54 protein-coding genes and 3 tRNA genes (2 of these 57 running past the window's edge) are annotated in these 54,564 nt (G+C 70.7%); 35 read left to right on the top strand and 22 right to left on the bottom strand.

Going from position 1 to position 54,564, the window contains the following annotated elements; genetic code table 11:
* On the bottom strand, positions 1-75 hold the start of the coding sequence (locus tag ACTFTM_RS00435) for a PH domain-containing protein (RefSeq protein WP_449563921.1). Its footprint begins 354 nt before the window's first position; 75 of the gene's 429 nt are visible here — the first part of the coding sequence; its start codon is at positions 73-75; the stop codon falls past the left edge of the window.
* Between the two features lie 214 nt (positions 76-289).
* Between ACTFTM_RS00435 and ACTFTM_RS00430 the strand changes: the two genes are divergently transcribed.
* From ACTFTM_RS00430 to ACTFTM_RS00405, 6 genes are all read left to right on the top strand, one after another.
* Positions 290-1,462: a thiolase family protein gene (locus ACTFTM_RS00430; protein ID WP_449563920.1), complete on the top strand. Its 1,173-nt coding sequence runs from the start codon at positions 290-292 to the stop codon at positions 1,460-1,462.
* A gap of 54 nt (positions 1,463-1,516) precedes the next feature.
* Positions 1,517-2,527: an aminoglycoside phosphotransferase family protein gene (locus tag ACTFTM_RS00425; protein WP_449563919.1), complete on the top strand. Its 1,011-nt coding sequence runs from the start codon at positions 1,517-1,519 to the stop codon at positions 2,525-2,527.
* Positions 2,528-2,639: 112 nt separating this feature from the next.
* Entirely contained in the window at positions 2,640-3,152 is a 513-nt protein-coding gene (locus ACTFTM_RS00420) for a hypothetical protein (RefSeq protein WP_449563918.1), read from the top strand.
* Positions 3,153-3,230: 78 nt separating this feature from the next.
* Positions 3,231-3,923, top strand: coding sequence for a response regulator transcription factor (locus tag ACTFTM_RS00415; RefSeq protein WP_449563917.1), 693 nt, complete (start codon positions 3,231-3,233; stop codon positions 3,921-3,923).
* Positions 3,924-3,951: 28 nt separating this feature from the next.
* Positions 3,952-5,382: a histidine kinase dimerization/phospho-acceptor domain-containing protein gene (locus ACTFTM_RS00410; RefSeq protein WP_449566497.1), complete on the top strand. Its 1,431-nt coding sequence runs from the start codon at positions 3,952-3,954 to the stop codon at positions 5,380-5,382.
* A gap of 56 nt (positions 5,383-5,438) precedes the next feature.
* Positions 5,439-6,032, top strand: a complete 594-nt coding sequence (locus tag ACTFTM_RS00405; protein WP_449563916.1) for a hypothetical protein — start codon at positions 5,439-5,441, stop codon at positions 6,030-6,032.
* A gap of 50 nt (positions 6,033-6,082) precedes the next feature.
* On the opposite strand, the gene ACTFTM_RS00400 is transcribed toward ACTFTM_RS00405, so the two are convergent.
* Positions 6,083-8,311 (bottom strand): hypothetical protein, encoded by a 2,229-nt coding sequence (locus ACTFTM_RS00400; RefSeq protein WP_449563915.1) that lies wholly within the window; start codon positions 8,309-8,311, stop codon positions 6,083-6,085.
* 124 nt (positions 8,312-8,435) lie between these two features.
* On the opposite strand from ACTFTM_RS00400, the gene ACTFTM_RS00395 reads away from it, so the two are divergent.
* Together ACTFTM_RS00395 and soxR are read left to right on the top strand one after the other, a co-directional pair.
* Positions 8,436-9,143 carry a glycosyltransferase family 2 protein gene (locus ACTFTM_RS00395; RefSeq protein WP_449563914.1) on the top strand — a complete coding sequence of 236 codons (708 nt, stop codon included), beginning with the start codon at positions 8,436-8,438 and terminating at the stop codon, positions 9,141-9,143.
* 48 nt (positions 9,144-9,191) lie between these two features.
* Positions 9,192-9,647: a redox-sensitive transcriptional activator SoxR gene (gene soxR, locus ACTFTM_RS00390; RefSeq protein ID WP_449563913.1), complete on the top strand. Its 456-nt coding sequence runs from the start codon at positions 9,192-9,194 to the stop codon at positions 9,645-9,647.
* Here the strand turns inward: soxR and ACTFTM_RS00385 are convergent.
* Positions 9,630-10,607: an NAD(P)H-quinone oxidoreductase gene (locus ACTFTM_RS00385; protein WP_449563912.1), complete on the bottom strand. Its 978-nt coding sequence runs from the start codon at positions 10,605-10,607 to the stop codon at positions 9,630-9,632. The genes soxR and ACTFTM_RS00385 overlap by 18 nt on opposite strands.
* 410 nt (positions 10,608-11,017) lie before the next feature.
* Between ACTFTM_RS00385 and ACTFTM_RS00380 the strand changes: the two genes are divergently transcribed.
* Positions 11,018-11,104 (top strand) — tRNA-Ser (locus tag ACTFTM_RS00380).
* A 78-nt stretch (positions 11,105-11,182) separates the two neighbouring features.
* Here ACTFTM_RS00380 and ACTFTM_RS00375 read toward each other — a convergent pair.
* On the bottom strand, positions 11,183-11,338 hold the full coding sequence (locus ACTFTM_RS00375) for a hypothetical protein (protein WP_357131644.1): 156 nt from the start codon (positions 11,336-11,338) through the stop codon (positions 11,183-11,185).
* 143 nt (positions 11,339-11,481) lie between these two features.
* Between ACTFTM_RS00375 and ACTFTM_RS00370 the strand changes: the two genes are divergently transcribed.
* The gene (locus tag ACTFTM_RS00370; RefSeq protein ID WP_449563911.1) at positions 11,482-12,024 is read left to right on the top strand and encodes a YbhB/YbcL family Raf kinase inhibitor-like protein; all 543 of its coding nucleotides are present in this window, start codon (positions 11,482-11,484) and stop codon (positions 12,022-12,024) included.
* A 96-nt stretch (positions 12,025-12,120) separates the two neighbouring features.
* Here ACTFTM_RS00370 and ACTFTM_RS00365 read toward each other — a convergent pair whose 3' ends face one another.
* Positions 12,121-12,831: a class I SAM-dependent methyltransferase gene (locus tag ACTFTM_RS00365; RefSeq protein ID WP_449563910.1), complete on the bottom strand. Its 711-nt coding sequence runs from the start codon at positions 12,829-12,831 to the stop codon at positions 12,121-12,123.
* 213 nt (positions 12,832-13,044) lie between these two features.
* Between ACTFTM_RS00365 and ACTFTM_RS00360 the strand changes: the two genes are divergently transcribed.
* Positions 13,045-14,874 (top strand): hypothetical protein, encoded by a 1,830-nt coding sequence (locus ACTFTM_RS00360; RefSeq protein WP_449563909.1) that lies wholly within the window; start codon positions 13,045-13,047, stop codon positions 14,872-14,874.
* A gap of 18 nt (positions 14,875-14,892) precedes the next feature.
* Here ACTFTM_RS00360 and ACTFTM_RS00355 read toward each other — a convergent pair whose 3' ends face one another.
* From ACTFTM_RS00355 to ACTFTM_RS00345, 3 genes are all read right to left on the bottom strand, one after another.
* Positions 14,893-15,675, bottom strand: a complete 783-nt coding sequence (locus tag ACTFTM_RS00355; RefSeq protein WP_449563908.1) for an IucA/IucC family C-terminal-domain containing protein — start codon at positions 15,673-15,675, stop codon at positions 14,893-14,895.
* 195 nt (positions 15,676-15,870) lie between these two features.
* Complete coding sequence (locus ACTFTM_RS00350; RefSeq protein ID WP_449563907.1) at positions 15,871-16,770, bottom strand: hypothetical protein; 900 nt, start codon at positions 16,768-16,770, stop codon at positions 15,871-15,873.
* Positions 16,767-17,285 carry a SigE family RNA polymerase sigma factor gene (locus tag ACTFTM_RS00345; RefSeq protein WP_449563906.1) on the bottom strand — a complete coding sequence of 173 codons (519 nt, stop codon included), beginning with the start codon at positions 17,283-17,285 and terminating at the stop codon, positions 16,767-16,769. Before ACTFTM_RS00345 ends, ACTFTM_RS00350 begins: the two co-directional genes overlap by 4 nt.
* A 159-nt stretch (positions 17,286-17,444) precedes the next feature.
* Between ACTFTM_RS00345 and ACTFTM_RS00340 the strand changes: the two genes are divergently transcribed.
* Positions 17,445-18,974, top strand: a complete 1,530-nt coding sequence (locus ACTFTM_RS00340) for a peptide deformylase (RefSeq protein WP_449563905.1) — start codon at positions 17,445-17,447, stop codon at positions 18,972-18,974.
* A 72-nt stretch (positions 18,975-19,046) separates the two neighbouring features.
* Here ACTFTM_RS00340 and ACTFTM_RS00335 read toward each other — a convergent pair whose 3' ends face one another.
* The gene (locus tag ACTFTM_RS00335) at positions 19,047-20,162 is read right to left on the bottom strand and encodes a globin domain-containing protein (protein ID WP_449563904.1); all 1,116 of its coding nucleotides are present in this window, start codon (positions 20,160-20,162) and stop codon (positions 19,047-19,049) included.
* A 144-nt stretch (positions 20,163-20,306) separates the two neighbouring features.
* Here ACTFTM_RS00335 and ACTFTM_RS00330 point away from each other — a divergent pair, with 144 nt between their 5' ends.
* Positions 20,307-21,077 carry a CPBP family intramembrane glutamic endopeptidase gene (locus ACTFTM_RS00330; protein ID WP_449563903.1) on the top strand — a complete coding sequence of 257 codons (771 nt, stop codon included), beginning with the start codon at positions 20,307-20,309 and terminating at the stop codon, positions 21,075-21,077.
* On the opposite strand, the gene ACTFTM_RS00325 is transcribed toward ACTFTM_RS00330, so the two are convergent.
* Positions 21,038-22,609: a hypothetical protein gene (locus ACTFTM_RS00325; protein WP_449563902.1), complete on the bottom strand. Its 1,572-nt coding sequence runs from the start codon at positions 22,607-22,609 to the stop codon at positions 21,038-21,040. The genes ACTFTM_RS00330 and ACTFTM_RS00325 overlap by 40 nt on opposite strands.
* Positions 22,610-22,754: 145 nt before the next feature.
* Between ACTFTM_RS00325 and ACTFTM_RS00320 the strand changes: the two genes are divergently transcribed.
* A tRNA-Ser gene (locus ACTFTM_RS00320) sits at positions 22,755-22,845 on the top strand.
* Between the two features lie 35 nt (positions 22,846-22,880).
* Positions 22,881-22,953 (top strand) — tRNA-Arg (locus tag ACTFTM_RS00315).
* Between the two features lie 153 nt (positions 22,954-23,106).
* Here the strand turns inward: ACTFTM_RS00315 and ACTFTM_RS00310 are convergent.
* The 3 genes from ACTFTM_RS00310 to ACTFTM_RS00300 all read right to left on the bottom strand — a co-directional run bounded on the left by ACTFTM_RS00310 (position 23,107) and on the right by ACTFTM_RS00300 (position 25,012).
* A complete protein-coding gene (locus ACTFTM_RS00310; protein WP_449563901.1) occupies positions 23,107-23,673 on the bottom strand; it encodes an RICIN domain-containing protein in 567 nt (188 codons plus the stop codon).
* Positions 23,674-23,881: 208 nt separating this feature from the next.
* Entirely contained in the window at positions 23,882-24,640 is a 759-nt protein-coding gene (locus tag ACTFTM_RS00305) for a type 1 glutamine amidotransferase domain-containing protein (RefSeq protein WP_449563900.1), read from the bottom strand.
* 138 nt (positions 24,641-24,778) lie between these two features.
* A complete protein-coding gene (locus tag ACTFTM_RS00300) occupies positions 24,779-25,012 on the bottom strand; it encodes a GntR family transcriptional regulator (protein ID WP_449563899.1) in 234 nt (77 codons plus the stop codon).
* Positions 25,013-25,362: 350 nt separating this feature from the next.
* Between ACTFTM_RS00300 and ACTFTM_RS00295 the strand changes: the two genes are divergently transcribed.
* Positions 25,363-25,671, top strand: a complete 309-nt coding sequence (locus tag ACTFTM_RS00295) for a hypothetical protein (RefSeq protein WP_449563898.1) — start codon at positions 25,363-25,365, stop codon at positions 25,669-25,671.
* A 211-nt stretch (positions 25,672-25,882) separates the two neighbouring features.
* Positions 25,883-26,248: a peptidase inhibitor family I36 protein gene (locus tag ACTFTM_RS00290; RefSeq protein ID WP_449563897.1), complete on the top strand. Its 366-nt coding sequence runs from the start codon at positions 25,883-25,885 to the stop codon at positions 26,246-26,248.
* On the opposite strand, the gene ACTFTM_RS00285 is transcribed toward ACTFTM_RS00290, so the two are convergent.
* A complete protein-coding gene (locus ACTFTM_RS00285; protein WP_449563896.1) occupies positions 26,239-27,543 on the bottom strand; it encodes an MFS transporter in 1,305 nt (434 codons plus the stop codon). The genes ACTFTM_RS00290 and ACTFTM_RS00285 overlap by 10 nt on opposite strands.
* Positions 27,544-27,666: 123 nt before the next feature.
* On the opposite strand from ACTFTM_RS00285, the gene ACTFTM_RS00280 reads away from it, so the two are divergent.
* From ACTFTM_RS00280 to ACTFTM_RS00270, 3 genes are read left to right on the top strand one after another with little or no spacing between them, the layout of a single operon-like run.
* Positions 27,667-28,197 carry a DUF2243 domain-containing protein gene (locus ACTFTM_RS00280; RefSeq protein WP_449563895.1) on the top strand — a complete coding sequence of 177 codons (531 nt, stop codon included), beginning with the start codon at positions 27,667-27,669 and terminating at the stop codon, positions 28,195-28,197.
* Positions 28,197-29,036: a cytochrome c oxidase assembly protein gene (locus ACTFTM_RS00275; RefSeq protein ID WP_449563894.1), complete on the top strand. Its 840-nt coding sequence runs from the start codon at positions 28,197-28,199 to the stop codon at positions 29,034-29,036. The genes ACTFTM_RS00280 and ACTFTM_RS00275 overlap by 1 nt, the downstream gene beginning before the upstream one ends.
* Before the next feature lie 27 nt (positions 29,037-29,063).
* Entirely contained in the window at positions 29,064-30,266 is a 1,203-nt protein-coding gene (locus tag ACTFTM_RS00270; protein WP_449563893.1) for a low temperature requirement protein A, read from the top strand.
* Between the two features lie 63 nt (positions 30,267-30,329).
* On the opposite strand, the gene ACTFTM_RS00265 is transcribed toward ACTFTM_RS00270, so the two are convergent.
* The 3 genes from ACTFTM_RS00265 to ACTFTM_RS00255 form a co-directional block, all read right to left on the bottom strand.
* Entirely contained in the window at positions 30,330-31,628 is a 1,299-nt protein-coding gene (locus ACTFTM_RS00265) for a poly(ethylene terephthalate) hydrolase family protein (protein ID WP_449563892.1), read from the bottom strand.
* Positions 31,625-32,743, bottom strand: coding sequence for a ricin-type beta-trefoil lectin domain protein (locus ACTFTM_RS00260; RefSeq protein ID WP_449563891.1), 1,119 nt, complete (start codon positions 32,741-32,743; stop codon positions 31,625-31,627). Before ACTFTM_RS00260 ends, ACTFTM_RS00265 begins: the two co-directional genes overlap by 4 nt.
* A gap of 246 nt (positions 32,744-32,989) precedes the next feature.
* Complete coding sequence (locus ACTFTM_RS00255) at positions 32,990-34,150, bottom strand: low temperature requirement protein A (RefSeq protein WP_449563890.1); 1,161 nt, start codon at positions 34,148-34,150, stop codon at positions 32,990-32,992.
* Between the two features lie 282 nt (positions 34,151-34,432).
* On the opposite strand from ACTFTM_RS00255, the gene ACTFTM_RS00250 reads away from it, so the two are divergent.
* The 3 genes from ACTFTM_RS00250 (at position 34,433) to ACTFTM_RS00240 (ending at position 39,870) form a co-directional block, all read left to right on the top strand.
* Positions 34,433-38,194: a toxin glutamine deamidase domain-containing protein gene (locus ACTFTM_RS00250; RefSeq protein ID WP_449563889.1), complete on the top strand. Its 3,762-nt coding sequence runs from the start codon at positions 34,433-34,435 to the stop codon at positions 38,192-38,194.
* A gap of 131 nt (positions 38,195-38,325) precedes the next feature.
* A complete protein-coding gene (locus tag ACTFTM_RS00245) occupies positions 38,326-39,165 on the top strand; it encodes an ABC transporter ATP-binding protein (protein WP_449563888.1) in 840 nt (279 codons plus the stop codon).
* 126 nt (positions 39,166-39,291) lie between these two features.
* Positions 39,292-39,870 carry a DUF3455 domain-containing protein gene (locus tag ACTFTM_RS00240; RefSeq protein ID WP_449563887.1) on the top strand — a complete coding sequence of 193 codons (579 nt, stop codon included), beginning with the start codon at positions 39,292-39,294 and terminating at the stop codon, positions 39,868-39,870.
* Positions 39,871-39,883: 13 nt separating this feature from the next.
* On the opposite strand, the gene ACTFTM_RS00235 is transcribed toward ACTFTM_RS00240, so the two are convergent.
* Positions 39,884-40,102, bottom strand: a complete 219-nt coding sequence (locus ACTFTM_RS00235) for a hypothetical protein (protein ID WP_449563886.1) — start codon at positions 40,100-40,102, stop codon at positions 39,884-39,886.
* Between the two features lie 169 nt (positions 40,103-40,271).
* Here ACTFTM_RS00235 and ACTFTM_RS00230 point away from each other — a divergent pair, with 169 nt between their 5' ends.
* Together ACTFTM_RS00230 and ACTFTM_RS00225 are read left to right on the top strand one after the other, a co-directional pair.
* Positions 40,272-41,498, top strand: coding sequence for a sensor histidine kinase (locus ACTFTM_RS00230; protein ID WP_449563885.1), 1,227 nt, complete (start codon positions 40,272-40,274; stop codon positions 41,496-41,498).
* The gene (locus ACTFTM_RS00225) at positions 41,486-42,142 is read left to right on the top strand and encodes a response regulator (RefSeq protein WP_449563884.1); all 657 of its coding nucleotides are present in this window, start codon (positions 41,486-41,488) and stop codon (positions 42,140-42,142) included. Before ACTFTM_RS00230 ends, ACTFTM_RS00225 begins: the two co-directional genes overlap by 13 nt.
* 56 nt (positions 42,143-42,198) lie before the next feature.
* Here the strand turns inward: ACTFTM_RS00225 and ACTFTM_RS00220 are convergent, their stop codons facing one another.
* A complete protein-coding gene (locus ACTFTM_RS00220; RefSeq protein ID WP_449563883.1) occupies positions 42,199-43,428 on the bottom strand; it encodes a GH25 family lysozyme in 1,230 nt (409 codons plus the stop codon).
* Between the two features lie 282 nt (positions 43,429-43,710).
* On the opposite strand from ACTFTM_RS00220, the gene ACTFTM_RS00215 reads away from it, so the two are divergent.
* Genes ACTFTM_RS00215 through ACTFTM_RS00200 form a run of 4 tightly spaced genes read left to right on the top strand, consistent with a single transcriptional unit; the run spans position 43,711 to position 46,915 of the window.
* Complete coding sequence (locus tag ACTFTM_RS00215) at positions 43,711-44,925, top strand: alcohol dehydrogenase catalytic domain-containing protein (RefSeq protein ID WP_449563882.1); 1,215 nt, start codon at positions 43,711-43,713, stop codon at positions 44,923-44,925.
* 46 nt (positions 44,926-44,971) lie between these two features.
* Positions 44,972-45,523: a type 1 glutamine amidotransferase domain-containing protein gene (locus ACTFTM_RS00210; RefSeq protein ID WP_449563881.1), complete on the top strand. Its 552-nt coding sequence runs from the start codon at positions 44,972-44,974 to the stop codon at positions 45,521-45,523.
* Between the two features lie 10 nt (positions 45,524-45,533).
* Positions 45,534-45,869, top strand: a complete 336-nt coding sequence (locus ACTFTM_RS00205; RefSeq protein WP_449563880.1) for a putative quinol monooxygenase — start codon at positions 45,534-45,536, stop codon at positions 45,867-45,869.
* Positions 45,870-45,928: 59 nt separating this feature from the next.
* A complete protein-coding gene (locus ACTFTM_RS00200) occupies positions 45,929-46,915 on the top strand; it encodes an ABC transporter permease (RefSeq protein ID WP_449563879.1) in 987 nt (328 codons plus the stop codon).
* A gap of 59 nt (positions 46,916-46,974) precedes the next feature.
* On the opposite strand, the gene ACTFTM_RS00195 is transcribed toward ACTFTM_RS00200, so the two are convergent.
* The gene (locus ACTFTM_RS00195) at positions 46,975-48,579 is read right to left on the bottom strand and encodes an RICIN domain-containing protein (RefSeq protein WP_449563878.1); all 1,605 of its coding nucleotides are present in this window, start codon (positions 48,577-48,579) and stop codon (positions 46,975-46,977) included.
* A gap of 306 nt (positions 48,580-48,885) precedes the next feature.
* Between ACTFTM_RS00195 and ACTFTM_RS00190 the strand changes: the two genes are divergently transcribed.
* The 5 genes from ACTFTM_RS00190 (at position 48,886) to ACTFTM_RS00170 (ending at position 53,160) form a co-directional block, all read left to right on the top strand.
* On the top strand, positions 48,886-50,430 hold the full coding sequence (locus tag ACTFTM_RS00190; protein ID WP_449563877.1) for a S8 family serine peptidase: 1,545 nt from the start codon (positions 48,886-48,888) through the stop codon (positions 50,428-50,430).
* Positions 50,431-50,550: 120 nt separating this feature from the next.
* Complete coding sequence (locus tag ACTFTM_RS00185) at positions 50,551-51,174, top strand: sigma-70 family RNA polymerase sigma factor (RefSeq protein WP_449563876.1); 624 nt, start codon at positions 50,551-50,553, stop codon at positions 51,172-51,174.
* Positions 51,175-51,245: 71 nt separating this feature from the next.
* Positions 51,246-51,533 (top strand): RICIN domain-containing protein, encoded by a 288-nt coding sequence (locus ACTFTM_RS00180; protein WP_449563875.1) that lies wholly within the window; start codon positions 51,246-51,248, stop codon positions 51,531-51,533.
* A gap of 35 nt (positions 51,534-51,568) precedes the next feature.
* The gene (locus tag ACTFTM_RS00175) at positions 51,569-51,790 is read left to right on the top strand and encodes a hypothetical protein (protein WP_449563874.1); all 222 of its coding nucleotides are present in this window, start codon (positions 51,569-51,571) and stop codon (positions 51,788-51,790) included.
* Entirely contained in the window at positions 51,787-53,160 is a 1,374-nt protein-coding gene (locus tag ACTFTM_RS00170; protein ID WP_449563873.1) for a hypothetical protein, read from the top strand. The genes ACTFTM_RS00175 and ACTFTM_RS00170 overlap by 4 nt, the downstream gene beginning before the upstream one ends.
* 107 nt (positions 53,161-53,267) lie before the next feature.
* Here ACTFTM_RS00170 and ACTFTM_RS00165 read toward each other — a convergent pair whose 3' ends face one another.
* Positions 53,268-53,561, bottom strand: a complete 294-nt coding sequence (locus tag ACTFTM_RS00165; protein WP_449563872.1) for a hypothetical protein — start codon at positions 53,559-53,561, stop codon at positions 53,268-53,270.
* Positions 53,562-53,844: 283 nt separating this feature from the next.
* Here ACTFTM_RS00165 and ACTFTM_RS00160 point away from each other — a divergent pair, with 283 nt between their 5' ends.
* Positions 53,845-54,036 (top strand): hypothetical protein, encoded by a 192-nt coding sequence (locus tag ACTFTM_RS00160; protein WP_449563871.1) that lies wholly within the window; start codon positions 53,845-53,847, stop codon positions 54,034-54,036.
* 290 nt (positions 54,037-54,326) lie between these two features.
* On the opposite strand, the gene ACTFTM_RS00155 is transcribed toward ACTFTM_RS00160, so the two are convergent.
* Positions 54,327-54,564, bottom strand: the 3' portion of a protein-coding gene (locus tag ACTFTM_RS00155; protein WP_449563870.1) for a CE1758 family FMN-dependent luciferase-like monooxygenase. Its footprint extends 788 nt past the window's final position; 238 of the gene's 1,026 nt are visible here — the last part of the coding sequence; the start codon falls outside the window, past its right edge; the stop codon is at positions 54,327-54,329.

The following is a 54,564-nucleotide window of genomic DNA, read 5'->3' as shown; positions in this document are numbered from 1 at the left end:
GACCGCGCCGGCCAGTTTGGCCGCCGGCAGGTTCGTCGGTACCCGCCACTGCCGAGTTCCGGGAATGTCATCCACCCGCCCAGCATGCCAGCAGCCCTTCCGCTGCCGACCTCCCGCTGCCGACCTCCCGCTGCGGTCGATCATGGACTTGTGGTGCCCCGTATATGGTGCGAAGTGGGAACTTCTCCCCACCACAACTTCATGATCGACGCCGGAGAGGGCTGGGCGACGGCACCGTGCAGGCTGGACGACGTAGGATCGGGACAGCCCAAGTTACCGGGGAGTAAACATGAGTGACGCGGTCATCGTCGGCGCGGTACGCACCCCGGTCGGGCGGCGCAAGGGCGGTCTCGCCGGCGTCCACCCGGTCGACCTGTCGGCGCACGTGCTGCGTGCGCTCGCCGAGCGCACCGGCCTGGACCCGGCGCAGGTCGACGACGTCTTCTGGGGCTGCGTGTCCCAGGTCGGCGAGCAGTCGTGGAACATCGCCCGCAACGCCGTCCTCGCCGCCGGTTGGCCGGAGGCGGTGCCCGGCACCACGCTGGACCGGCAGTGCGGTTCCAGCCAGCAGGCCCTGCACTTCGCCGCCGCGACAGTGCTCTCCGGCCAGGCCGACCTGGTGGTCGCCGGTGGGGTCGAGTCGATGACCCGGGTGCCGATGGGTTCCAGCGTCGCGGACGGTCTGCCGTTCAGTGACCAGCTCCGCGCCCGCTACCGGGGCGTGGAGGGCTTCGCCGACGACGCGCCGCTCCCCTTCAACCAGGGTGTCGGCGCCGAGCTGATCGCCCGGCGCTGGCGCTTCTCCCGTACTCAGCTCGACGAGTTCGCCCTGGCCAGCCACGAGAAGGCCGCCGCCGCGCAGGACGCCGGGGCGTTCGACCCGGAGCTGGCGGCGGTACCCCTCGACGACGGCGGCACGTTCGCTGCCGACGACGGCATCCGCCGGGACACCTCGCTGGACCGGCTCGCCGAGCTGCCCACCCCGTTCCGCGCCGACGGCGTGGTCACCGCCGGGTCCGCGTCGCAGATCTCCGACGGCGCCGCCGCGCTCGCCGTGACCACGTCCGACTGGGCCAGCCGGCACGGCCTGCGTCCGCTGGCCCGCATCCACACCGCCGTGGTCGCCGCCGACGACCCGGTCACCATGCTCACCGCGCCCATCCCGGCCACCGCGAAGGCGCTGCGCCGCGCGGGGCTGGGCATTGAGGAGATCGGGGTGTACGAGGTGAACGAGGCGTTCGCCCCCGTCCCGCTCGCCTGGCTGGCGGAGACCGAGGCGGACCCGGAGCGGCTGAACCCGCGTGGTGGGGCGATCGCCCTCGGGCACCCGCTCGGTGGTTCCGGCGCCCGCATCATGACGACGATGCTGGCGCACATGCGGGACAACGGAATCCGCTACGGCCTGCAGACCATGTGCGAGGGCGGCGGCATGGCCAACGCGACAATCGTCGAGCTGGTCTGACCCGTCCCGGAAATGGTCTCGCCCACGGCCGGCACGCCGCCTAGGGTGCCCATCGTGACGATCGCCGGTGCGCGTACCTCCGACTGGTCCAGCCAGGCGTGGCAGCAGCAGGCCCGGTCCTGGGTCGACGATCAGCTCGCGGGCGCCGGCCGGCGGGTCAGCGGGCCGGTCGAGTCCCGGCTCCGGCCGTGGTCGCTGGTCTGGCGGGTGCCGACCGACGACGGTCCCGTCTGGTTCAAGGCCAACAACTCCGGCACGGCGCACGAGGCGGTCCTGATCGCGACGCTGGCCGCGCTGACGCCCGAGCGGGTGCTGACCCCGATCGGGGTGGACCGGGAGCGGGGCTGGTCGCTGCTTCCGGACGGCGGGGAGTCGCTGCGCGACGTGCTGGACCGCGACCCCGACCTGACGCACTGGGAGCGGGCCCTGCCCGGGTACGCGGCGCTGCAACTCGCCACCGCGCCGCGCGTCGACGAACTGGTCACCCTCGGTGTGCCGGACCACCGTCCGGAGGCGCTGCCCGGACTGCTCGCCGACCTGCTCGACGATGCCGGGTCGCTGCGCGTCGGCGCGGAGGGCGGGTTGACCGTCGAGACGTACGAGCGGCTGCGGGCGGAGCTACCGGCGTACGCGCTGCGGTGTTCCCGGCTCGCGGACATCGGCATCGGGGCCACCGTGCAGCACGACGACCTGCACGACGGCAACGTCTTCGCCGGGCCGGCCGGGTACCGCTACTTCGACTGGGGCGACGCCTCGGTGGCGCATCCGTTCGGCACGCTGCTGGTGACCCTGCGCTCCATCCGGTACGCGACCGCGCTGTCGGCGGACGACGCCGGCCTGGTCCGCCTGCGCGACGCCTACCTGGAGGCGTGGACCGATCGCTTCGACAGGCGCACCCTCGTCGAGGCCGCCGACCTGGCGATGAACCTGGGCGCGGTGAGCCGGTCGCTTTCCTGGCGACGGGCCCTGGACACGACCGACCCGGCCCGCGCGGAGTACGCCGAGGCGGTGCCCGGGTGGCTCGCCGAGCTGTTCGCCGCCACCCCGCTTCAGCCCGGGAGCTGACCGGCATCCGTCCGAGTCGTAAATCGGACAGGCAGTGCGACGGGCCGGCGTGGAACTTCCAAAAAGTCGCCGTGACCCACGTCACCTCGTCGGGGAGGTCGTTGGGCAGGTCATGGACGTCTTCTCCCGAACGTTCCTCCCGGCCGCCACCGAGGCGGGCCTCGCCGTGCAGACCGTGAGCCGGCACATGCCGGTGTTCCGCCGCTGCGTCGGCTCCGGTGACGCGACCATCCTCGTCACCCGTTGCAGCCGCCCCGACCGTCCGGTCACCGGCGACTACCTGCTGCTGCTCACGCACCGCCGACTGGTGGTGACCCAGCAGACCCGACTCCTGCACCGACTCCGCCTGCACCTCAACACCGAGCTGCGGGAGCTGAGCAACGTCACGTGGAGCCCCGACCCGCGGCTGCACTCGGTCGAGCTGGCCGCCACCGCGATCGACGGAATCCGCGAGCGGTTCCTCATCCGTACCACCCACCCGAAGCAGGTGTGGCAGCTCGACGCGTTGCTCAACCACGCCTTCCGCACCCGGCTGCGGGCGCCCCGCGAACGGGTCCTGGCCACCATCGGCGACACGCCTGCCGCCGTACGGCCCAGCGCGTTCCACCCGGCCGTCGCGCGCTGACGCCATCCGACGCCCGCCTTTACCGAACTCGAACACGCACCGATCGCGCCGAGCCACCGGGTCGGCAATCATGGGCCGGTGACTCTGGAACCGCCGCACCGTGGGCTCGTCCTCGTGGTCGAGGACGAGCCGGCCATCGCCGACCTGGTACGGCTCTACCTGGGCCGCGACGGGTTCGGCGTCCACCTCGAGCGCGACGGTGAGGCCGGCCTGAGCGCCGCCCGGCGGCTACGCCCGGTGGCCTGCGTCCTGGACATCGCTCTTCCCGGGTTGCCGGGCACGGAGATCTGCCGACGGCTGCGCGAGGCCGGCGACTGGACGCCGGTCATCTTCCTCACCGCCCGCGACGACGAGGTCGACCGGATCGTCGGGCTCGAACTGGGCGCCGACGACTACGTGACGAAACCGTTCAGCCCGCGCGAGCTGGTCGCCCGGGTCCGCGCCGTGCTGCGCCGCAGCGCCGGTGGTCCGGAGGGCGCGGAACGTCCGCGCGTCGTCGGCCCGGTGACCCTCGACCCGGCCCGTCGGACGGTCACCGCCGGGGGCGTACCGGTGCAGCTCACCTCCACCGAGTTCGACCTGCTGGCCCACCTCATGGCTCGGCCGGGGCGGGTCTTCACCCGGGAGGAGTTGCTGGCCGGGGTCTGGGGGTACGCCGCGCACGCCGGCACCCGGACCGTGGACGTGCACGTCGCGCAGGTACGCGCGAAGCTCGGCCCGGCCAGTGTCATCCGCACCCACCGCGGCGTGGGGTACGCGGTCGATGCCTGAGCAGCCGGCGCGCGTCGAGTCGCCGACCATGGCGCTGCCGGTGGTCGGTGACCGCCCGTCGGCCACCCCCCGGCGTCGCCGGCTCGGCCGGACACTGACCGCCCGCGCGGTACTGGTCACCTGTGCGGTGGCGCTGGTGTCGGTCCTCGTCACGGCGATCGTCGCCGTGCCGCTGGCGATCCGGGGCGCGGAGCGACGCGACCAGGAGGCCCTCGCCGCCCAGGCGCGGCTCGCCGCCGAGGTGCTGCGGACCCGGCTGGACCGGGGACGCGCCGCCGACGAGGAGCGGCTCATCCAGCAACTCCGCGACCAGGGCATCGACGCGTACCTGATCCGGCGCGGGACCGTGGACCGGCCGGGTCTGCCGGCGCGCGTGGTGCAGCGGATCGGGCAGGGCCGCAACGTGTCAGCTCGCCGGCCGGTGAACGGCCACCGCGCGCTGGTGGAGGGCCGGGCGCTGCCCGGCGGAAACGGGGTGGTGCTCTCCCGCGCCACATCGAACGGCCTCTGGGCGCAGGTGCTGCTCAGCCTCTGGCTGCCGCTGCTGGCCGGGCTGGCGGCCGGAGTGGTGGCCGGTCTGCTCCTGGCCCGCCGGTTGGCCCGACCGATCCGCGTCGCGGCCACCGCCGCCGCCCGACTGCGTGCCGGGGACCGCGCCGTGCGGGTGCCGGTCGAGCCGCCGGACGAGGTCGCCGACCTGGCCGAGGCACTGAACGGCCTGGCCGCCGCGCTGACCACCAGCGAGGGCCGGCAGCGCGAGTTCCTGCTGTCCGTGTCGCACGAGCTGCGGACCCCGCTGACCGCGATCCGGGGGTACGCCGAGGCGCTCGCCGACGGGGTCATCGAGGCGGACGGCAGCGCCGACACCGGCCGGACGATGCTGGCCGAGGCCCAGCACCTCGACCGGCTGATCGGCGACCTGCTGGCGCTGGCCCGGCTGGAGGCCGCCGACTTCCCGCTGGAGCCGGTACCCGTCGACCTGACCCGACTGGCCGTCGACGCCGAGCCGACCTGGTCCGGCCGGTGCGCCGCGGTCGGTGTGCCGTTCCGGCTGGAGACACCCGGTGGGCCGGTGTCCGCGTACACCGATCCGGGTCGGATCCGGCAGGTGCTGGACGGGCTGCTGGAGAACGCGCTGCGGGTCGTACCCCCGGGTGCGCCGGTGGTGCTCGCGGTCCGGCCGGTCGACGCGGACCCGGCGGCCGGCGGCGTGCTGGAGGTCCGCGACGGCGGGCCCGGCTTCACCGACGACGACCTGGCGGTGGCGTTCGAGCGTGGGGCGCTGCACGAGCGGTACCGGGGGGTGCGCAAGGTGGGCAGCGGGCTGGGGTTGGCGCTGGCCGCCGGGCTGGTGCGCCGGCTCGGCGGGGAGATCGTCGCCGGCCACGCCCCCGAGGGTGGGGCCGCCTTCACGGTCCAACTGCCCGGTGATCCTTACCGGACCCGAACATCGGCCTGACGGTCCGCTCGTCGTCGCGGGGAAGGCTGGGGACTCCACGAACGAGAGGGAGAGTCATGCCACGTTGGGGATTCGTCACCGGCACCACGGCGCTGTTCGCGGCGGTGGCGCTCGGCGTCAGCGGGTGCGGCGCGGCCGAGGTGGCCAGCCAGCCCGCGCGGGACGCGGCCGTCGAGGTCGCCGCCGCGATGGGTGTAGAGGGTCAGGCACTGACCGCGATGGGCTTCGACCCCGCCGACCTGGACGTGCAGACCGTCGCCGCCCCGGCGACGCCCGGGCCCTCCCCCACGGCCGCCGAGAAGGGGAAGCAGAAGCGCGGCGAGGAGTTGCGCAAGCGCCACCAGGCCCGCGTGCTGTTGCGCAAGAACACCCTGCACGGCGAGGCGGTGGTGCAGACCAAGGACAACGGTACGCAGACCGTGGTCGTGCAGCGTGGCGAGGTGACCGCCGTCGACGGTGACTCGATGACCGTCAAGTCCACGGACGGCTTCACGCTGACGTGGACCTTCGGTGACGACCTGCGCGTCGTCGAGAAGCGGTCGACGGTGCAGCCCAGCGAGGTCAAGGTCGGCACGAAGGTCGGCGTCGCCGGCGCCAAGGACGGTGACAAGGGCGTCGCCCGGCTCGTCCTCATCCCGCGCGACAAGTAAGCGGAAGGGCCCCGCACGTCGTACGTGCGGGGCCCTTCCATGTCGTCGTCTCAGCGGCCCGGGGGTAGGGCGTAGCCGACGTAGTCGCGGAACTCCAACCGCCACCCGGCCGGCACCAGCTCGGCGCAGGTCGGCTGGCTGCCGGTGCAGACGATGGCGTCCACCGAGGCCGGGTCGGCCGGCGGCCGTTCCGGCAGGACCGACTGCAACGACACCAGCTCCGGCGAGCGGCCGTCCGGCTGGCGCAGCAGCAGCCACCACGGGTACTCCCAGTCGTCGTTCCGCTCGACCAACCCGATCCGGCGCGCGCCGCTGTCACGCACCGCCGCCGCGGCCCAGCGGAACTCGTCGGCCCACTCCGGACGGCGCAGGAACCGGGTGTCCCAGTCCGAGGTGGTGAAGACCGATCCGGTACCGACGAGCCGGCGCGGAAAGCCGTACGACAGCGCGAGCACCCCGGCCAGCGCCGAGGTGGCGAGCACGACGACGACCGCCACGGCGGCCACCGACCGTCGCCCCCGACCCGCCTCGGCCGGGTTCGTCGCCCGGTCGCTGCCCCGGCGCAGGAGCGCGTCGAGCCACAGGCCGGCGAGCGGGACGGCGAGCACCAGGGCGTAGAGGATCAGCCGGTTCCCCCACGGCTGCCACTTGATCATCGAGGTGTGCAGCAGGACGGCGGCAAGCACCACCACGGCGTACGCCCGCAGCGGCCCCGCCTGCGCGGCACCGATCCGGCGCGGTCGGACGAGAGCGACCAGCGCGCCGAGCAGCGACACCGACCCGGCGATCGGGAAGGCCACCCGGTCCTCGTCCGGGTACCAGGCCGGCACCGGGAACACCTCCCGACCGAACGTGATCGCCCGGTCCTGTGGGTCGACGCCGATCGCCTCCGCGCCGTCGATGATCGCGTCCGCGCCGGCGGTCCGCAGCGGCGCGAGCGGCGTGTCGAAGGCCGTGTGCCCGATGCGCAGCGCGTTGACCAGGATCGAGGCCGGGTCGTGCCGTTCCATCGGGATCGACTCACGCAGCCGCGGCGGGCCCAACGGGTGCCCGAACTCGGCCGTCACCCGGGCCAGGAACGGGCCGACGACAAGCGCCGCCATCGCCAGGATCAGCACCGAGCCACCGACGACCCGGACCACCGGCCGCACCCGACCGGCCGACGCCCCGACGCTCGCCGCCCGACCCGCCGGTGCAACGGCTGATGGCCGAGCCGCCAGGGCCAGCCGGAGCTGGGCCAGACCCCAGAGCACGAGCAGCGGGCCCACCGCGATCAGTCCGCTGGTCTTGGTCACCGCGGTCAACCCGGTGGCCGCCCCCAGGCCGAGGACGGTTCCCCAGCCGGTCCGCCGACGCAGCCCGTCCAGCGTCAGGGTCGCCGCGCACGCCACCCACGCCGCGCAGACCAGGTCGGTCTGCGTGCTGGTCGCCTGTAGCGCGACCATCGGGGTGCTGGCCAGCACGAACGCGGTGATCAACTGGGCTCGCCGGCCGCCGCCGAGCTGGGCGGTGATCCGGGCGGCCACCAGCAGGCAGAGCACTCCGGCGGCCCACTGCACCAGGTTGTGCAGCGCGTCGCCGCCGGTCAGCAGGCGCAGGTGCAGCAGCAGGTACTCCGCGCCGGGCGGGATGGTCACCTGCCGGTGGATGGCGGTGGGCCAGAAGTCGAGGTCGCCCTGGGCCACCCAGTGCTCGACCTTCGGCAGGTGGTACGTCTGCGAGTCGAAGTTGTTCGGCTCGGCCAGCAGCGCGATCAGCAGCTCCAGCAGCACCAGGCCGCCGATGCCGCCGAAGAGCAGCCGTTCGCCCCGACCCGCCGTGCGCCAGCTCGTGGTGGCCCGGGCGAGCAGTCTGGCGCGTACCCCATCGGTCTGGGCCGGTGCGGCCTCGCGCCCGCCCACCGGGCCGTCGTCGACGGTCGGGGTGGGTGTGTCCGGGGTGGCGCCGGCGGTCACCGCCGCGCCGACCGGCACCGGCCGCGGCGTCGCGGCGGCCGGGCGGGCGGTCGGGGTGTCCCGCCGCCGGCGCAGCGTCAGCGCCGTCGCGGCGGCGACGAGGAAGAGGAGCCAGGCGGCGACGAACGCCGGTCGGGTCAGCGCGTGCAGCGCGCCGAGCGCCTCGACGACGAGCACCGCGTACGCACCGGTGATCAGCGCGGCACGCACGGCGGCGAGCCGGGACGCGCCCACCGCACCATCCTCGCGCGGCTTCGACGCGACCGTGAGCAGGAGCACCGAGGCGGCGGGGAGCACCGCGAGCAGGGAGCCGGCAGCCGACATGGCGGGAAGTAAACACCATCGGGCTGAAACCGCCACGCCGCCTGTCCGACGGTGGCGGCCACCGTTGGGCTGACCAGCCAGGCTAGGCTATGCCCGACGTGTTGTCGCCACCGTGGAGATTCCCGTGAAGCTCTCGATCCTCATGCCGGTCTACAACGAGGAAGAACGCATCGCGGATGCCCTCAAGCAGGCATTGGCGGTGGACTACCCCTGCGAGATCGAGCTGGTCGTGGTCGACGACGGCAGCCGCGACGGCACCGGCGAGGTCCTCGGACGCGCCGACGACGCACGTCTGCGGGTCATCACCCACCAGCGCAACGCGGGCAAGGGCGCGGCCATCAAGACGGCCGTCGACAGCGCCGAGGGTGAGTACATGGTCATTCTCGACGCCGACCTGGAGTACGACCCGCAGGACATCCCCAAGCTGCTCGCCCCGGTGCTCGACGGGCGGGCCACGGTGGTCTACGGCAATCGCACCTTCGGCAGCCACAGCGCCTACAGCTTCTGGTACGTCATGGGCAACAAGGGCGTCACGATGGCGGCGAACGTCCTCTTCAACTCGTACATCGGCGACCTGGAGACCTGCTTCAAGCTGATGCCGGTGGAGCTCTACCGGTCGCTGGAGGTGCGCTCGCGGGGCTTCGGCATGGAGGCCGAGGTGACCGGCAAGCTGCTGCGCCGCCGCATCCGCCCGTACGAGGTGCCGATCAGCTACCGGGCCCGTGGCCGCGAAGAGGGCAAGAAGATCACCTGGAAGGACGGCGTCGAGGCGATCTGGATCCTCGGTCGCGAGCGCGCCCGCCGCCGTCCCGCCGTCTCGCCCGCCCGCTGATCGCCGGTAACCTTGAGTTGAAGTCCACTTCAATTCGAGGATCCGGTGATGCAGGACGCGTTGACGATCGGTGAGCTGTCCGTCCGCTCCGGCGTGGCACCGTCCGCGCTGCGCTACTACGAGCGCCTCGGCCTGATCCGCGCCGACCGCACCGGCGGTAACCAGCGCCGCTACGCCCGCGCCGAACTGCGGCGGGTCGCCTTCATCCGCATCTCCCAGCAGGTCGGCGTCTCACTCGACGAGATCCGCGAGGCGCTGGAGTCGCTGCCCGGCAGCCGCACCCCCAGCCCGCAGGACTGGGAACGCCTCTCCGCGAACTGGCGCGGCCGGCTGGACGAGCAGATCCGACTGCTCACCAAGCTCCGCGACGACCTCGACGGCTGCATCGGCTGCGGCTGCCTGTCGCTGCAACGCTGCATGCTCTACAACCCGGGCGACACCCTCGCCGCGCAGGGCCCGGGCGCCCGCCTCATGCTGCCGCCCGCCTCACCCGACGGTGAGTAGCACCTTCCCGACGTGGTCGCTCGCCTCGACCAGCCGGTGCGCCTCGGCCGCCTCGGTCATCGGCAGTCGCCGGTCCACCACCGGGCGGACCGCGCCGGCCGCGACCAACGGCCACACCTCGTCGCGTACGCCCCGGACGATCGCCGCCTTCTCGGCCAGCGGCCGGGAGCGCAGTGCGGTCGCCGACACGCTGGCCCGCTTGGCCAGCAACGCGCCGAGATCCAGCTCGGCCTTGCGGCCACCCTGCATCCCGATCACCACGAGCCGGCCGCCGGTCGCCAGCGCGGCCACGTTCCGCCCCAGGTAGGACGCGCCCATGATGTCGAGGATGACGTCCACGCCGTGACCGTCGGTGGCCTTGGCGATTTCCTCGACGAAATCCTGCTCCCCGTAGTCGATCGTGTGCGAAGCGCCCAGCTCGCGCAGCCGGGGATGCTTCGCCGGACGGGCGGTCGCCAGGACCGTGGCACCGAGCGCCGACCCGAACTGGATCGCGAACGTGCCGATCCCACTGCCCCCGCCGTGCACCAGCAGCGTGTCGCCAGCGTCGAGTCGGCCCACCCCCACCACGTTCGACCAGACCGTGCAGGCCACCTCCGGCAGCGCCGCCGCGTCGACCAGGTCGACGCCCGCCGGTACGGGCAGCAGTTGACCGGCGGGCACCGCGACGCGCTCCGCGTACCCACCGCCGGCCAGTAGCGCGCAGACCTCCTGGCCGACGGCCCACCCGGTCACCTCCGGGCCGACCGCGTCGATCACCCCGGAACACTCCAGACCGAGGTACGCGGGCGCGCCCGGCGGCGGCGGATAGTGCCCCTGCCGTTGCAGCAGGTCGGCGCGGTTGACCCCGCTGGCCCGCACCCGGACGATCACCTCGCCCGGGCCGGGCTCGGGGTCGGGGACCTCGGCCCAGACCAGCGCGTCGGGTCCACCGGGCTGCGGAACGGTGATGGCTCGCATGCTCCCAGTCTCACCCGCCGCGCCCGCCGCCGCAGACGCACCCCTCCCGGCGGCTCGGTCCGGCCGTGGTCGGCCTGGCTTCCCCTGGGGTGGACCGCGGCTTGGTCAACTCGGCTTCCGCGTTACGGGGGCTCGGTTGCCCCGGCTTGCGGGAACCCGGGCGGTCCGCGGGCTTGGTCAACTCGGCTTCCGCGAAACCGGGCGGTCCGCGACCTTGATCAACTCGGCTTCCGGGAAACCGGGGCATTCCGGCGCGCGGGACGCCCCGGTTTCAAGGACGTCGAGTCGATCAACGCCACAGTGGACGCCGGAGCTGCCGCCTGGCCGGCGCTTTCGGGGAGGGACGCCGAGCCGGCCGGCGGGACCCGTGGCAGACTGTTCACGGCCGCGCACCCACGGGTGCCGGTCCGGGAGGGTTCGCCTAGTGGCCGATGGCGCTGGTCTTGAAAACCGGTAAGGCAGCGATGTCTTCGTGGGTTCGAATCCCACACCCTCCGCTCGCTCCGCTGTCAGTCGTAGCGCCGGCTCGTTCGCCTCCGGTGCCTGGCCCTCCGGTCACCCCCGCGGGTCGGCGGCTACGTACCCTCGGGTTCGTCCCGTCGGGCTTCGCGGATTGTCGTGTCGGCGAGTCGTTCGACGGCACGTCGACGCTCCTCGGCGAGCGCCCGCTCGTCGGGTTTGCGCAGGACGCCGACGACGGCGACCAGAAAGTCCCGCCAGATGCTGAGCAAGAAATTCCCCTCCTGGACGCTTCAGGCGCATCACCCTAGCCCGCGCTCCGTGATCCGGCACACCCCGACCAATCGGTCGTTCCACGCCGTGGAAAGGGGTATGAAGAGGCAGGTATCTGCCCACTCCGGAAGGACGCGTCCCGATGACCCTGGAACGACCCATCGCCCCGGACCCGTACGAGCTGCTGCCCACCGTTCCCTCGTTCACCCTCACCAGCGACGACGTGCAGAACGGCGAGCCGATGGACATTCGGCACGCGCATGGCAGCGCCGGCGGCGAGAACGTCTCCCCGCAGCTGGCCTGGTCGGACTTTCCGGCCGAGACCAAGAGCTTCACCGTCACCTGCTACGACCCGGACGCGCCGACCGGCAGCGGCTTCTGGCACTGGGTGCTGGTGAACGTGCCGGTCGACGTCACGCAGCTGCCAACCGGTGCCGGCGGTGCGGCGGGCACCGATCTCGGCGGCGCGTTCTCGGTCCGCAACGACTACGGCGAGCAGGGCTACGGTGGCGCTGCGCCGCCGCCCGGTGATCGCCCCCACCGGTACGTCTTCGCGGTGCACGCCCTGGACGTAGACCGCCTGGAACTGACCCCCGACGCGAGCCCCGCCTACGTCGGCTTCAACCTGACCTTCCACACCCTGGCGAGAGCGGTGATCCGCCCCACCCACCAAACCAAGGAGTAACCCGCCTCCCTGCCGCGCCGATCTTGCACTTTCTGCGCCGGCATTCCCCCGCATAAGGGATGTAACGGCAACCGAAAGTGCAAGATCGGCGAAAAATCAGGCCGGGACGCGGGCTACTGCGAAGACGGACTGGCCGAACGGCGGGCGGACGACCTGTTCGGCGGCCTTGGTGGCGGGGAGAACCAGGGTGTCGTACACCTTGACCATCGGTCCCTCCTTCGGCATGAGCCGGAAGACCTTGGTGGCCATGAAGTAGCCGATCAACCCGAGCGCGTTCGCGTAGTGGATCTTCTCGACGGTCAGGCCGGCCTCGGTCATCGCCGTACCGAGCGTCTTTTTGGTGTACCGGCGGACGTGGCCGGTGGCGATGTCCGCCGGGCTCATGGCGAACTGGAACGCCGGTACGATGATGATCACCGCGCCGCCGGGTCGGACCAGGTCACGCATGCTGCGCAGCGCGCCCACGTGGTCGTCGATGTGCTCCAGGACGTTGTACGAGACCGCGGCGCTGTAGTTTCCCCGGTCGTTGTGCGGCAGCAGCATCTGCCGGACGTCGACCCCCGGCTGCTCGGCGAGCCGCTCCTTGAGCTGCACGAGCCGATCGGGGTCGGCCTCCGTGGCGGTGAACCGGGGCAGCCGCTGCGACCATTCCAGCGCGTAGTCGCCGAGGCCGCTGCCGATCTCGATGGGGTCGTCACCGAGGTACGGCACCGCCAGTTCGACGAACCAGCGACGGTGGTTGACGGCCATCGCCAGGCCCTCAAGCACCTCGGACTGGACGCGCTGGTCCCCAGTGATTTCTGCCATGCGTCGATTCCTCACGATATGAACTCGACCCGTGCCTGGACCGACAGAGTGAATCATCCGCTTGGATGGCAGAGGAATCGGGGGAGCTGTTGGCCGAATTGCGGGTCGGGGGGGTGGGCACGTGATCGGCGGTCGGCGAACCCGGCACATAGTACGGCAGTACCCCGAAACATGTCACGGCACCGTCATACGCTGACTACCCTATGAATTGTCATGACTACTCCCGAATCGGACGCTCCTGGCGACGGCCCGTCCACCGCGTCGCGGGTGGAGGAGCCGGGCGACGGCGATCGGTTGCGCCGCAACGGGAAGTGGGTCGATCTGGCCGCCGTGCTGAGCTTCGTGGTGCTCGGCTTCTGGGTCACGGGACGTCTCTGGTGGGACCCGGGCAGCGGAGTGCGGGACAACCGATCGGACCAGTCGCAGTTCGAATGGATGATGGCGCACGGTGCGCGGGTGGTGACGCAATTCGCGTACCCGTTCCACTCGGATCAGATGAACGTGCCGGACGGCGTCAACCTGATGGCAAATACGTCCGTATTATCCATTTCATTGCCAATGACGCCGATCACCCTGCTGTTCGGACCACGTACGGCGTTTCTCCTTTTCCTCACTCTCGGAATGATCGCCACCGCCACGGCCTGGTACTTCCTGCTCTCCCGCGTCCTGGTCGGAAGCCGGGGGCCGGCCTGGCTGGGCGCGGGCTTCTGCGCCTTCGCGCCGGCCATGGTGTCGCACGCCAACGGGCACCCGAACATCGTGTCGCAGTTCGTCGTCCCATTGATCATCTGGCGTACGCTGCGGCTCGCCGAGCCCGGCCGCTGGCTGCGCAACGGCGTGCTGCTCGCGTTGGTGATCGTCTGGCAGGCTTTTCTCAACCTGGAGATCCTGCTGATGAGCGCGATCGGGCTCGGCGTGGTCGTCGGCGCGCTGGCCCTCGGCCGCCCCGCTCTGCGGTCACGGACCCGGGGGTTCCTCGCCGGCCTGGCCGTCGCCGCCGTGGTCGCCGGCTTACTGCTCGCGTACCCGCTGTACGTGCAGTTCTTCGGACCGGGCGCCTACTCCGGGCTGTCCAGCCTGATCCGTGGCTATTCCAGCGACCTCGCCTCGTTCGTGGCGTACTCCCGGGAGTCCCTGGCCGGTAGCCCGCGCACCGCCGCCGGCCTGGCCAAGAACCCGACCGAGGAGAACAGCTTCTTCGGCTGGTCGCTGCTCGTGCTGGTGGTCGCCCTCGTCTGGTGGCTGCGGCGGTCGGCGGTGGTGCTCGCGCTGGCCGGCCTCGGGCTGCTCTTCGCGGTGCTCTCACTCGGGCGGGAGATCCGCTTCAACGATCGTGGCACCGGGTTGCCGGGGCCCTGGGCGGCGCTGGAGAACCTCCCGATCCTGCACTCGGTGGTGCCGACCCGGTGGGCGCTGGCGATCACCCCGATCATCGGGGTGCTGCTCGCCTACGGCGCCGAGCGCGCCCGCGAGTTGGCCCGCGCCCGCCCGGCCGCCCGGCCGCAGATCCGCTTCGCCACCGCGACCGTGCTGACGATGGCCCTGCTGCCGATCCTGCCCACCCCGCTGCCCGTGGTCCAACTCGACCCGGTCCCCACCTTCGTGACCAGCGGGGCCTGGCGGCCCTACGTGGCTGGTGGGCGCAGTGTGGTGACCCTGCCGCTGCCGGACACCACCTACGCCGAGCCACTGCGCTGGTCCGCCGTCACCCGTCTCGACATGCCGCTGGCCCGGGGCTACTTCCTCGGCCCGGACACCCGCCCGAGCGCCCAGCCGCCGAAGGTCGCGCTGTTCACCGCGCCGCCCCGGCCCACCAGCAGCTTCTTCGCCACCATCCGTCGCACCGGCGCGGTGCCGCCGATCACCCCGCAGAGCCGGGTCAAGGCGGTCGACGACCTGCGCTACTGGCGGGCCGGCGTGGTGATCCTCGGACCGCACGAGCACGAGATGGAACTGCGCCGCGGAATGACCGAGCTGACCGGTATCCAACCGACCTTCACCGGCGGCGTCTGGGTGTGGGACGTCCGACCACTGACCGACTGAAGGGCGGGACGTGTCGGGTCAGCCCTGCCGGACGCAGCAGCCCTGGCAGACCTTGGGGCTGGGCAGCGTGAAGGCCAGGCAGCAGGTGCGCCGCTGGACGGTCGGCTCGCCGGCCGGGCCGGGAACCAGCTCGACCAGATCGGCCAGGTCGAGCGCGCCGAGCAGGGTGTCGATGCTCTCCACCGTCGAGCCGGGCAGCGCGTCCGCGGCGCGCAGGACGCCGTGGGCGATGCCGGACGCGACCGAGCCGAGCAGGGTGCGGGTGCCCACCCGCACCTCCGTCTGGATCGCCGCGATCAGCGGGGCCAGGTGGGCGTCGAGCAGGGAGGTCCGCAGCTCGGCGAGCAGTTCCGCCTCGCCCGCGACGACGCGTACCTCCGGCAGGCCGGAGAGCGCCAGCGGGTCGCTCGGCAGCACCGCCACGGTGGTGCCGCGGCGCAGGCCCAGCGTGATCAGGGGCCGGTGGTCCTCGAAGTGGATCAGCACGTCGGACGGGTGGAGCAGCGGAACGCGGCGGGCGGAGGCCCAACCGAGCACGACCGGCAGCGCCGTCCAATAGCTGTACGACTTCCAGGCCAGCGCGGCGCAGGCGTGCGGGGTGCCGCCCCAACGGACGCCCGCCGCGCGCAGCAGCTCCGGCAGGCGGGTGCCGTCGATCAGGGTCGTGGCGGGCGCCCAGCCGAGTTCGTCGTCGACGAGCAGGCCCCGGGCCAGGCCGGGGAGGTCGTCGGTGCCGAACATGGTCCGCAGCGCGGCGGTGACGGGGGCGAGCGGCGTGGCGGTCACGTCCCGCCTCGGCATCACCGCAGTCACCTGAGCCGTCCCCCGTCTGAGTTGCCGAGGCGTTCCCCGGCGGACGACCAGGTGCCGTCCTGAGCTAAGGCTAGCCTAACCAAGCTCGCCGGTATATGCGAGCGTCTGTAATCCGAGCGACAGGCCGGACACCTGGAGAGGCCCTGGACCGCGTACCGCGATCCAGGGCCTCGTAAACGCGGCTCAGCCGTTCAAGCCGCAGTCCTTCGCCGGCGTGGGCGTGCACGGCAGCTTCCGGTAGTCGGCCGGCGGCGAGACGGTCACCTTGGCCAGGTTGTCCTTCGTGCGGGGCAGCCACTCGTAGTCGCTGGTGGTGGTGCCGGTGAGCAGCTTGTTGACCACCCGGACCGGCCGGTAGGACTGCGCGTCGACCCAGATCTGCATGGACTCCTCGGTGGCCTTGGCGGCGTCCATGGAGCTGTCCGGGCCGCCCAGCCATTGCAGGTGCACGGTCTGCCTGCCGTTCAGCTGCTCCTTCCCGACGAGCGTCACCTTCCCGCTGTCGACCGCGCTCCTGAGGTCCTTGGGGTTGAGCGACGGCGGTAGGTGTTGGACCTGGTTGCTGTCGGCGGGTGCCAGCGAGGCGACCTGGTAGGTCCACCACTTCTTCTTGTCATGGTTCAGCTCGACGGCGGTGGAGCCGTCCAACGCCAGGGTGTACGAGCGGACGTCGCCATAGAAGATCTTGTTGTCCTGCCGTTCGCGCTTGGTGGTGCGGTCGGCCCACAGCTCGATCAGGCTCGCCTGCTTGCCGTCCCGACCCTGGTGCGTGGCGGTCTCGTGCTGGACGTACCCGGGGAGTCCGCTCAGGGCGGTGGCCGTCTGCTCGGCGACGTATCCGACGGTGAGCATCTCCGGCGCCTCCTTCGGGGCGCCGCCGCCGGGGGCGAACGCCAGCGAGGCGCCCACGGCCAGTGCGGCGACCACCGGCGTGGCGACGGCGAAGCCCAACGCCCGGGTACGACGGCGGTTCCGACGGTGCAGGGTCTCGGTGAGACCCGATGGTGCGGTCATGGTGTGCATCTCCTCGTGGAGCCGGCCGCCCAGCAGGCGGCCCAGCTGTTCGTCGTCGAGAGCGGTCATCGCAGGGTCCTTGCCTCTTCGGTTTCGTGAAGGTCGCCGAGTAGTTCGCGCAACCGCGCCAGCGCGCGGGACGTGTACGACTTGACCGTTCCGATCGAGCAGCCGATCAGCTCCGCCGTCTGCTCGATGGAGAGGTCCTCGAAGTACCGGAGCACGATCACCTGTCGCTGCCGCACGGGAAGTTGGGCGAGCGCGGCGGCGACCGTCTGCCGCTCCCCGACACCGTCGAACCCGGGATCGCTGGAACGGAACGCGTCCGGGCTGTCCGGCAGCGCCGTCTCGCGCGGGCGTCGCAGCAGATCCCTGATCCGGTCCCGGGACAGGTTCACCATGACCTGCCGGACGTACGGTTCAGGCGCCCCGCGGGCCTTCGGCCAGCGACGCATCGTGCGCAGCAGGGCCGTCTGCAGCAGATCCTCCGCGTGGCCCCGGTCCCCGGTGAGGAGGAACGCGAGCCGCAGCAGCGCCGCCGACCTCTGCTCGACGAAGGTGTCGAAACTCGGATCAACTCTCACGGGGATAAGGACTCCGACCGCCCGGCGGGGGTTGCCACCGCCGGCCGCCGTCACAGCGGGCAAGGCACGAGCTGTCAAGCGGTGTGTCGGGAACATGCCAGATGAGTGTGCGCTCGGCCACGGAACGTGAAACTAATACTCCCGGCCGCGAGGAAGCCGATGACGACCTCACCCCTGGAACGGGCTGCCGAGTCCTTTGCGGCCGAGCTTGCCCGCCAGCGCGCCGGGCGGGGCCTCTCCAAGAAGCAGCTGGCCGTGCTGATGGGTTTCGACCCGTCCTACGTGAGCCACGTCGAAGGGCGCCGACATCGCCCGACCGAGGACTTCGCCCGCCGCGCCGAGGCCGTCCTGGAGGCCAGCGGCGCGATCTGGCAGCGTTTCCGGGAGTACGACGACCTCCGGCACGCCCGATCCGGCCAACCGCAGCGCGAACCCCCGCTGGCCGGTCAGTGGCTACCCCCCGGCACCGGTCTCGTGGTGGAGCGGGAACTGGCCACCCTCACCCACACCGACGACGGCTACCGGTGCGTCATCCACCGCGAGCTGTACAACGCGGGCACCGAGCCGGTCACCCGCTACCTCGTCCGCGTCGCGGTGGACCGCTACCCGAACGACCCCGGTCGCTCCAACCGACACCACCGGGAACACCCGCTCACCTTCGCCGAGCTGCAACTCCAGGCCCGGCGCGACGACGGCACCGGCGACCCGGAGCCGATGCACTGGCGGGCGAAACACGACCGCGACGCGTTCAAGGAGATCTGGCTGCTCTTCGAGAACGGCGAACGCCGCTTCCCGCTCTACCCCGGCGACCGGACCAGCATCGAGTACGCGTACAGCGTCGGACACGACAAGTGGGGCCCCTGGTTCCAGCGGGCCGTCCGGCTGCCCACCCGGCGCCTCGCCGTACGCCTGGACCTGCCGGCGGCGCTCGACCCGCAGGTCTGGGGCGTGGAGACCTCGCTCTCGGCGGAGGAGGGCCCGCTGCGCACGGCCCCGCAGCGGCGCAACGAGGGCGACCGGGCGATCTTCGACTGGCAGACCGACGAGCCGCCGCTGAACGCCCGCTACCGGATGCAGTGGCGCTTCCGGGCCCGGCCGGACACCGAACCGGACGTCGACCCCGGCAGCACCCGGGTCCGCCCCAGCGACCGGATGCGCGGGATCGGCATCGTGCAGCGCGGCGACGACCTCCTACGTCAGCCGGTACGTCAGTTCGACCTGCCCGGCGAGGAGCAGGTGGCCCGCGACATCGTGGACCGCCTCACCATGGCGCTGTCCCGGCTCGACGAGCTGCACCCGTTCAGCAAGGGGGTGGGCATCGCCGCCCCGCAGCTCGGCATCGGCCGTGCCGCCGCCGTCGTCCGACCCCCCGACCGCTCGGCGGAACCGGTCGTCCTGCTCAACCCCCGGGTGGTCGACGCCGACCCGGAGACCGACGAGCAGTACGAGGGGTGCCTGTCCTTCTTCGACCACCGGGGTCTGGTGCCCCGACCGCTGCGACTCGACGTCGAACACGCCCAGTGGGACGGCAGCCGGATCATCACGTCGTTCGAGTTCGGCATGGCCCGGCTCGTCGCGCACGAGATCGACCATCTCCAGGGCCGGCTCTACGTGGACCGGATGGCGCCCGGCGTACCGCTGGTGCCGGTCGAGGAGTACCGCGAGACCGGGCGACCCTGGCGTTACTAGGCGGACAGGAGGGGACCGGGGCGCGCGCCCCAGGGGGCAGGGGCACGCGCCCCGGTGTGGGGGGAGGAACGTCTAGAAATCGCCGAACGTGTCGTAGCGGATGTTCGGCGGTGGCACCTCGTCGGCGGCCAGCACCCGCAGCGCCGACCGGACCATCTGCGCCGACCCGGAGACGTAACAGTCGTGCGTGGTCCACGGGCCGTACCGCGCCACCACGTCGGAAATCTCGCCCAGCTCGCCGTCGAAGTCCGGGTCGTCGCTGCACGCCGCGGTGACCGACAACCACGGATGCGCGGCCACCAGCTCCTGCAACCCGGCCAGCCCGTACAGGTCCGTCGCCTGCCGGGCGCCGTAGAAGACGTGCACCCACCGCGTCCGGTTGTAGGTGGCCAACTCCTCCACCAGCGCCTTTATCGGCGCGAGCCCGACGCCGCCGGCCACGCAGAGGATGTCCCGCTCGGAGGAGCGGTCCAACGTCATCGACCCCATCGGGGCCGCCAGACGCAGCAGATGCCCCGGCTGCACCCGGCGGACCAGCGCCCCGGACACCCACCCCGCGCCGGGGCTCCGGACGTGGAACTCCAGCACGTTGTCGTCGTTCGGCGCGTTCGCCACCGAGTAGTTCCGCCACACCCTCGGGTGGAAGCGGGGCAGCTCCAGACTGACGTACTGGCCTGCCCGCCAGGGCAGCGGATGTTGCAGGGCCCGGCAGGTCAGTACGGCGATGTCCGGACCGTGGCGCTCGTGGGTCAGCACCTCGGCGTGCCAGAACGGCGGGTTGTCGTCGTCGGCCGCCCCGGCCACCATCTTCGCCGTGATCGCGGCGTACGCGTCCCGCCACGCCTGGTCGTACTCCAGGTTCCAGCCGTCGCCGGCGGTGCTACGTAGCGCGTCGAGCAGCGCGACGCCCATCGTGGCGTAGTGCCGGTCGTCGACGTGGTACTTGCGGTGGTCGCGGCCCAGCGCGCGCAGGAACTCGTCGAAGCTCTCCGGATCGCCCACGGTGTGGATCGCCGTGATGATCGCCTCCAGCAGGCGGTCACCCTGGCCGGTCATCTGCACCGGGAAGAGCTGCCGCAGGGCGGGGTCGAGCAGGAACACCCGGGCGTAGAAGTGCCCGGTCAGCCGCTCCCGGTCCTCTTCGACCAGGGTCCAGCTCTCCTTCAGCAACCGTGCGACGTTGTCCACAGGTGCTCCTTCTCCAGACGACAGCGGATCGGGCGCCCATAGAATCTCCACGGAGCGTGCACATCGGTCGCACAGAATGTGCGATCGGTTCATGCCGGCCGGTCGGCCCTGCCCGCCGACCGGTCCGTCGGGCAGAGTGGTGCGGTGACCGTTGAGCTGACCCGCCCGGTGTCCCGCCGGCTGCTGGGGACCGAAACGTTGCTGGTCCTGGGCCTGTCCCTCGGCCAGTCCGCCGTCTACGCGGTGGTCTCGATCATCGCGAAGCTGACCGCCGAGGGCCCGCTCTCCAAGCAGACCGCCGCACTGAACACCTCCGCGTCGGCCCGCCCCTGGCTGGACCTGACCTACCAGCTCCTCGGCATCGTGTTCGCGCTGCTTCCGGTGCTGCTCGCCGTACACCTGCTCAGCAGGGACCCCGGCGACCCGGCGCGGACCCTCGGCCTGGACGCGCGGCGGCCCGGCCAGGATCTGGCCCGGGGCGCCGGCCTGGCCGCGCTGATCGGCCTGCCCGGTCTGGCCCTGTTCTGGGTGGCGGCGCACCTCGGCCTCAACGCGACGCTGGTGCCGGCGGCCCTACCGAAGGTCTGGTGGGCGGTCCCGGTGCTGATCCTCGCCGCCGTGCAGAACGCGGTGCTGGAGGAGGTGATCGTGGTCGGCTACCTGGTCACCCGGCTGCGTCAGCTCCAGTGGCGGCTCGCCGCGGTCATCGCGGCCAGCGCGCTGCTGCGCGGCAGCTACCACCTCTACCAGGGCTTCGGCGCGTTTGTCGGCAACGCGGTGATGGGCGTCGTGTTCAGCCTGTTCTACCTGCGCACCCGTCGGGTGATGCCTCTGGTGATCGCCCACACCCTGCTCGACGTGGTCGCCTTCGTCGGCTACGCCTCGCTGCCCCGCGAGTGGTTCGACTGGTTGTGACGTGGCCGGTAGGCGGCCACCGCCCGGGCCGCCAGCCGATCGGCCGCCGCCGCGTCGCCAAGCGTTGCGGCGACCACCGCCGCGCCCGGCACCAGTCGGGACGCCAGCCGCAACGCCGCCCATCCGCCGGCCTGCGCGGTGAGCGGCGCGGCCAGCCGCCAGGCGGCCTCCGCCGCCCTCGGCCACGTCCCCTCCATCGGATCGCCGGCGTCCCGGGCACCCACCAGCGCGGCCCGCGCGCTCGCCGCGTCCGGATGCACCTGGGTCAGTACCAGCAGCTCCTCGACCCGATCGGGATGCGCCGGGTCGCGGCCGTACGCCGCCGCGAGGTGCAACACCAGGTTCGACTGGCTCCACAGCACCGACACCAGCTCCGCCAGCGGCGCGAAGAGACCGGCGAGCGCGGCCGCCGCCCCTCCCACGCCCGCCGCCCGCACGTACCGCCGGGTCGCCAGCCGGGCCAGACCGTCCGCCGGAGCGTCCGGGTACCGGTCCCGCAGCCGCCGCGCCCACTCGGCGGCGCCCGGTCCGAGCGTCCGCACCGCCTCCAACGCCAGGATTTCCGGCGCGAAGCCAGGATGGTCGCGCAGGCGCGCGACGACCGCCGGCAATTCTGGGGTACGCGTCGAAGCCTGCTCGGGGTTGCCCGACAGAACCGCCGCTGCGGCCGGCTCGGGGGTGATCGCGGAAGTCGCCTGTGACGTGGGTGCCGGTGCGACTGCGGGTGCGCTCGCCTTCGGCATGGTGGTTTTGCTCGGGGTGGCCGTCTCCGGCTCTGCCGTGCGCGGGGACTCTCGCGGCGCGACTGGGTCCGAAATCACCTTGTCCTGGGCCGTCGAGCGCGAGGTCGTCTTGCCCGGGGTCGCCTTGCTCGGGGCCGCCTTGCTCGGCGTCTTCCTACTCGGGGTCGTCTTGCTCGGGGTCATGCCGCCGGTGGGCGTGGCGCGCTTGCGGGGGGTCGGCGTGATCTCGGTCGGCTCGGGTGTGACGGGCGTCGCATCAGGGATGGCCGGCGTCGCGTCCGGGATGGCCGGCCTCGGCGGGGCTGGCGCTGGTGCCGTGACGGCTGCCGTGCCGGTGGTGCTCTTGCGTGGCCGGGGAGCCCGCGCCTTCGGCGGCTGGCCTGTCGGTTCTTCCGCCGTGGCGGGAGGCGCCTCGTCCGTGGCGGGCTGAGCTGCCTTCTTGGCGGGCGTGGCGGGCTGAGCTGCCTTCTTGGCGGGCTGAGCTGCCTTCCTGGCGGTCTTCTTGGCGGGGTGGACCGCATCTTCGGCGGGCGGCTCGGCCGGGGTGCTCTCCGCGTCGGCGGGGATGGACTCCGGCTGGCGGGGCAGGGGGCGGTCCGGCTCGGGTGGCTGGAAGATCACCGGTGCCGCCTTGGCCCGGCGCGGACGCGGGCTCACCGGTGCCGCAGGGGCGGTCTCGGCAGACTGCTCGGTCGCCTGCGGAGGCGTGAACGTGGCCCGCGCCGGGCGCCGACGCGGGCGCTCAGCAGGCTCCTGGCGGGTCGGTTCGCTGGGCGGCTGCTCCTGCATATCGATGGAGCGTAGTCCCGATCACGTCGCCGCACAGCGGTGAAATACCGGGGCGGGCCGCCCCGGTCGGCGTACCCCGGAAGTCGCTTTGCCCCCGATGGGTGCCGACCTGTATCCTCGGGCGCGGTGGTCTGCGGGCCACCAGGGAGACTTCGCCTAGTCTGGTCTATGGCGCCGCACTGCTAATGCGGTTGGGGTCTTAAAGCCCCTCCCGGGTTCGAATCCCGGAGTCTCCGCGCGAAAGCCGGGTGTGTACACTGGCTGAGCACGAGCGCCCGTAGCTCAATGGATAGAGCATCTGACTACGGATCAGAAGGTTAGGGGTTCGAGTCCCTTCGGGCGCACAGCGGTTGAGTAGGGAAAAGACCCCTTCGATCATCGGTAATCGATGACTCGGAGGGGTCTTTTCGTGCGGCGGTGCCATCTCCCACGCGCCGAGGGTCAGGCGCGGACGTGCCGCGCCTGACCCTCGGTGTTTGCTACTGCGTCGTCGCAGCCTAGGCCTGTACTGCCGGCGTCCAGGAGAAGATGGCGTTGTTCGCCGTGCTGCACGGGTAGAGGATCAGGTCGGAACCGTTCGACGTCGTGCTGCCCTGCACGTTGAGGCACTTCGTGGAGTTCAGCCGACTCTTGAACTGGTAGAAGTCGAAGCCACCGATCTTCTTCACGAACTGCGGGTACCACTGGTCGTTCATCGTCGTGCTGCCACCACAGTTGTACTGGACGATCTTCGTGCTGTTGGCGTCCGTGCTGCCCTTGATGTTGGCGCACATGCCCGTCTTGCCGTTGATGATCCGCTGGTAGCCACTCGAGGTGGGCCGGAAGATCCAGCGCTGGTGCAGCGGCGTGACACCGCCGCTCCAGGTTGCGCACGTGTAGACCTGGACCTGCGCGCTCAGCGCGGTTGAACCACCCTGGACTTCGACGCACTTGTCGACGGCGCTCGCGGGGAAGATCTCCCACGGTCCGTTGTCCGCGGCGTAGGCGGCGGACGGGCCGACCAGCCCAGCGGCGGCCACCCCGACCAGCGCCGCGAAGACAGCGGCGAGTTTGCGCAGCTTCATACTCGTTCCCCCCAATGATCGACAAACAGCGGGCACGACCCTACCGGGCGCACTCAGCTATGTATATCCCTGAGTACCTTGCTGGATGGCAAGCGACGGGTGCCGGCTCCGCGACAGAATGGATGCGGCGCTACCGACCCGACAGCGCAACCCTTGAGTACGACCACTGAGGCTCGTCCAGGGATGCGGGGCGCAGCCTCGCTGCGTCCTAGCTGCGGGCGGCTCGGCTGTCGAGCAGCGTGCGGAAGGTGTTTGCGAAAAGGTAGGCGTCGCCGGGCCACCGTGCCGAGACGTAGTTGCCGTCCTGGACGACGAAGGCGGCGCTGTCATCGGTGGCCGTGCCGCGTCGGTTGAGGACTCGTGGTCCACGTTCGAGTTGTCCGGGCGAGCTGAGGGCGGCCCGGACCTCGTCTTCGACATACGCGGGGTAGGCGCGGTAGTAGCGTCCGAGTTTCCACGCGGTCAGCAGGTATGCGGCGCGCTCCTGATATTTGAGCAGGCAGGTCGTACGCCGGTCGGCCAGCACACTGCGTCCGGTTGCCGGATCGGCGGTTCTGGCCAGGACCAGGACGCCGTGGCAGATCGCGCCGACCGGACGACCGAGTGCCCAGAACTGAGCGACTTTGTCGGCCAGGACGTCGGAGCCGAGATATTGGCGCATGCCGGGGGCGTGGCCGCCGGGCAGGATGAGCCCGGCGTAGTCGGCCGGGTTCAGGTCTGCCCAGGCCGCCGTGTTGCGGAACTCCGGGCTCCGGGTGAGCTGACGGTAGAAGTGCTTCGGTTCGTCAGCCGCGCCGAGCCGACCGAGAATCACCCCGGTGAGCAGTCGCGGGTCGGCCGCCGGGACTGTCCCTGCGGCTTCGGTCGCGAACTGGATTCGATGCCCGGCCGCGGTCAGAACCTGCCACGGTACGGCGACCTCGGTCACGTCGAAGTCGTGGTCGGGCAGCGGCATGAGGACCTGCATGAAGGTGACTCCCCGAGCCAGGAATACCGGAAATCGGTTCAGAGTAGCGGCCAGCGGGTCGCGCGGCGGTTGTCGTCGTGCCGCCCGCGCTCCTGGCCGACGCCCGGGCAAGTGACGTGGTGCGGAGGGGCCAGAGGGCTACGGCTTCTCGGCGACGAACGTCCCGCGCCCGGTGAAGGTGACAACGAGCCCTCGTTCCCGCAGCAGCCGTACCGCTGCGCGGACCGTGCCACGAGCTACGCCATGCTCCTGCTGCAACGTCGACTCGCTCGGGAGCGGCTGACGAGGCTTGAGCTTTCCGGACTCGATCTGCTTGGCGAGGAGATCGGCGAGCTGAATGTAGAAGGGGACCGGACTCATCTCGTCAATCATGATCGACACGATATGGACGCGCTGCACGACATGGCCAGCAGGTACAGGCAGCCTGGCCTAGGCAGGTTGCGCAGGCTGTACAGGCTGGATAGGTTCGATTACTCTCGAGGTCAGACCTTCGCCCAGGTAGGAGGCACCTCGTGAAGCTCCGGTCGTTCGCCTGTCCTGCTCCACCCCAGCCGGAGAGGCAGGGGTCGCGGTGAGCGCGGTGCCGTTCGAGGTGGAGCTCTCCTGGACGGTGATCGACTACCACCGCATGCAGAGGTGCAGCCGCTGCCACCCGGACGGCTGGTGCCCGAGGGCTGCGGTCGCCCGGGCGCGGATCGTGGCGTGGCGACGGGCGGTGGGTCGTGCACCCATTCAAGAGTGGTGACCTCCTGCACCTCACGCAGGCGGCCAGCGTCCAGTTCTCCCGGCCGTTCCTCCTCCGGCTGATCCGCGTACTCGAAGACCGGATCACGTACGACGGGTGGGTCTGGATCGAGGGGTACGAGCTGGACGCCCGGGGCGAGGCGGTAGCCCGGCGGGAACTCTTCGTCCAGCTCGCCGGTCTCCGGAAGCTCGCTCCGTCGCCCCGTCCGGCGGTCTCCCCGGACCGTAGGGGGCCTGCGCCCGTCCGGAAGGGCGCCCCGATCCGCAGAGTAAAGGGATCTCTCTAGTCCAGATCGTTTCGGGGTTTCGGGCGGGGTCGGTCAAGACCCTCCAAACCCCGCCGCAGCTCGTCTCTGTACGGATTGTTCAGAAGGAATGAAGAACTGGCCGGTAGCTTGGTGACGCATTTTCTGCTGGCTGATTCCTGTTGGAGATGACGTGAAAAAGCGCAAAGCTCTAACGGCCGCGTTCGCTACCACCGCGGCCGTCGTGGCCTCGGTGGCGGTCGCGCCGACGGCCGCACAGGCGGCGTACCGGTGCGCCGAGAAGATCAAGGAGGTCTGCTTCTACGAGAACTTCGGCTGGACGGGTTCGACCATGGCGTTCCGGACCGCCGATGCCGGCGCCAGCTTCGCCGACTTCCGCTGGTACCAGTACACCAACGGAAACAACCTGAACGATTCAGCGTCCTCCGTGTGGAACGGCACTGATCACACGATCGGTGTCTTCGAGCACGGCTTCGCCGCTGGCTCTGGCGGCGGCAGGATCACGTTCGTCCCCGAGCACAGCGGAGTGGATTTCCGGGGTGGCGGGAACGAGATTCCGAACGATTCCGCGTCAGCGTTCACGGTGTTCTACGACTGAGCCTTGTCGTGACCGCCCGCGCTGGCAAAAGGTTCTCCTCCGCCGACGCCTCGGCCCTGGTCGGCCTCGGTCTTGGTCGCCGTAGCGGGATTCGTCTCGGTACGTGACCTGAATAGCAGCAGCACGGTCGGCGGTAGCAGGACGAACCCGGTGAGGATGATCGACGCGGCCGTGCCGATCGCGTCCGCCACCACACCGCCGAGCAGCACGCCGACGATCGAGAAATTGATCATGACGGCGTTGAGCAGGGCGACTCCCCGCCCGCGGAGATCCTCGGGAAGGTCGCGGAGCAGGATGTTCGCCACCGGCACCTGCACCAGACTCATGCCCAGGCCGGCCAGCGCGCACCACACGCAGACCAGCACCAGGCCACTGGCCGGCCAGCGGTCGTCGATCGGCCACAGCACCAGCAGGGACACGGCGAAGAGGGCCACCGCGCCGGCCAGCAATCCGGTCAGCGAGAGCCGCCGGACCAGGGCCGGCCCGAGGAATGCCCCGATGATCGCGCCGCCGCCCAGCATGGCCTGGGCAAGACCGAACTCGAAGGCGGCCAGGTCGAATCCGGTCAGCAGTTGCGTGTTCACATTTGTGGTGAACAGGCCGATCGCCAGCATCACCGGGACCATCGCCCAGGCCAACATTCGCAGCGACCCGATGCTCAGTACACCGCTGACGCCGGTGCGCAGTGAACTCCAGTACTGCCCCAGGCCGGACACCACCACCGTGGTCTCCTTGAGCACCGCGATGCTGCCCAGCAGGAGCGCCGAGACCACGAAGGTCGCGGCATTGACCACGAACGACAGCCTGACGCCGGCCACCACGATCAGCAGACCGCCGAGCAGCGGTCCGGCCAGGTTCAGCGCCTGCACGGTGCTCTGGAACAGGGCGATGGCGACCGGGATGCTGTGCCGGCCGACGACCTTGGGGATGGCGGCCATCCGGGCGGTCTCGAACACCGCCCTGCCCAACCCCTCCAGGAAGATCAGCAGCAACAGCGCCCAGGCCGAGTCCACTGCGAAGACCATCGCCAGGACGATCACCACGCGGGCCAGGTCCGAGCCGACCAGCAGCACGCGGGGCGACATCCGGTCCACCAGGGGACCGATGAACGCGCCGAGCACTCCCGACGGCAGCAGCTGCGCGATGATGATCGCGGCGATGAACAGGGCCGGCGAGTCGGTCAGATCAGCCGCCACATAGATCACGGTGACCTTGGCGATCCCGTCGCCGAGGAACGAGGTGACCACCGCCAGCCAATAGCGAATGTAGACCTGGTCCCGCAGTAGTTCCCGCACGATCACTCTCCCTGCCGCACCGGCCCGCCGCCGATGCTCACACATCCGCCAGTTCCGCCTCGATCCCGTTTATCTGCCCCTAGCGTGGAAAAGGCCACCTCGGGTACGAGGGACGGAGAGGCCATGACAACCACCGCCCACGAGCGCGGGCTCGACCGAGTCGGCCTCCGACTTCCGGGGGTCGTGCTGGGCCTGGGACTCGGCGGCTTCGCCGACGGGATCTTCCTGCACCAGGTCTTCCAGTGGCACCACATGCTCACCAGCACCAATTCCGATCGCATCGGGGTGCGGTACTACAACCCGCACACCGTCTCCGGTCTGGAGATGAACACCGTCTGGGACGGCATCTTCCACGTCGTGTGCTGGCTGTCGGTCCTGGTGGGTCTGGCCATCCTGTACTCCCGGGTCACCCACGACCGGCGCGCGGTGTGGGGTTCGCGGGTGCTGTGGGGCTGGATCATCGCGGGTTGGGGGTTGTTCAACCTCGTCGAAGGCGTGGTGGACCACCAGATCCTCGGCATCCACCATGTTCGCGGTGGCCCGCACCAACTCTGGTGGGACATCGGATTCCTCGTCTTCGGCGCGTTGCTGCTGGTCGGTGGATGGTTCATCCAGCGCGGTGGCAAGGTCGCCGACGCCCACCGCGTGGCCTGATGGGTCCTCACCTGCACCACGAGGGTGTCGCGCCGGGCCTGGCCGAGACGGTGGTGCCCGCCATCGTCCTGCTCGCCTGCGCGGGTGTTTATCTCCACCTGGCGGGACGGGCGCGCCGCCGGAACGCCGTGCAGGGTTGGAACCCATGGCGTACGACCAGCTTCGTACTCGGGCTGCTCCTGCTGGCCGTGGCGCTCCTGCCGCCGCTGGCGCCCTCCGCCCACACGGACTTCCGCGGCCACATGGCCCAACACCTGCTCATCGGCATGTACGCCCCGCTCGCGCTGGTCCTCGCGGCCCCGGTCACGTTGCTGCTGCGGGCTCTGCCCGTGCCCCGCGCCCGCCGACTGGCCGCGCTGCTGCACACCGTTCCGGTCCGGGTGCTGACCCACCCGGCGGTGGCCTTTCTGCTCTCCACCGCCAGCCTCGCGGTGCTCTACTTCACCCCGCTCTACCACCTCTTCACCGGCGATCCGGTCGGTCACTGGCTGCTGCACACTCACTTCCTGCTCTCCGGCTGCCTGTTCGCCTACGTCGTCGCCGGTCCCGACCCGGCGCCCCGACGGCCCGGGGTCCGCACCCGGCTGGTCTACCTCGGTCTGGCGATCGCGACCCACGCCGTCATCTCGCAACTCATGTACGGCGGTTTCTGGGTCGACATCCACGCCCCTATCAGCCAGGTCCAGGGCGGGGCGCAGATCATGTACTACGGCGGGGACATCGCCGAACTGCTTCTCGCCGCCGCCCTCGTGGCGACCTGGCGACCCGAACGCCGCAACCGGTCCGGCGACACCCCCGCGCCGCAGCCCTCGCCCGTGGTATCAATCTTCGATAGGTGATAAATCCGGGCAAATTCGGGCGGCGTGATGTCGACAGGCGCAGCGGGGCTGCTTCGCAGGTCGGACCAGCCGCAGCGGCCGAGCCTCCTGGAACTCTTCTTCGACCTGGTGTTCGTCTTCGCGCTCAACCGGGTCTCCCATCGGCTCGTCGAGGATCTGACCGAGCGGGGAACGGTCCTCGCCGAAGTCGGCGAGACGGTCCTGTTGCTGATGGCCTTCATGTCGCTGTGGTTCGTCACGGCGTGGGTCACCGATCTCTACAGTTCCGAGCGGCCACAGGTCCAGTTCGTGGTCTACACGGCCATGCTCGGCGCTCTCATGATGGCGGTCGCGGTGCCACAGGCGTTCGGTGTCGGAGGTCTGGTCTTCGCCGGCTCGTACGTGGCGGTGCACATCATCCGTGGCCTCGTCATCGTTCCGGCGTTGCGCGGTCTCGAGGCGCAGAGCCGGGCGGCGGGGGTGCTCCTGTGGTTCTCGATGTCCGCCGTGCCGTGGATCGTCGGAGCGCTCCTGCCGGACGCGGCGCGGTCGGTGCTGTGGGCGCTCGCGCTCGCCATCGACGGCACGGCGCTGCTGCTCTTCTACCCGGCGCCGTGGAACATCTCCAGCCGACCCAGGTGGCCCGTGTCGGCGGAGTACATCTCCGAGCGGTACCGGCAGTTCTTCATCGTCGCGCTCGGTGAGTTGATCCTGACCACCGGATCGGCCTACAGCGACACGTCGTTCCAGGAGGGCGGCGCCGCCGCGGCGTTCGCCGTCTCGTTCGCCACGACCGTGCTGATGTTCCGCGTGTACCTCTTCAAGGCGGGCCAGTTGCTGCCTGGGGCGCTCACCGCCGCCCGTGACCCGGCGCACCTCATCCGGGAGGCGTTCATCGCCCACATGCTCATGATCGTCGGCACCGTCGCCATCGCCGTCGGCTACGAAATCGTGATCACCCACCCGTTCGGGCACACCGAGGCGTCCTGGATCGTCGCGATCCTCGGCGGACCGGTGCTGTTCCTGGCCGGACGTTCCCTGGTCGAACACGCGGTGTTCGCGCGGGTGTCCCGCTCCCGCATGATCGGCGCTGTCCTGCTGGTCGCCGTCTCGCCCGTGATGATCTACGTTCCCCCACTGGTGGTGGCCGGCACCGCCGTCGTCGTCCTGGCCGGCATTGCCATCTCGGACGCGATCCGCGCCTCGGGTAAACCCCCCGAGCAGCCGCACCCACCCGGCACCGGACGTTGACGAGTGGTCTCTGGCCGGGCCGGGCCGAACGGCCCGGCCCGGATGTTCAGAACCGGCGGTGGGTCATGGGCTGGTGCAGGTTGGCGACGGGTTGGTCGGCGTACCGGAGCCGAGGAAGCCGAACGTCGTCGTGCCGCCCGGGGCGAGCGAGCCGTTGTAGGTGGCGTTGCGGACGGTCGCGGTCGAGCCGCTGGTGCTCAGCGTGCCGTTCCAGACCTGGCTGATGCTCTGCCCGTTGCCGAGGGTCCAGCGGACGGTCCACCCGTTGACGGCGGTGGTGCCGGCGGTAACGGTGACCTCACCCTGGAAGCCTCCCGACCATGAGTTGACCGTGTGGTAGGCCGCGGTGCAGGCGGCGTCGGACGGTGGCGGCGTCGTCGGGGGCGGTGTGGTGGGCGGCGGCGTCGTGGGTGGCGGCGTGGTCGGTGGCGGTGTGGTCGGTGGCGGCGTGGTCGGCGTACCCGTGGTGGGTGGCGGCGTCGGTTCACCCGGCGGCACCAGGGGGCAGGTGTTGCTGTACCGCGAGACGCCCCGGCTGTCCGCCAGCGGGCAGAGGAACTGGGTGTAGCGCGTGTCGTTGTCGAGGAACGTCTTCAGCCAGGGGATCAGGAGGCGCATCTCGGTCGGGTTCGACCTGGTGAAGGAGAGGTGGTCGTTGCCGGCCAGCTCGGCCCAGGCGTGTTCCACCGAGGCCGGCAGGCTGTTGTAGATGCCCTGGACGTACGAGGGCGTGACCGTCCCGTCGTTCTGGCCCGACAGGAGCATGGTGGGCACCTGCGTGCTGGACATGTTCAGGTTGTTTCCGGGGGTGCCGGGCGCGAGACCGACCGCCGTCTTCAGGGTGGGCCGCCGCAGCGAGGCGAGCAGGGTGCCCGCGCCGCCCGCCGAGTGGCCCATGACGCCCAGCCGGTTCGGATCGACCCGGTTGCGGACCGGGCTCGTACGGGTGAGGTAGTCAAGCGCGGCGAGCAGCTGGGTGGCCCGGGCGTCGGCGCCGTCGGTACGACTGTTGGTCTCGATGCCGATCACCACGAACCCGAAGGACGCCAGCCAGGGGCCCATCCAGGCCTCCTCGTTGGCGAACAGGGCGGAGTAACCGGGGACGATCGCGACCGCGCCCCAGGTGCCCAGGCTGGTGTCGGTGGGGTAGTAGACGTACCCACCGTTGAAGCCGTTTCCGGCCGGGACGGTCGCCTGCGTCGTGGCGAACGGCCCCCGGGTGGCGGCGACGCTGGCCAGGGTGGGATCCGGTCCCCGCTGGTACGGGCTGTCCGCGGCCGCCGCGTCCCGGGTCGCCGTGGCCAGGGCCAGGCCGAGAACCACCGCGAGTCCGGCCGTCAGCCAGCGTGTCGGCGTCTTCATCGACGGCTCCACTGCTGGTTGGTCTGGCCCGTGCACGTCCAGAGGACGAGCTTGGTGCCGTTGCCGGTGCCCTGGTTGTAGGGGTCCAGGCAGAGGCCGGACTGCACGCCGGTGATGGTGCCGTTGGCGTTGACGTTCCACTGCTGGTTCGTTCCGCCGTGGCAGTCGTAGATGGTGACCAGGGTGCCCGGCGAGGTGCCGTAGCCGGCGGCGTCGAGGCACTTGTTGCCGTACACCGTCAGGGCCTTGCCGGACGTGTAGGTCCACTGCTGGTTGGTGCGGCCGTGGCAGTCCCACAACTGCACCTGGGTGCCGTTGGTGGTGGAGGAGCCGGGGACGTCGACGCACCGGCCGGAGAGCGTGCCCACGATGGTGGTCGTGGTGGTCGGGTCGCCGCCGCTGCTCGGGTTGCCGATGCTGCCGGGGACCGACTGCAACGCGCTGTACCAGCGGGCGGCCATCTTGTCGTACCCGCCGGCGGTGGGATGGATGCCGTCGATCAGGTCGGCGGTGGTGAGGGCGCTGTGCATGTCGACGAGGTGCACGCGCTTACCGGCGCTGACCTTGCTCTGCACGATGCCGGGGATCGCCGCGTTGAAGGTGCGGACGGCGTTCTCCTGGTTGCTGTTGGAGAGCGGGATGAGTTGCGCGACGAATACCTCGGCGGTGGGCACGGTGGTGGTGATCTTGTCGATCAGCGTGGAGAGCCGGTTCGGCGCGGTGCTCACGTTGTAGTTCTGCAGGATGTCGTTGGTGCCGATGTGCAGCAGCACGGTCGCCGGCCGTTGGGTGTTCAGCCAGTTGACGATGTTCGCGTCGATCTGGTCGATCCGCCAGCCGGGATGCCCCTGGTGGTCGTGGTCGCCCAGGCTGGCCGGCCCGTTGAACTGCGATCCGACGAAGTCCACCGTGTACCGGCCGCTGGCGAGCCGCTGCCAGAGTCCGATGCGGTACCCGCCGGGCACCTGCGTGCCCTCGGTGATGGAGTCACCGAGGGGCATCACCCGTACCCCACCGTTGGACTCTGCGCTGGCGGGACTGGTGGGTGTTACCACCCCGGCGATCACGACACCGAGCGCGGCGAGCGTCGCGAGCCATCGTGCCCTCTTTCGCATGGATCTCTCCCCTGGTTGGTCGAGCTGGCCGAGGGCGTTGGCCGATCGGTAGGACCGCCACGGGCAGCCGGCAACCTCGGGAGCCGGCGGACCGAGCAGCCGCCGGCTGCCGGGCGTGGCCCGGCTCGCGCCGATCGTCGGATCGGCACGGCGTTGCTGCCTCAGCACTGGGACGAGTGTGAGCGTTAACAGAGATGAGTGTAGATTCATCGGCCCGATCTGGTCTACCTCGACGGCGCCGTGCCCCTAGCTCGCCAGGGCGGGGGCGCGGAGCCGCCAGGTGTCGCTGAGCGTGATACCGACCAGGACGGCCGCCGCCACGACCGTGACGAGGACGGGGTCGAGCAGCACCAGCACGGGCGTCGCGCCGACCAGCAGCGCCAGCCAGGCCAGGCGCGATTTCGGTAGCTGGCCCAGGAGCACGTACTCGGAGTTCATCCGTCCGACCACGAACAGGACCGGTCCGCCGACGATGAGAAGGACCCAGCTCGCCGGGGTGGTGCGCAGGGGCTCGTGGAGTACGAGGTCCACGCCGGCGGACGTGGCGATGACCCCGGTCACCACCAGGGCGTAGACGTACGGCGCCAGGTACACCGAATGGCGTGGTCGCCAGTGCGCCGACCGGTCGACGAGCTTGTTGCTCTGGAGCACGTAGATCTGCCAGAACAGCAGCGCCGTGAGGATCGCGGCGGCGAACGTGATCGCTCGGGCCGGAGTGTGCGAAGTGCCGCCGAACGTCAGCGTGGTCATCAACGTCAGCTCACCGAGCGCCAGGATCGCGATCTGTTGGTAGCGCTCGCCGAAATGGACGCTCAACTGGCTGTACTGCTCCAGCGGTATCCGTCCGCGCAGTGGCGTCGGGTAGCGCAACGCCGCCGCCAGGTAGTCGATCGCGAGCGCGCCGACCCAGAGGCCGGTACGCCAACCCTGCTCGGCGAGGCCGCCGGCGACCCACAGCACTCCGGACACGACGAACCAGAAGAGGAAGCGCTCCTCCCGGGCGTGCGCCCGGCGCGGACGCAGCGCGATGATCAGCGTGATTCCCCGGGCCAGATGGAGGCCGACGTACGCGACGGCGAAGAGGAGGCCCCGCCCGCCGTACGCGCCCGGTAGGGCGACCGCGATCAGGGACACACCGACCATCGTGCAGACGACCACACCCTGGACCGCCCGGAGCTGCGGATCGTAGAACTCGGTGGTGTTCACCGTCACCGACCAGGTCCACCAGGCGGCCAACAGCAGGACGAGTCGCTGCCCGAGCCCACCCCAGGTGGGATCGGCGGCCAACTGCATCGACAGCTGCGCGAACACGGCCACGTAGAAGACGTCGAAGAACAACTCCAGAAGGGTGGCCCGAGCCGACGAGGTGGGCTTCCGTCGTGGCCCGGTCGGGTCCGCCCTCGTCATGGGTCCGCCACTCCCGCCGTCGTCGTCCGCCAACGCTGCCGCGACGACGCCTGACGTCCGAACCCGGTGGCGTGCGGCACACGGCTACCAACGAGCGAGTCGGCCCGGGGATACCTCGGCGGGCGAGGCGACCCAGAGGCAACAGGGACGTAACCAGAATGTCCTCATCTGAGCTGAACCCCGGGCCCTGCTGGCCCGTTTGGGTTGTCGTCACATCAGAGCTGCGCGCCGGGAACGGCACCTCCGACCACTGTGACCGTTGGGCCGAACGAGGAGACACGTATGCCGGACATCGTGGAAGCCGACTGCATCGAGTTCGCCAGCACCTGGGTCCCGTCCGGTCAGTGGCTCAGCCTGGACGGCGGTCCGGTGCCGGACGCCGTGTACGACACGAGGGCGCTTCCCGGCCTGCACCAGGTGCACATCGACCCGGCCGCGATCGACGCCGCCCACATCGCCGCCACCCTGAGCAACCAACCGCTGGACGTGATCGCGTCGATGGTGCACGTCCCCTCGGCGCTCGAGGCCGGCCTGGATGCCGTCGCCGCCCGCGCCGACCATCTCGGCCTGCCCGTCCTCGTCCGTTCCCCGGCGTCGGTCGAGCTGACCGGGCCGCGGGTGGTGCCCTTCGAGATGCACGAGGACCCAGGTGCCGTCCTCGTGCTGCCGACCGAACATCTGGCGGACGTGCTCTCCCGCGCCGGTGGGACGGATGCTGACCTCCGTACGCTGCTGCCGCAGGTCAACCCGTGGCACGGTGAGGGCGGGGACTTCACCACCAACTGCGTGCTGAGCGCCATCGGCGTCGACATCTCCCTCAGGGAGGGCGGGGCGTTCCAGGTGCCGCCGTCGGAGGCGATGCCCGCCGAATATCTGGTGAACTATGCCGGCAGGCCAATGGCGACGGTGCCCGATCTGGCCTTCGTCACGACCCTCATGACCTCCGCTCCGCAGGGCAGCCGCGGGATCCTGCTCGTGGGCAGCCCGGCGGAGGTATCCCACGCCTTCAACGTGGTGCGCGACAGGAACGGCCTCGCCTTCCTCGACGGCACGCGTGGCGTCGAAGTGGACCCGGCCGAGTTCGACGGTGCCCACCTGCGCTTCGTCGCGACGACCGACGGCGTGCTCGACGGTCCGCTGGACCCGGCCCTCGACCAGGGGCACGAGGGCCTGGCCGGTATGTACGGCGGATACGGCCACGGTGGCCAGTACGGCGGCCACCACGTTGGGCAGCACAATCCCCGACCCGTTAGGACGCACAACGCCGCATTGGCGGCCCGGATGCAGGCCGAGCAGGCTGCGCTGCAAACGCAACTGGCGGCAATGCCCAACCTCGACGAAGTTGGCCGGCGCATCTTCGAGGCGGTGCAGAGGGCGCTGCCTTATGGCGCCGCCAACCAAGCTGAGGATTACTCCAGGTCAGGAGGCGAGGTCGACCGCCGACTCAGGATCGCCCGAGCCGGCTTGGCACCCACCTTGAGTCAGCTCGCTACCATCGCGGCACGGGCCGCCGCCGCTCGGGCCGTGCGGGCGGGCAACTGCGACGAGCACGCGGCTGTCTCATTCGCGGACGCCAACAAGCGGGTCCACAAGCACCTGGCGTCGCTTCCTGCCGGTACCCAGATCGCCCACGTCATGGTGCCCGGCCACGTGTTCGTGGTTATCGGTGTTCCAGGTCGGCTTGATCTTCAGGTCGTCGTGGACCCGTGGCAGAAGGACGCCGCGGTGACACGTGCGACGCAATTCAACTTCCCGCTGACCACTCCGCCAGCGACCTACTTCTGGCATAAGCCGGACGGCTCTGACCTGGTCAAATGGGCCACCGACAGCCGCCTCGTCGACCCGAGTGTGTTCCAGGACCACATGGACCTCGGTCGGGACGGCGTCAGCATGGATCAGGCATTCGCCGAGCGGTCCGGTTTCATGTACGACCACCGCATGAATCCGCAGCCTCCGACCCAGGCCCCGGCGGCCTACGGAGCGGCGCCAATGCCTCCCGGCTACGGAGCGGTGCCAGCGCCCCCCGGCTACGGAGCGGTGCCAGCGACTGCTTACGGGCACGCCCCGCCGGCTCCGGCGACGTACGGGACGACCGCTTTCGGCGGGCACGCTGCCCCGGCCGCATACGGTACGTCGACCTATGGTGGGCACTCTACGACGAACCCTTATGCGTCGGCTTCCATGTACGGGCCACCCACGGTGCCTCCCGCACCCGGCGGCCACCACGCGTACGGGCACGCTGGGCCGTCGACCTATGGCGGCCACTATTACGCGGACATGGACACGACTGGCGGCACCCAAGAGATGTTCGCCGTCGAGGCGCCGTCGGACCTGTCGGCGGACGCGGTGGCGGACGCCTATCCGTTCCTGCGGAGGGTTAATCCCAACCTTCCGGAAGATTCGCTCGTCAGCGGCAACCCGTTCACCGACAACTGCGTGATCGCAACCTTCGCCACCGACCTGTCACTCGCCTCGGGCGACGCGCACCAGGCCAGCGGCGTGGACGTGCCGCAGGTTCCCACCGACCGGTCCGGGCTTCCGGCGATACACCTCGCCAACTGGCAGACGCAGCAGCTCGGCCTGCCGGACGGCGAGTACCGCGCCTACTCGATGGGAGACCTCGAAGCCATCCGCGACGTCATGCGCAACGCGCCGGACGGCTCGCGCGGGATCGTGTTGGTCCGTGGCCTGAACACTCCCGCCGCGCACTCGTTCAACGTGGTGCGGGACAGGCACGGCGTGAACTTCCTGGACGGCCAGCGGCACGGGCTCGCCCGGGTCCCGGAGACCCTGGTGGCCGTGGCGTTCCTGCCGCTCACGCACGGGATCGAGGTGCCGGATTCGTACTCGACCATCACACTGCCCGAACGCGCCGACAGCGAGGTTTCCGACACGGGAGTGCCGGCGACGGCCGCCGGTCCGGGCCAGGAGCACGCCGGCGAGCCGGTCGAGGCGCTCGCGCCGCCGACCTGGTCGCTGCGTCCACCCACCGGTGTCACGACGCACGGCGACGTGCACGTCATCTCGTCCGACGGCCGGGCCGTGCCGCAGCGGTTCGTCGACCACCTGGCCTCGCAGGCCGACGCCGACCACCCGGTGATCGTGCTGAACGCGCCGCGCCCCGACAAATCGGCGCTCGCGACCGATGTCGCCACCCTCAACTACCTGCTCGAACAGTTCGCCCAACGCGCCCAGCTTCCGGTGGTGGTCAGCCGTGGCAAGGCCCATGGTGACCTGCTCGACGTCGCCGCGCGGTACGGCGCCACGGTCCTGGAGCCGACCCTGGCGAGGGCCGGCGGCCTGGGTATCCAGCTCGACCAGCACCAGTGGAAGGCGATCTCCCCGAGGCAGGAGGAGGGACGCGTCGACGCCGCGAACGCCTCCGAAGACGTGTGGCCCGAGATCACCGCCGGGGTCCTGGGCGCGGCGACCAGAATGGCCCGGCCGACCGAGGCGGTCACCCGTGTCGACGACGCGTTCGGCGAGCTGATCTGGGCCCGCGACCTCGAGGCGAGCCGGGAGGTCTTCCAGCGGTTGGCCGAGCAGTGGTCCCCGGAGCGGATGAAGGCGGGCCTGGAGCAGGTCAACCAGATGAAGGCTCGGGTGCCGGACCAGCCGGCGTTGAGCGTCTTCGCCCCGGTACTGGAGTTCGGCGCGGTCGGCCAGGCCGGCATCGTCTTCGACTACGCGAGCGCCCAGCCGGAGCTGCGACCCAAGGTGCTGCTCAACGCGGTGGGTCAACTCGACGCCGAGGGCAAGCTCAACCGGCCCGGCCCCGTCGAGGGCGGCGTCACCACGGAACGGCTGGCGGCGATGGTCGGTGATGTCGGCGTCACCGACATCACCAAGTCGGTGCTCCACGTGCTGGGCCAGATCAAGGCGCACGAGTTCGACAGCGCCCAGGGCTTCATCGACGCCAACAAGGGCAAACTCACGACGGAGCAGAAGGGCCAGTGGGTGGACGCCATCGCCGGCCTGGTGCAGACGATGGAGGGCCACGCCGACCAGCTCCGGCAGCTCTCCGAGGGCGTTCTGCAGTGTTGATGACTGTCGGCGTGGCCGCAGGCCAGGGCCGCCGCCGAGCGCCGGTGCGCGGCGGTGGTCCTGGTCACTGACCTGCGCGCCGGTCTGTGGCAGCGTGCAGGGCGACCGTCGCCGTACCGAGAGAAGGGGCCATGCTTCCCAGGGCCGCCGAGTCGCACCCGCCGTCTCCCGTCGTCGAGCTGTGCGACGTGACCTTCCGGCGGGACGGCAAGCAGATCCTGCACGGCATCGACCTCACCGTGGGCGAGGGTGAGCACTGGGCGTTGCTCGGCCCGAACGGCGCGGGCAAGAGCACGCTGCTGGGCTTCTGTGGCGCGCTCACCCATCCGACCTCGGGGACCGTACGGATCCTCGGTCAACGACTGGGCCGCGTCGACCTGCAACAGCTCCGCAGGGCGATCGGGCACGTGAACCCCCGTCATCCGCTGCGGTCGCCCCTGACGATCCGGGAGGTCGTCCTGACCGGGCTCGTCGGGTCGATCGACCTGCCGCCGCGTTGGCAGCCGACCCCTGACGACGTTGACCGGGCGGACTCCCTGTTGGGCATGTTCGGGCTCGCCGACCGGGCCGACGAGCGCTGGCCCACCCTCTCGCAGGGCGAGCGGGGTCGTGCCCTGATCGTCCGGGCACTTCTCAGTCAGCCGCGACTGTTGCTGCTGGACGAGCCCTCGACCGGTCTCGACGTCGCGGCCCGCGAACAGTTGCTCGAGACCATCGACCTGCTCCGCGAGACCCACCCCCGCCTCGCCTCGATCATGGTGACCCACCACCTCGAGGAACTTCCGGCGACGACCACCCACGCGCTGTTGATCAGCGGCGGCAGCGTGGTCGCCGCCGGCCCGGCCGCCGAGACGGTCACCACCGCGCAGGTGTCGGCGGCCTTCGCGCACCCCATCGAGGTACGCCACGAGGACGGACGTTGGGCGGCCCGCGCCGGATCCGTCCGCCGAGTGGCGGCCGCCGCCGGCTGAACCCCGATTCGGGTACGCCTCCGGGGTGAACGGTCGATCAGATATGGCGGGATTTTGATCGCAGTGCGGATTTCGCTCGTAAATATTCGTGGGGCGGATTTCGCCCACTCGAATCGGAGGAATCCCATGCAGAAGACGTCTCGATCCCGTTTCCGGGGACTCCTGGTCCTCGGTGTGGCAGGTGTCCTCGCGGCGGCCGGCGCGGTGACGCATCAGGCGTCCGCCGCCGAGGTGGCCGCCCCGGCTGCCGTGGGCGCCGACGCCCGCCGGGTCGACATCCCGCGTATCGCCAAGGCGATCAAGCCGCCGGCGGGATCCCGGCCGGTGGGCGCGTACGTCGTCACCAGCGGGACGCAGACCTACACCTGCACCGGTGGCGTGTTCACCGGAGCCTCCGTGCCGGAGGCTCAGCTCGTCGGGACCGGCGGCCGGATCCACCACTTCAAGGGACCGAGCTGGCAGTCCCTGCGCGACAACTCCCTGATCACCGCCAAGAAGACGGCCGAGAGCCCGCGAGCGGGAACGATTCCGGAGCTGCTGCTGACGGTGGACAGCCACGGCGGCAGCGGCATGCTCGGCAATGTGGCGTACATCAGTCGGCTCCTGACCTCGGGCGGCGCCGCCCCGGCGGGCGCCTGCACGGACGGCGCCACGACGGCGGTGCCGTACGGCGCGGTCTACGTCTTCTGGGCGGCGAAGCGGTAACCCGCGGCGCGGGTCACCGGTGGCGGCGGTGGTGGACGATCAGCGCTCCGGCGCTGATCACCGCGACCAGGCCGAACGCCGACCCGAGCCACGGGTTTCCGACGACCGTCGTCAGCGCGGCGTTTGCCGCCGCGCTGAGGAACAGGACCAGCCACAGCAGCGGACGGAGCAGGCCGCCGGGTCGTTCCGGCGTGCGGTCCGGGGCCTCGGTGAGGGGGTACGGGTTGGTCATCGCTGTCTCCTTCGTTGATGTCCGACGACACCATCGACGCTAGGTCGCCGGCCGGTCGGCAACGATCCCCCCAGCTCGACAACCGCTGGTACAGCAGGCTGTACTTTCCGCCGCGGACACTGCCGAGGGAGCCCACCGTGACCTATGTTGGCGCGGGAGGTGGGTGGCGATGGCATACGTGCGAGGCCGGTTCCGCGCCTCGGTCGACGCCCTCGAACACCTCGTCGGTGGGTTGGGCACCGCGCTGCTCGCGTTGGGCGCGTTGCTGTGGGCGATGGTCGTGGCGCTGATCTGCCTGACCGGGTTGGGGCGGCGACTGGTGCCCGGCGCATTGCAGGCGGTGCGCTCGGTGGCCGATCGGGAGCGTGCCCGGCTGTCCCGCTGGGGCACGCCGATCCCCGCCCCCGGGCCGGTGCAGGAGGGGCTGCGGGAGGCGGCACGTGACCCGTTCGTCCGCCGGGAGGTCGGCTGGATCACGCTCCACTCGGTCATCGGACTGTTGTCGGGGCTGGTCGGCCTCGCCCTGCCGCTCAACGCCGTCCAGGACATCACCTTCCCGCTGTGGTACCGGCTGGTCTCCCCGGAGGACGGCGCTCCGGGGATCGTCTGGTGGCGCGTCGACGGGCTGTCCGAGGCGCTCCTGGTGGGCCTGCTCGGGGTGGGCTGGCTGGTCGCCGCGATCGGCTTGGGTCCGGCGCTGGCCCGTGTCCAGGCATGGCCGGGCCGGCTGCTGCTGCCTCCGCCACCGGGGATCGACCTGTCGCTGCGGGTGGCCGCGCTGACCGCCACCCGGGCCGCCGCGCTGGACGCCCACGCGCTCGAGCTGCGCCGCATCGAGCGGTCGTTGCACGACGGCACGCAGAATCGGCTGGTCGCGGTCAACGTGCTGCTGGGGGCGGCGCGGCGGGCCGTGCGGCGCGACCCCGACCGCGCCGACGAGATCCTCGGGCAGGCGCAGGACGCGGCGGAACAGGCGCTCGGCGAACTTCGTACGGTGGTGCGGGGCATCCTGCCGCCCGTGCTGGACGATCGGGGCCTCGCCGGCGCGCTGGCGGGCCTGGCCGCCAGTTGCGCGGTGCCCTGCCGGCTCACCGTCGACGTGGCCGTCCGCTGCGCGGCATCGGTCGAGGCCACCGCGTACTTCGTGGTGGCCGAGGCGCTGACCAACGTCGTCCGGCACAGCGGCGCGAGCCGGGTCGACGTCGCCGTACGCCGTGAGCAGGGCCTGCTCCTGGTGAGCATCGAGGACGACGGGCACGGTGGCGCTGACGAGGCAGCCGGCTCCGGGCTCACCGGCATCCGCCGGCGGGTCGAGGCGTACGACGGGCGGATGACACTGACCAGCCCACCGGGAGGACCGACGAGGATGCGTGTGGAGTTGCCGTGCGGATCGTGATCGCGGAGGACGACCCGCTGCTGCGCGAGGGGTTGGCGCTGCTGTTGCGGGCGGAGGAGTTGGACGTGGTGGCCACGGCGGGCACGCCGGGCGAGTTCCTGGTCGCCGTCGACGAGCACGCGCCGGACGTGGCGATCGTGGACGTACGGATGCCGCCTACCCACACGGACGAGGGCATCGTCGCCGCGGTGGAGGCCCGGCGGCGTCGTCCCGGCCTCGCGGTGCTGGTCCTCTCGGCGTACGTGGAGCAGGCGTTCGCCACCGAACTGTTCTCCGTGGGCGCCGTCGGGCTCGGCTATCTGTTGAAGGAGCGGGTGGGCCGGGTCGAGGAGTTCCTCACCGCGCTGCGCCGTGTCGCCGAGGGCGGCAGCGTCATCGACCCCGAGGTGGTGGCCCAACTGCTCGCCCGCAACCGCCGGACGGACACCGCGTTGGGTGAGCTGTCGCCCCGCGAGCGCGAGGTGCTGGGCCTGATGGCCGAGGGGCTGGGCAACACCGCGATAGCCGAGCGGCTCTTCGTCACCGAAGGCGCGGTGCACAAGCACATCCGCAGCATCTTCGCGAAACTCCAGCTACCGCCGGACGACAGTGCCGACCGCCGGGTCACCGCGGTGCTGCGTTACCTGGACGGCGGGCAGCGGTAGCCCCGGAACCGCCTGCCCGACGCCCCGCGATGAGGGCACCGGGCAGGCGGCGACGCTCAGAGAGCGATCCGGTCGAACTTCTCCCAGGTGCTGATCGACGTCCGGTTGGCGATGAGCGGCTTGGTGCCCTTGCTCTCGGCCACCACGTACCTACCGTTGGCCGCGGCGCGCAGGCTGATCGTGCCGTCCGAGTTGTTGACGATGGTGAACTTCTCCCACGTGCTGACCTTGGTCCGGTTGGCGATCAGCGGCTTGGTGCCCTTGCTCTCCGCCGTCACGTACCGACCGTTGGACCGGGAGCGGAGGGCGACGTAGCCGCCGCCGGCGTTGATCACGTCGAACTGCTCCCACCGGGCGACAGTGGTGCGGTTGGCCAGCAGCGGCTTGGCACCGGCGCTCTCGGCCACCACGTAGCGCTTGTTCGCCCGTGCGCGCAGGGCGACGGGAGGCGCCGCCACCGGTGCGCCGGTCAGCTTGGTGAGGGCCGCGTAGGTGCCGTTGAAGACGTTCTGGCTGTAGTTGCCGGCCTGGCTCGTGTTGCCGGCGGCGTACTGCCAGATGGTCTCCGTGGTCCAACCCGCCGGCAGCGGCGGGCGAGCGGTGGTGTAGCCGGCGATGTCCAACGGGTTCGCGCCGAACGAGGCGTTCTTGCCGGTGCAGGGATTCCAGTAGTTGGTGTTCGTGTAGATCATCACGGGTCGGCCGATGCGGGCCTTGACCTGGTCGGTGAAGGACCTGATCCAGTTCGACATCTCGGTCGGGGTCAGCCCGTAACAGGTAGGCGCGCCGGACCAGTACGGCCACTCGATGTCGACCATCGGTACGAGGGTCTGGCCGTCCTTGGTGAACTTGGCGCTGTCGACGAAGAAGTTGGCCTCGTTGACCGGGTCGCGCTTGTCCGGACGGGCGAAATGGTAGGCGCCGACGAGAAGTCCGGCGTCCTTGGCCGCCGCGTAGTCCTCCGCGAAGTAGGGATTGAGGTACGTCCGGCCCTCCGTCGCCTTGACGTAGGCGAACTTGACGCCGCTGGCCGCGACGGCGGGCCAGTTGATCGGGCCGAGGTTGTGGTCGTGGCTGGAGACGTCGACGCCCCGGACCGTGTAACCCGCCGGGACGGCGGCGCTCGTGGACATCGCGCCGCTGCGCGCGCCCGGGGCGATGCCGGCGTTCGCCCGGCCACCACCGTCGACGGACGGATCGGCGGCCTGCGCCGGTTGCGTCACGCCGAGCGCCGCGCCGACCGCGAGACCGGCGGACATCAGCGCACAGAGCAGTCTTCTAGGCATGGTGAGGTGAGGTTCTCCTTGCTCGCGAGGTCGAGTGACCGTCGGCGTGGGCTCGCAGAGTATCGCTTGTCGACAGTGAGTCGCGCTGTCCGGTAGGCCGAAAATCGAGATCATCGGCAGCTACGTCGAGCCGTACGGTGGAAATCAACTCCACGTAAAGTGTCGATTTGTAATATCGAAAATTTGCCTTCGATCCTTTTCCCGTACGCGCCTGATTCTTCTGTTTCAACCCTCCCGCAAGGGGTATCTGCGATCCCGTCAAGTTGTGAGCGGGAGGTATTGATGAAGGCAGTCGTTTACCACGGCACGGGCGATATTAGAGTGGACGATGTCCCCGAGCCGAAAATCGAACAGGCGACCGACGCGATCGTCCGGGTCACCACGGCGGCGATCTGCGGCACCGACCTGCACTTCATCCGCGGCACGATGTCCCAGATGGAACCCGGTCGCATCCTCGGTCACGAGGGTGTCGGGGTGGTCGAGGAGGTGGGATCGCAGGTCAGCAACTTCAAGCCTGGAGATCGCGTACTCATCTCGGCGGTTCTGGGATGTGGCTCCTGCGCCTACTGCCGGCGCGGCTATTTCGCGCAGTGCGACGACATCAATCCCTACGGCCCGCGATCCGGCACGGCATCCTTCGGTTCGCCGCGGCCGCAGGGTCCGTTCAACGGTTTGCAGGCCGAATACGCCCGGGTGCCGTTCGCCCACACCAATCTGTTCCGGTTGCCGGACACCGTGACGGACGAACAGGCGATCACACTCTCCGACATCTATCCGACCGGCTACTTCGGCGCGGTCCTGGCGAATGTGGGAGACGGAAACGTCGCGACGGTGTGGGGTTGCGGCCCGGTCGGCCAGTTCGCCGTGGTGTCCGCGTTCCAGCGCGGCGCGTCGCGGGTCATCGCGATCGACGGGCACGCCGACCGTCTGGAGAAGGCGAGACTCCACGGCGCCGAAGTGGTCAACTTCAACGAGGTGGACCCGGTGCAGGCCGTTCTGGACCTGACCCGGGGCATCGGTGCCGATTGTGCCGTCGACGCGGTCGGGGTGGACGCGGAGAGCGCCAAGTCCGGGCCCGCCGCCGAGGGCGCGCGCGACGCCGCCGAGCAGAACCGCGCCGAGCAGCGGCAGATCTCCCCCGACGCCAACCAGGACGTGACCGACGGTCGGTGGAAGCCCGGCGACGCCCCCACCCAGGCCCAGACCTGGGCGGCCGAGAGCCTGGCCAAGATGGGCACCCTCGGCATCGTCGGCGTGTATCCGGCCAACGACCGCTACTTCCCGATCGGGACCGTGCTGGGCCGCAACCTCACCGTGCAGGCCGGCAACGGCAACCACCCCCGGTACATCCCGAAGCTGCTGGCGATGGTCGAGTCGGGCCGCATCGACCCGGCGACGGTGGTGACCCAGCACGAGCCCGTGACGGACGCGCTCAGCGCGTACCGGGAGTTCGACCTCCGCAGCCCGGGATGGCTCAAGGTCGCCCTGCGCCCCTGACCCGATCCCCACACCACACCAACCAACACGAGCGGAAGGACAGGAAATGGCGGACAACGTACTGAGCGGGGTCAGGATCGCGGTTCTGGCCACCGACATGGTGGAGACCCCCGAGCTGGTCGAGCCGTGGAACGCGCTGAAGGCGGCGGGCGCGGACCTGGAGCTGATCTCCAACAAGAGCGGCAAGATCCAGCTCTTCAACCACTACGACAAGGGCGACACGTTCGCGGTCGACAAGGAGGTGGGTGAGGTCTCCGCGGCGGACTACGCGGCGCTGGTGCTGCCCGGCGGCGTCGGCAACCCGGACACGATGCGGATGAACCCGACAGCGGTCCAGTTCGTGCGCGACTTCTTCGACGCGGGCAAGCCGGTCGCCGCGATCTGCCACGCCCTGTGGCTGCTCGTCGAGGCCGACGTCGCGCGGGGCCGGACGATGACGTCGTGGCCGTCGCTGCGTACCGACCTGGTGAACGCCGGCGCGACCTGGGTCGATCAGGAGGTCGTCGTCGACGACAACCTGGTGACCAGCCGCAAGCCGGACGACATCCCCGCCTTCAACCCGAAGGTGATCGAGTTGTTCGCGGCCCGGGCGCGCTAAGGGGGACGGCATGCTCATCATCACCGCGAAATTCCGCGTACGGCCGGAGGACGCAGCGGATTGGCCGGAGACGGTCGCCGACCTCACCCGGGCGACCCGCGCCGAATCCGGGTGCCTGTGGTTCGACTGGTCGCGCAGCGTCGACGACCCGAACGAGTACATCCTGATTGAGTCCTACCGGGACGAGGCGGCGATGCAGGCACATTTGCAGTCGGACCACTTCCGGAAGGCGCAGCGGGAGCTGCCGCCACGCCTGGTCGAGACGGTGCAGACCGTCCGGGCGACCATCGCGCAGGACGGCTGGACGCCGTTCCCGGACCTCGCCGTACCGGCCAGGAAGAACTAGGGAGCCGGGGCGGGAGCCGCCGCGGCTCCCGCCCCGACGTCGACAGCTGAGGGGATCACTTGACGAAGGACACCGCCGACGGGTCGCACAAGCCCGGGGAGATCCGCACGGTGTTGACCGTCGCGGTCGTCGGGATCCTGCTGGCCATGGCGTTCGTGGCCTCGTACACCCTGGCGCTGGACCGGCCGCCGCCGCACCGCATTCCCACGGCGCTCGTCGGCGACGAGACGAGCGTCGCGCAGGAGTTGAAGGCGAGCATGCGCGGCGCGCTGGAGTATCGGAGCTATCCGAACGCCGAAGAGGCCCGCGACGCCATCGAGCGGCAGCGGGTCTACGCGGCGCTGGTGGTGGAACCGGGCGGCTCCCGGCTGCTCGTCGCCAGCGCCGCCGGCAACTCCCTCGCCCAGATGCTGCGCAACGCCGCCCTCAAGCTGGACGAGCAGGGTGAGCGGAAGGTGATCGTGACCGACGTACGACCGCTGCCCGACACCGACCGCTCCGGTCTGGCCGCCTTCTACGTGATGATCGCCGCGACCCTGCTCGGCTTCCTCACCGCCCTGCAACTGCGCAACAACGTCGGTCGACTGCCCCTGCGGACCTGGCTCGCCATCTTCGCCGGCCTCGCCGTCGTCGGCGGTCTCGCGCTGGCGGTCATCGTGGGTCCGATCCTCCATGGGCTCCCCGCACCGCTGCCGGCACTGTGGGGCACGTTGGCGGCGCAGATCGCCGTCACCGGCCTCTTCGGCACGCTGATGCTGATCCTCATCGGCAGGTGGGCGGTCGTCCCGACCTGGTTGATCTTTATCGCGATCGGTAATGCGGCGTCGGGCGGCGCCGTGGCGACCGCTCTTCTTCCGCAGCCGTACCGGGCCATCAGCGACATCCACCCGAACGGGTGCGTTGTCGCGCTGCTGCAGACCACGTCGTACTTCCCCGAGGCGGTGGGCGTACGACCCGTGGTCGTCGAGGCGGCGTGGCTGGTCGGTCTGCTCGGACTCGTCCTGCTCAGTGCGAGGTTGGTCCGCAACGGCCCGCGCTGGAAGTAGCGTCGCCGGGATATGGCGCGGCCCCGGTTCCCGCAAGGAACCGGGGCCGCGCCGCGTCGTCACTGAATGAAACTCCACAACTGGTCGCGCTGACCCGGGACGATGTTCCACTGCTCGACCCACTTGCCGTTCCAGGTGCCGTCCGACACCGGACCCAGGTCGTCGCCGAGGATGTCCAGCGTCTTGCCGGTCGCGTGGTTGCGGATGAACCACTTGCCGCCGCCCGCGTCCTGCAGATACCACTGCTGCGTCGGGTCGGCCGGGTTCAGCTTCACCTGGAGAACCTTCGCACCGTCCCACGTCCCGCCGGATTCCAGGCCCAGCGCGTGACCGCTGAACGCGTTCACGAAGACGATGTAGCCGGCGGCCGGGGCTGCCGTCACCTTCCAGTACTGGTCGGCCTGGTCCCTCTTGAGCCAGAGCTGGACGTGGGCGCCGACGCTCTTGTTGGTGTCCCAGTCCGGCAGCTCGGCAACCGAGTTCGTGTGGGCGTTGAGCAGCTTGTACTTCTGACCCACCCGCAGGCCGGAGATCGTCGCTGGCGGGGCCTGCGGATTACCGGCGGCTGGGCTCGGCGAGGTGGTGGACGGACCCTGCGCCGGGGCGTCGCCGCCGGGCGGAGGCACGGGGGCGGGACTGCCGCCCGCCGGCGTCGGGCTGGGGCTGGCGCCCGCGGGCGTCGGCGAGCCGCCGGGCTTGGCCGGGCCGCCACCCAGCCGGGTGTCCTTCTCGTACGCGCTGACGTAGCGCGGCGTCACGTCGGCGAGCTGGGGAACGTTCGCCCGGGGCACCCCGCCGGCCGCGCGGACCGTCATGTCGCCCCACTGGAAGGCGGCGAGCGCGAGCCGGTACGGTTCGGCGCCGTTCAGGTCGGTCAGCTGTGCGCCCAGGTCACACATGGCCATGCCGAGCGCCGGGATGGCGTCGTTCGGGTTCCACACCGAGGCCGACGCCGTCGCGCGGTACTGGGTCCACAGCTCCGGACTGAACTGGGCGATGCCCTGGTGGCCCTCCGGTGAGCGCAGGTTGGCGTCGAACTTCGAGGCCGCCATGAGCTGCGCCGCCACGAGTGGCGGGGTGACGGCCGGGCACACCGAGCCGGCCTTACGGATCGCGGCCACGTACGCGCCCGGCACGGGGATGGGCGTCGACGGCGAGGGCTGCGAACCTCTCGCGTCGATGCGGAACGGCTGCTGGTCGGCGTACCAGCGCGCGTACGCCTCCAGGCGGTTGACGTGGACCCGCGCCGCGCTCGGAATGGCCTTGGCCTTACTGACTGCCGCGAACCCGACCTTGTCGGCCGCCATGGCCAGCGGCCACAGGTCGCCGGTGAGCCCGGCGGCCCGCAAGCGGCCCACGGTGTCGCACGTGTGGTGGGCCAGGGCGTAGATGTTGGCCTCGCTGTCCGCCCGGTTCGCGTTCTTGGCCGGACGCCAGAGCTTCCAGTCCTCGTCGTCGAGGCCGGCGACGCCCCGGCTGTCACCCACGTTGAAGCCCGACGCCACCATGATCTGGGCGGCCAGACGGGACGGGTTCAGCGTCGGGCACGACAGGGACGCCGCGACGATCGTCTCGGACAGCGCGGGCGGCACCGGTGTGCCGGCGACCGCCTCGGCGGCCACCGCCGCGGGACCGTCACCCGCCATCGGCAGAACACCCGCCATGAGGGTAAGGACGCTCAGCCCGGCGATCGCCGCGTGCCGGCGGCCGAGTCGGGACAACTGCCATCGGTTAAGCCGAGGACTTCGGTTGAACGGAGTCACTGCTTCACACCTTCGCGCCACGGTGGTACGGGTCGACGAGGTAACGGCCCGACACGGATGGCGGTTCACGTTTTCGTTCCCGCGCCGAGAAAATCCACCGACATCGTGAACCGACGGATGGCGCGCCTCGTCTGGCTGGCGTGGTCGACCGGCCTGCGGGTCGGGCGGTCGCGCGGAGAAGTCGGTGGCGACGACGAAGGTGAACCCATGTCCTGCAACACCCGCTCGGCCAGGCGCGTCGGCCTGGTCGTCGCGATGGTCCTGGCGCTGCTCGGCCTCACCGCCCAGGCGGCGTCGGCCGCTGCCGAGAACGTGAAGTACTACACGGTGACCACGGCACACGCTGGGAAGCCGGAGAACCTCACCGAGATCGCCGAGCGGTTCCTGGGCAGCGGCTCCCGATCGTCGGAGATCTTCAACCTGAACACCGGTCGGAAGCAGCCCGACGGCGCGGCCCTGACGGACCCGGCCAAGCTCAACCCGGGTTGGCTGCTGATCCTGCCCTGGGACGCGGTCGGCGCGGGTGTGCAGCACGGTGTGCTCGGTAGCGGATCACCGATGACGCTGCCGTCGCCCGCGCCCCGGCCGTCGTCGTCCCCGGCCACGACGAAGCCCGGCAACGGCACGACGCCGTCCGGTCCGGCCACGAAGCCCGGCCAGACCCCCAAGCCGGGTACGAAACCGAAGCCGGGCGAGTGCGCGACGGCCTCGACGTCGTCCGCCAAGTCGAACTGGGCCACCCTGCGACTCGCACCGGACCAGGCGTGGCCCACGAGCAGGGGCAACGGCCAACTGGTCGCCGTGGTCGACTCGGGCGTCGACGGCAGCCTGCCGCAGTTGGCCGGTCACGTCTCGGAGGGAATGGACATCATCGCCGGGTCGGGTCGGGGCGACACCGACTGCCTCGGAACCGGCACGGGGATGGCCGGACTCGTGGTGAGCCAGGACCGGGGGTCGAGCGGCATCGCTCCCGAGGCCACGGTCATGCCGATCCGGATCACCGACGCCGCCGGCAAGGCCCGCCCCGAGGACAGCGCCTCGGCGATCACGGCGGCGGCCGAGGCCGGCGCGACGGTGATCGCCCTCGGGTCACACGTGGACACCAACGACTCCGGCGTCCTCGCGGCGATCGGCGGCGCGGTGGGCAAGGACGTCGTCGTGGTGGCGTGCTCCTCGCTCGCCTCGGCGAAGACGCAGAACGGCGAGGCGGCACCGGGTCTGCTGCGGGTCGGCGGCATCGGCATGGACGGTCAGTGGGCGGCGGACTACCGCCTGGGCGGAATCGACGTGGTGGCGCCCGGTGTCAACATCACCGAACTCGGCATCACCGGCACCGGCTCGTCGGCCCGTTCGGGCACCCAGTACGCGGTGGCGTTCGTGGCGGGTGCCGCCGCGCTGGTACGGGCCGCGTACCCGGATCTGACGGCCCAGCAGGTGGCCCACCGGATCGAGGCGACCGCGCAGAAGATGGGCAGCGGCAAGGTGCCCGACGCCCGGTACGGCTACGGCCTGATCGACCTGGCGGCGTCGGTGACCACGAGCCTGCCGGAGGAGATCACCAAGGCCGACGTGGGTGGCCTACCCGCGGGCGGCGGTCAGTTGACCGACGGTCGTACCACCCTGCTGGTAGTTGTGATCCTGCTGGCGTTGGTGGCGGTGGTGATGCTGGTCCTGCGTGTGCGGCGGCTGCTGCGCGACGACCGTGCGCAGGACGAGGACTCGTTCGCCGAGCCCACCCCGGCGCGGGGTTGATCCAGGGCCCGGACGTCCCTGGCCGGGTCGGACGGACGTCCCCTTTCGGGGACGTCCGTCGGTGCGCGACAACGTCATGACAGGTGTGGTCATCGCTGGCATGGTGGCCCGGTGCCACACATGTCCTCAGGTCTTCGCGGCCCGGACGAACCCGAGGCCGCCCAGGCAGTCCCGTACCAGGCGGCGGCCGTGACCGACGAGAGCGACGAGGAAGCGCTGCGACACCTGGAGCAGGTCCACGGGCCGGTGTTGCTCAGCTTCCTGACCCGGCTCACGCGCGGCGACGTCCACCGCGCGCAGGACATCGTCCAGGAGGTGCTGCTGCGGGCGTGGCGGCACCCGGGCGCCCGCAACGCGGACGGGCGCTGGAGTCGGGGTTGGCTCCTCACCGTGGCCAAGCGCATCCTCATCGACCAGCTCCGCGCCGCGAACGTGCGCCCGGACGAACGGGCCGACGAGTTCATCGACGCCTACCCGGGCACGGGTGACGCTTTCGAGCAGATGATTGACGCGCGGGAGGTGCGGGCGGCCCTCAACGCGCTTCCGGAGCGGCTGCGCGTCACGCTCGTCGAGGTGTACTTCCAGGAGCGGTCCGTGGCCGAGGTCGCGGAGCTGCTGGCCGTACCGCCGGGCACGGTCAAGTCGCGCAGTTTCTACGGGCTCAAGGCGCTCCGTGAGGAGCTGATCGCCCGAGGTTTCGTTTTCCGATCTCCTCCGAACGGACGAATGTCCGACGAACCGTGAACCGCCGCCGTCGCCACGCCGTCTGGTGCGTGCCGACTGCTCCCGGACGTTCTCTCTCCAAAGAGTGGATCATGAAGAAGCGTGCAAAGCTGCGGCGCGTGTGGCACCGCCTCCTGGCGACCAGACGCGGACGCGCCGAGATGGGTGCCTTCGGGCTCTCCGTGAGTGCCAAGGACCAGCTGTGGAAGAGCGTCCCGTCCCCGCGGCCCGGCTACGCCACGACCGAGTGGAAGCGCGTCGACGTCGGCGGCGGCGCGGTCTGGATCACCAATGGGAACTCTGGCAAGGTCCTGGAGGTCGACGATGCGGTCCGGGTCAGGGCCCAGCAGGACCAGAGGTGGCGGTTGCTCGGGTCCTGAGACGGCAGGCTGGGCGGAGAAGAGGGGCGGACGGCGTGCGGGGCGCCCACATCGCGGAGGAGCAGCTCGTCCTCCACTACCTGGATGGGCTCGATCCTGTGCAGAGTGAGCTGATCCACCGCCACCTCCAGGTGTGCGCGTGCTGCCAGGCGCGCGCCGACGAGATCGTCGAGACGGTCGCGGCCCTGGCCCTGCTCAGCGAGTCGGCGTCCGGCGACGAGGACGTGGACCCGTCCGCCCGGTCGGGTGACCGATGAGCGGCGCAGCCGGCGACCGGCACGTCATTGAACTGCTCACGCCGTACTACCTCGACATGCTCGACCGGGTCGAGGGGCCGTTGGTGACGGCGCACCTCGACGACTGCGCCGACTGCCGGGGCGCGGCCGATGCCGTGATCGAGACGATCGCGGTCCTGGCGCTGCTGCCGGAGGCGGATCGGGAGGAGCTGCTCGACAACTTCGGGGCCCTGAACCGCACCGGCCCGCCTCCGGCGCGGTTCGTCGAGTTCCTCGCCCACGAACCCGAGCCGGAGCCGGCACCCGGTCTGCGGCGACGACTCCGGGACCGGGCCGGACCCGGGTCGTCCAGGGCCGCCCAGGTGGCAGCCCCGGCCGTTCCGTCCCCGGCCGCCCCGGCCGCGCACCCGCCCGTCTCGGACACGACCGCGCCGACCCCGGCCGCGCCCACGTCCTCGGCCCTCTCGGACACGACTGCGCCGAGCCCGACCGCGTCCCGGACGACTGCGCCGAGCCCGACCGCGTCCCGGACGACTGCGCCGGCCGCGACTCCGGCCGCCCCGGCGTCGGCTGCGACCGTGCCACCGCCATCCTCCGATGCGGCTGCGGCTGCGGCTGCGGCGGCGGCGGCCGTCCGGAGCACGCCTCCGGCCGCGCCGGCGCCGGCGTCGGTTCCGCAAGCGCCAGCGCGGACACCGGCTGCGGTGTCCCGTGCCGCGCCGGTCGTGCCCGGACCGACCCCACGGTCGTCCGAGCCGTTGGCCTCCGAGCCGATCGTTCCGACCGCCGCACATCCGGGTCCGACCCGGCCGGTCGGTCAGGAGGAGCGAAAGCTGGGGACGACCGGCCCGCTGCGGACGCCGGGGCCGCGGGCTGCGGCCGTCGCAGCCACCCCGACGGGGGTACGCGGTGACCGCCGCCGTCCCGGCGGGGAGACGCACGCGGACCGTCGCGCCGTACCGACCCGGCGTCGACGCGGTGCGATGGTCCGGACCGGTCTGCTGCTCACCACCGCCTTGGCCGTGGCCGGTCTGGCCATCGGGGCCCTGGTGCAGCACGTCGACCGGGTCGCGCCGCCGCTCGCGGTGACCGTGACCGCCGTGGCGGCCGACTCGGCCACGGGCGCCTCGCTGTCCGTGGTGGCCACCGGGCAGGACGACGGTGTGAACGTCCGGGCCGCCGTCGACGGTCTGCGGACCGGCAGCGGCTATCGCCTCATGGCCGCCACGTCAGATGGCCGCGTGTGGCGCGTACTGAGCTGGGAGGCCGACGACACGACGCAGAACGTCAGCGGTCACCTGGCGGTGCCGCTCGCGTCGGTGGCGTCGTTCTCCGTGGCCCGGGCCGGTGGCGGCGCGATCGTCACCGCGAACGTCCCGCCGCGACGGTGACCACGAGGAGGACACCATGACCGACGCGACCAAGCCTGCTGCCCGACTGCGAAAGCTAGGAAAGACGCCACCCGCAAGGCCCCGGCCAAGAATGCCACCGATAAGGCTCAGGCCCGTACGCGTGACCTGGACCGTCTCGGTTGCACACCCGCCGGGGCGGTTCGCCCTTGGACGACCAGCCCGGCCTTCATGACGTACACCTCGCGCTTGGCGGTGGCGTTGCCCCTCGCGTCGAGCACGTACCCGGTGATCCAAATCCAGTCGTGGTACGGGTCGGTCTCGCCGACCGACACGATGCGCAGCATCAGCGCCCGGTTCCCGGTGAACTGCGGCGAGCAGGCCGCCGCGACCTGCACGACGTCTCCCGGCTTCACGACAGCCAGCCGAGGAACCGTGGCCATCAGCTCTCACCCGGCCAGTGACCCCGGTTGATCGGGATCTTGTGCCTGGCCCGGCAGGGCAGTTCGTTCCCGCACTTGCAGACGTTCCGCCACTTGATCCGCGACCACACCGGCTTGTGCCTGCGTGCGAGTGTCCGTGCGACTGCCATCAAGTACTCGTCGAAAGTGACGCGTCGGGTCATTCACCCATCGCAACACGGGGGGTTGTACGAGGGCAACCCCCTAAAGCGTTGCCTCACCCGGTAGGGCCTGAAGCAAGTACCAAGGCTCCTACCGTCGAGATGTGGAGTTGCTTGGGCTCGATGAGATCCGCGACCTGCTTGGAGGCATCAGCAAGCAGCGCGCCACGATCATCGTGGGCCGCAAGGGTTTCCCCGACCCGCTCGCCACCCTGAGCATGGGCCGCGTCTGGGACGGCAAGGCCGTACGAACGTGGATCGCCAAGAACCGTCCTGCCCCGGCTGACGACGACTGACCGGAGTGCGGCGAACTCCGCTGATCATCGACGCTTCTTTCTTGAGAACTGCCCCGGCAGCGAGGGTTGGTCGTCTGGTTCAATTCCATCCGCTGTCTGCGGATTGAACGGGCGCAGCCCAGCGAGGCTGTCAAGGATGGCAGGCCGCGAAGCCGTAAATACCTGGCGGCAGCCCTTCGGCGAAGACCACTACGGAGGACTGCCCGACCGCGCGGGTACCGGAACCTGTTGAGCCTCCACCGATCGACAGACTGTCGAGGTCGTCCGGAGCCTGCATTACGGCGTGGTCGTCAAGGTCGCGATTGCTCGCGCCAGGGCGGGGCCTCGCGGCGCAGGACGGGGAGCACCTGCTCACCGAGAATGTCGAGCTGCTCGCGGACGACCCGCAGTGGCAGCCCGGCGTGGTCGATGAGAAACAGTTGACGCTGGTAGTCACCGGCGTACTCGCGGAAGCCGAGCACCCGGTCGATGATCTGCTGCGGGCTGCCCACGGTGAGCGGGGTCGACGCGGCGTACTCCTCCAGGGAC

The sequence above is a fragment of the Micromonospora sp. RB23 genome (assembly GCF_053585025.1).
This window is presented reverse-complemented; position numbering and strand designations above follow the sequence as displayed.

Excerpts from the sequence above, each read along its gene's own strand:
- ACTFTM_RS00365 (WP_449563910.1), bottom strand. The coding sequence starts at position 12,831 with ATGGCAGAAATCACTGGGGACCAGCGCGTCCAGTCCGAGGTGCTTGAG.
- ACTFTM_RS00250 (WP_449563889.1), top strand. The coding sequence starts at position 34,433 with ATGCCGGACATCGTGGAAGCCGACTGCATCGAGTTCGCCAGCACCTGG.
- ACTFTM_RS00420 (WP_449563918.1), top strand. The coding sequence starts at position 2,640 with ATGGACGTCTTCTCCCGAACGTTCCTCCCGGCCGCCACCGAGGCGGGC.
- ACTFTM_RS00255 (WP_449563890.1), bottom strand. The coding sequence starts at position 34,150 with ATGACGAGGGCGGACCCGACCGGGCCACGACGGAAGCCCACCTCGTCG.
- ACTFTM_RS00260 (WP_449563891.1), bottom strand. The coding sequence starts at position 32,743 with ATGCGAAAGAGGGCACGATGGCTCGCGACGCTCGCCGCGCTCGGTGTC.
- ACTFTM_RS00240 (WP_449563887.1), top strand. The coding sequence starts at position 39,292 with ATGCAGAAGACGTCTCGATCCCGTTTCCGGGGACTCCTGGTCCTCGGT.
- ACTFTM_RS00230 (WP_449563885.1), top strand. The coding sequence starts at position 40,272 with ATGGCATACGTGCGAGGCCGGTTCCGCGCCTCGGTCGACGCCCTCGAA.
- ACTFTM_RS00190 (WP_449563877.1), top strand. The coding sequence starts at position 48,886 with ATGTCCTGCAACACCCGCTCGGCCAGGCGCGTCGGCCTGGTCGTCGCG.
- soxR (WP_449563913.1), top strand. The coding sequence starts at position 9,192 with ATGCAGGACGCGTTGACGATCGGTGAGCTGTCCGTCCGCTCCGGCGTG.
- ACTFTM_RS00180 (WP_449563875.1), top strand. The coding sequence starts at position 51,246 with ATGAAGAAGCGTGCAAAGCTGCGGCGCGTGTGGCACCGCCTCCTGGCG.
- ACTFTM_RS00265 (WP_449563892.1), bottom strand. The coding sequence starts at position 31,628 with ATGAAGACGCCGACACGCTGGCTGACGGCCGGACTCGCGGTGGTTCTC.
- ACTFTM_RS00300 (WP_449563899.1), bottom strand. The coding sequence starts at position 25,012 with ATGATTGACGAGATGAGTCCGGTCCCCTTCTACATTCAGCTCGCCGAT.
- ACTFTM_RS00340 (WP_449563905.1), top strand. The coding sequence starts at position 17,445 with ATGACGACCTCACCCCTGGAACGGGCTGCCGAGTCCTTTGCGGCCGAG.
- ACTFTM_RS00410 (WP_449566497.1), top strand. The coding sequence starts at position 3,952 with ATGGCGCTGCCGGTGGTCGGTGACCGCCCGTCGGCCACCCCCCGGCGT.
- ACTFTM_RS00355 (WP_449563908.1), bottom strand. The coding sequence starts at position 15,675 with ATGCCGAGGCGGGACGTGACCGCCACGCCGCTCGCCCCCGTCACCGCC.
- ACTFTM_RS00245 (WP_449563888.1), top strand. The coding sequence starts at position 38,326 with ATGCTTCCCAGGGCCGCCGAGTCGCACCCGCCGTCTCCCGTCGTCGAG.
- ACTFTM_RS00370 (WP_449563911.1), top strand. The coding sequence starts at position 11,482 with ATGACCCTGGAACGACCCATCGCCCCGGACCCGTACGAGCTGCTGCCC.
- ACTFTM_RS00280 (WP_449563895.1), top strand. The coding sequence starts at position 27,667 with ATGACAACCACCGCCCACGAGCGCGGGCTCGACCGAGTCGGCCTCCGA.
- ACTFTM_RS00360 (WP_449563909.1), top strand. The coding sequence starts at position 13,045 with ATGACTACTCCCGAATCGGACGCTCCTGGCGACGGCCCGTCCACCGCG.
- ACTFTM_RS00185 (WP_449563876.1), top strand. The coding sequence starts at position 50,551 with ATGTCCTCAGGTCTTCGCGGCCCGGACGAACCCGAGGCCGCCCAGGCA.
- ACTFTM_RS00195 (WP_449563878.1), bottom strand. The coding sequence starts at position 48,579 with ATGGCGGGTGTTCTGCCGATGGCGGGTGACGGTCCCGCGGCGGTGGCC.
- ACTFTM_RS00235 (WP_449563886.1), bottom strand. The coding sequence starts at position 40,102 with ATGACCAACCCGTACCCCCTCACCGAGGCCCCGGACCGCACGCCGGAA.
- ACTFTM_RS00275 (WP_449563894.1), top strand. The coding sequence starts at position 28,197 with ATGGGTCCTCACCTGCACCACGAGGGTGTCGCGCCGGGCCTGGCCGAG.
- ACTFTM_RS00210 (WP_449563881.1), top strand. The coding sequence starts at position 44,972 with ATGGCGGACAACGTACTGAGCGGGGTCAGGATCGCGGTTCTGGCCACC.
- ACTFTM_RS00385 (WP_449563912.1), bottom strand. The coding sequence starts at position 10,607 with ATGCGAGCCATCACCGTTCCGCAGCCCGGTGGACCCGACGCGCTGGTC.
- ACTFTM_RS00430 (WP_449563920.1), top strand. The coding sequence starts at position 290 with ATGAGTGACGCGGTCATCGTCGGCGCGGTACGCACCCCGGTCGGGCGG.
- ACTFTM_RS00405 (WP_449563916.1), top strand. The coding sequence starts at position 5,439 with ATGCCACGTTGGGGATTCGTCACCGGCACCACGGCGCTGTTCGCGGCG.
- ACTFTM_RS00325 (WP_449563902.1), bottom strand. The coding sequence starts at position 22,609 with ATGCAGGAGCAGCCGCCCAGCGAACCGACCCGCCAGGAGCCTGCTGAG.
- ACTFTM_RS00270 (WP_449563893.1), top strand. The coding sequence starts at position 29,064 with ATGTCGACAGGCGCAGCGGGGCTGCTTCGCAGGTCGGACCAGCCGCAG.
- ACTFTM_RS00305 (WP_449563900.1), bottom strand. The coding sequence starts at position 24,640 with ATGCAGGTCCTCATGCCGCTGCCCGACCACGACTTCGACGTGACCGAG.
- ACTFTM_RS00205 (WP_449563880.1), top strand. The coding sequence starts at position 45,534 with ATGCTCATCATCACCGCGAAATTCCGCGTACGGCCGGAGGACGCAGCG.
- ACTFTM_RS00215 (WP_449563882.1), top strand. The coding sequence starts at position 43,711 with ATGAAGGCAGTCGTTTACCACGGCACGGGCGATATTAGAGTGGACGAT.
- ACTFTM_RS00165 (WP_449563872.1), bottom strand. The coding sequence starts at position 53,561 with ATGGCCACGGTTCCTCGGCTGGCTGTCGTGAAGCCGGGAGACGTCGTG.
- ACTFTM_RS00400 (WP_449563915.1), bottom strand. The coding sequence starts at position 8,311 with ATGTCGGCTGCCGGCTCCCTGCTCGCGGTGCTCCCCGCCGCCTCGGTG.
- ACTFTM_RS00350 (WP_449563907.1), bottom strand. The coding sequence starts at position 16,770 with ATGACCGCTCTCGACGACGAACAGCTGGGCCGCCTGCTGGGCGGCCGG.
- ACTFTM_RS00310 (WP_449563901.1), bottom strand. The coding sequence starts at position 23,673 with ATGAAGCTGCGCAAACTCGCCGCTGTCTTCGCGGCGCTGGTCGGGGTG.
- ACTFTM_RS00220 (WP_449563883.1), bottom strand. The coding sequence starts at position 43,428 with ATGCCTAGAAGACTGCTCTGTGCGCTGATGTCCGCCGGTCTCGCGGTC.
- ACTFTM_RS00170 (WP_449563873.1), top strand. The coding sequence starts at position 51,787 with ATGAGCGGCGCAGCCGGCGACCGGCACGTCATTGAACTGCTCACGCCG.